Below are 57,671 nucleotides of genomic sequence, written 5' to 3' on the forward strand. Positions count from 1 at the left end.
CCCCGATAATTTTTCCTCTCTCTTGTCGGCAACTCAGGTGTCTTAACTTTTATGCCCAAAAAACAGAAATATCCCCATCTCTTGGGGTCAAAATGGACGGCAAAACAAAAAACATGGGGCTGGCGACATTTTCAAGTGGTCAATCGTCAAAATCGCGGTCAATGGGTTTTTGCCGAATTAGTCGCTTCCTGCGATCCGACCGTCCGCTTCTGGATTAATGCTAAACAGTTGCAAGATGCGAACCTCTGGCAATCAGGTTGGCAAACCCTAACGGAAATGAACCAACCCGACAGCACTGACGAGATTATTGTTAATTAAATGCAGTACAGCCTATTGCTGTTCCATAAAAGTCCGCACCGTACCATCAGAACCAAGCACTAGACGCAATTGGGGATTACCGGGGATATCGAGGGGAGACACGAAAGGTTGATTGAGCAGGGGCATATTAGTGCGATCGAGATAGATTTTCGCCGCCTGTCCTAGGGGAATAATCTGTTTTAGGGAACCATCCTGATTTAAGACCAAACGGTACTCTAGAGTATGCTTGAGACTTTCCGGTGGTTGCCAACGGGACTGAAAATATTCTCTGGTTTCTGCCACTTGGGGAATTGTATCTAGTAAATTCGTTTCTGGGGCTTTAGCGGTAGTTGTGGGCGGTTTGGGGTCTAAATTGACATTTTCGGGGTTAACAGGGCTTAGAGTCGGTAAATTGGGCAATTTTGGCGGTGCTGGAGTCGGATTCATCGTGGTGGGGGGAATATTTGCCAGTGCATTTGTACCCCGATCGCCAGTGACGGGGGGGGCAGTAATCGGGATTTTCTGATTATTCGGTTCAATTATGATCGCCGTGCCGCCGGGACGCGAACCTGTGACTGGTGGCGGCGGTAAAGTGGGCGGTGGAATCACTAGGGGGACGCTAGACGGGCGAACTGGGGCTGGAACGGTTGCCACGGGCGGCGGTGGCGGTAAAGGGGTTTTATTGCCCAAATTTGCCGGTAACTGCGGGTTGGGGGCGGCTGTTCCCGTGGAGGGTAAAGGCAGCGTTGGCAAGGGTTGGGGAATCTTGGCACTATTGGGATCGGTGGTTAAATCATTGTTGGTTAGTTCTTGCTGTTGATAAAATGCGATCGCTATTCCTCCGATAGTTATTAGGGCTGAGGCGATTAATCCTGTCCAGATCAGGGCATTTTTTCGAGTTTTATGGCGAATTAGTGGGGGTATTAGGGGGCTTTCAAGGTTATATTCCCCTAAAGCATTGGCTAGATCGAATAATTGCGATGTGGTTAATTCGATCTCCTGTTTATCCCTATCAGTTAGCAGGGAACCCAAAAATAATTGATGGTGCAGAAGTCCCTGACAACGGAGAGAGGGTAAGGAGGGAAGATGACTTTCGGGGGAACCACTAGCCACGAAAGAGAGGGTAGAAACGGGACTAGAGAGTAAATTCTGCACATAATTAGCGACAATTTCCCCTAGGAGTTGTAATTGTGTGCGATCGCCTTTGATCGTCACCTGTTTTTCCTCACTCAATCTAGGATCATCAAAGCGCAATTGAAAGTGGGCGTCGTTTAAGACATTTTTACCTAGGCAAACCGCTAGAGGCGAACTATTTCCCAAAATTTCTAGGGTACAGGTGGGGGGTGTATATTTGCGAATTAGATTACTCATTTTTAGTTATCGGTGGGAATTATAAATTATGAATTATGAATTATGAACTGGGAAGAATAAATAATACTAAATCCGTTAAGTATAGGCTAGTTATGAGGAGAGGCACTCATGCAAGAGGCTTCGGCCGTGAGCTCAGCGTTCGACAAAAGCTCACGCCGAGGTACGAACGGCAAAAGGCAAATGGGAGAATAAATAATCAGTTTTTAATAACCGGATTTAGTATAAAAATAATCTCCTGACTCCTGAATACTGACTCCTGAATACTGACTCCTGACTCCTGATAGCCTTTTTACTTTTTACTTGCTAAAAGGGTGTGCCAGAGAAGGAGATGACTGCGGGGGCTGCTGTAGAACAATAAATCGATTAATAATTTCCAGGCTAGGGAAATCAGGCTAGAATCGCTGAGATTATTTTCCGAGATTTCTGGGTATTTTAAGCGAAAATTATCGATATAATTGCCCAAAAGTGTGGTTTTGACTGGTTCTTGTCCTTGAGTTCCCACTTGTTCCAAGAGAATGACGGCGCGACGGATTAACTCTTGCTTTTTTTGGGCTAGATGACAGAGGAGGAGAACTAGAGAACGGATGTCCGCTAGGGAAAGTTTTGACTGGGGTTGCCAGTGGTGGGCAACTAGGCGATCGCTTGTATCTGCATCTAAGGCTAATTCTTGGGCTGCTTGGGTGATAGACTCGGAGTCTAAATTAGCTAGAGAGACTAAAGCCGCCAAAATCAGGTTTAAATAGCTATTAATATTCTCTAACTGCTCGTTACTGGGTGAGATAGCTAAGGGTAAATCCTCACCCGTGGAGGACTCGGCAGACTGAGGCATAGTCAAGGACATAGATAATAAGGAATTGCCAGCAGAAAAACTTGGGTTTAGGAGAAAAAATCACTCGTTCTAAAGTGTAATAATAATTTAGATTGTTCTTTTCTTGCACGTCCGCTCACCGATTGCCTCGCACCCAATGAGTTTAGAATCCGCTACCGATGAAGTCATTAAGCAAAATTTGGAACAATTTCTAATTGTTTTGTCCGTTTCCCTGAGTGTGGCCACGGTTTCGAGGATTTTTAGCTGGTTTCGCCAAATTCCTTACACCCTATTGTTAGTGATAGTCGGTTTAGGTTTAGCTTTCATCGATATCCGTCTGGTGAACCTATCCCCCGAACTGATTCTAGAAATTTTTCTGCCCCCTTTGCTATTTGAAGCCGCTTGGAATACGCGCTGGCGAGATCTGAAGGATAATTGGATTCCCGTCAGTCTTTTCGCCATTGTCGGCGTAATTATCTCGATTTTTGGGGTTGGTTTTACCCTAGATGAATTGACCAATTTACCCCTATTTACGGCCTTATTAGTGGGTGCGAGCCTTTCTTCTACGGATCCCGTTGCTGTTGTCGCTCTTTTTCGCGAATTAGGGGCCAGTAAAAAGCTCACCGTGCTTTTGGAAGGGGAAAGCTTATTTAATGATGGGGTCGCTGTCGTCGCTTTCGCTCTTTTGGTGGAAATTCCCCTCGGTGCTAGTGGTCTATCCTTAGAGACAACCATTAGCCGGATTGCCGCTTTTATCGGTATCGGGGTGGCAGTGGGTTGTTTAGTGGGTTTTGGTATTTCCTATCTGACTCAACGTCTGGATTTACCCCTAGTGGAACAGTCTTTAACTCTTGTGTCCGCCTACGGTGCTTATTTATTAACCGAGGAGTTCGGGGGTTCGGGGGTAATCGGAGTGGTGACTACGGGGATTATTTTAGGTAATTTTGGCTCTAGAATTAGTATGAGTCCCCGTACTCGCCTATTAGTCACGGAATTCTGGGAGTTTCTTGCTTTTTTTGTCAATTCGATCGTTTTTCTCCTCATCGGCGATCAGATTCGTCTCTCCAGTTTAGCCGATAATCTCAATTTAATTTTTATCACGATCGCCGCCGTGGTGGCAGCCCGTTTTCTGGCTACCTTTGCTTTAGCAACTGTTAGTAATGCCTTGATGGAAACTAAAATTAATTGGCGGGAAAAAACGGTTTTATGGTGGGGAGGTTTGCGTGGTTCCGTTTCTATTGCCCTAGCTTTAAGTGTGCCGGTTATTTTTCCCAATCGTCAGGATATCATCGATATCGTCTTCGGAGTTGTTCTCTTTACCCTTTTGGTTCAGGGATTAACTATTCAAACTTTCCTATCGAGATTAGACCTGATCGGTGATCAACCAATTCGAGAAAACTATGCGGAACTTTTAGCCCGAAGGGTAGCTCTAAAAAGGGTTTTAGATTATCTTTCTAAGTTACATAAATCTCCCGATGTTGCCCCCGAATTCTTTAGTTATGAGCAGCATCTCGTCAAAGAAAAGTTAAAGACCGTAGAAGCGGAAATACAATCTCTCAACGATAGTTATCCCCAATTACAGCTATTAACAATGGAACAACTTCGGGAAACCCTCCTAGATATCGAAGCTGATACCTACGCTGAATTTATTCGAGCCGGCCGTTTAACTAGCAATTTATCCCCCGTCCTCCAAGAAATTCTCGCTGAAAGTAAAATCAGTGAACAGTAGGACTATTTTGGGGTATATATGGCATAGAACGAGTTAGTTAGGACAGATGCCTGAAGGCTTTACTCACAGCATCCACAAGGTTTTCACTATCATTGATAATCTGACTAACATAGTTTTTCAATCTAGCCCAGAACTTTTCAATTTTGTTGAGAGCTGGAGAATAGGCGGGTAAAAATAGCACTTCACATCCCGCTTTAGCTAACAATTTTTTGATTCTCTCTTTGGGATGAAAACTGGCGTTATCAATGATGATAATTTGACCGGGTAGTAGTTCGGGTAATATAGCAAAGATAGGGGGGGTTAGGACAATCAATCGCTGAAACCCTTGACCGATAAGAGTTTGAAAATTGAAAGCGTCCTAAATAACCCATTTTTTGCTATAGAAGGGGCGAACATTAAACTAGGCTGTGTCGCCAGTGATGTCTTAGGAGTATCGGGACGAGCCATGCTCGAAGCCATTGTAGCTGGTGAGAGCAGCCCAGAAGTGGTAGCCGCCCTAGGCCAAGGAACACTGCGACAAAAACAGGATTTGCTAGTAGAAGCACTCTCCGGTCGGGTGCGTCCCCATCAGCAATTTATTCTCGCCCAGTTACTAAGTCTTATTGACAGTATTGACGAGACGATTGCCCAGCTTGACCAAGAAATTGAGGAGTATTGCCGCCCTTTCGCCGAAGCGGTTGAGTTAGTTGATACTATGACCGGTGTGGCCAGAAGGACTGCCGAGATAATCGTCGCAGAAATTGGTACTGACATGAGCCGTTTTCCCAGTGCCGAACATTTAGCGGCTTGGGCAGGATTAGCTCCGGGTAACTATGAGAGCGGTGGTAAAACCCTTTCTGCCAGCACTCGCAAGGGCAATCGCGTTTTATGGACGATTTTAGTACAGTCAGTCCATGCCCTGGCTCGCACTAAGACTTACTTAGCTGCCCAGTATCGCCGTCTGAGTCTGCGTCGGGGCAAAAAACGTGCTGCCGTTGCTGTCGCTCATTCTATCCTGGTGATTGCTGATCATCTTATCTCTCGTCAACAACCTTACCGGGATTTAGGGGCTGATTATTTTGACCAACAACGACCCGAAAGTGTGAAAAAACTTCTGGTTAAACGTTTAGAGAAGCTTCGTTATCAAGTTAATCTTGAGCCTGTTGCGTTTTTTTTTTAAATTGGTCTAAAATACGGGTCAATCTGGCCTTTATCCTTGAAGACAGCGGCCAACTCGTTCATAACGCTTTTTAGTTGCGTTATCATTTTCCAGTCAGAGGGGACAAAACTGGTTTATGCTATAAGGGGTTACTCTTAACGTAACTTTACAAAGTCATCGATCGCCCACATTTATGGATTGCCTTATCAATCGTCGAGCGCGGTTTTCAGCCAGCCATCGCTATTATCTACCAGAATGGAACGAAGCCGAAAATCAAAGACTTTTTGGTCTTGGTAGCCGTTTTCCCGGTCATGGTCACAATTACGAATTATATGTCTCCCTATACAAAGAACTCAATCTTTATGGCATGGTGGAAAATCTCTCCACCGTGAAACAGGTAATTAAACGAGAGGTAACCAGTCAATTAGACTACTCCTATCTCAATCAAGTCTGGCCGGAATTTCAGCAAACCCTACCCACCACGGAAAATATCGCTAGAGTTATCTGGCAAAGATTAGCACCCTATTTACCATTGGTCAAAATTCAACTATTTGAACACCCCGAATTGTGGGCAGAATATCAAGGAAAAGATATGGAAGCAACTTTAACTATCAAAACTCACTTTAGCGCTGCCCATCGTTTGGCCTTACCGCAATTAACCCTGGAACAAAACTCGGAAATCTACGGCAAATGCGCCAGGGTAAATGGTCATGGCCATAATTATCACCTAGAAGTATCCGTGGCGGGAGAAATCGATCCCCGCACCGGTATGATTGTAGATCTAGGAGATTTACAAAAAGCGATCGATGAATTGGTAGTAGAACCCTTCGATCATGCTTTTTTAAATAAGGATATTCCCCACTTTGCCGAAGTGGTTCCCACTGCCGAAAATATTGCCCTACATATCGCTCAACTATTAGAGGAACGGATCCGCCAATTAGGAGCCGAATTAGATAAAGTTAAACTGATTGAAAGTCCCAATAATTCTGCGGAAATCCACTGTCGTGGTTCGGTTCAAACTCCCCGACAACTTCTAGAAAAAACCCTGACAGCCGTTTAATTGCCTATTAGTTAAGGTGATTAGGGTGAGCATGGCTCACCCTGATGGATTTAATTAAACCCTAGTTAAACACTTCTCGCCATCCTCGCTTTCCTTTGCTTTGGCGTAAGGGAGAGGCTAAATCGACAATTTTCTCGAGCAGTTTCGGGGCCAATTTTTGACACCAAAGAGCTAGATGACTTTGCCAACCGACGACAATTTCCGTTTTTTCCCTATTTAACCCGGTAATTAGGGTTTGGGCGACTTCTTCGGCGCTCATCGGTTTTAACCATCGAAATAACTGCAATTCTCTCACCATATCCGTATCGGTTAAAGAGGGTAAGAGGGTGACAACTTTGATGTTATGTTCCCTTAATTCCGACCTGAGAGCTTGACTAAAACCCAAAATGGCAAATTTGGTGGCCGAGTAGGTAGCGAAGCTAGGAGCGGCAATTTTACCCATCATACTGGAAACATTGACAATCGTTCCCTGTCCCCGAATTGCCATCCGGCGGGCAATTAAGCGAGTAACTGTGTACATGGCCATCAGATTTAAAGATATTTCTGCTTGCACTTGCGAGAATTGCGATCGCAGAAAGGGGGTTTGATGGGCAATACCGGCACAGTTAACGAGGATATCGATGCCAAGGCATTCTTGCCAAACGCGGATAATTGAAGGACTAACAAGGTCATTTTCGGTTAAATCTAGGGCTAAAGGTGTGGCAATGACCCCTAGGGACTCAATTTCTTTCGCTAGTTTTTCTAATCGCTCTTGATCTCTGGCAACAATCACAATTCTGCTTAAACCTTGTCGGGCTAATTCTAAGGCGATCGCTCGTCCAATGCCCCGGGATGCCCCCGTGACTAGGGCAGTTTTTCCCTGTAATTTCATGATCAAACTCCTGTTTTAAGCAACAGTACAGAAATTTATTGGTTTTGCTTCTGAAATCTTTCATTTGCGCATCTATACCCTACATAAGTAGCGAAGCAATCGAGGGATAGATGGATAGGTTAGGGTGCATGGGATTTTTCCTCCTTCAAAGCGCACTCTTGAACCTACGGTAACAGTTGTCTTTACAAACAGCAATCTTTTTTAACACTTTTCCGCAAAATCACTCGATCGGATGAACGCTCAGAGTGATCCTCATACTAAATCCGTTAAGTATAGGTAACATATCAGGATAGGCATTCATGCAAGAGGCAAGAGGCAAAAGGGGGAATAGATAATCAGTTTTTAATATAGCGTTTCCCATTCACAAAAGGTACATTCTCGACCTTAAACAGCTTAATCAGTAAAGCTTTAAGTGTGCCGCACAGGTACGAGAACCGCTATAACTGGATTTAGTATCAATCCTATGGAAGGGGAAAAAGGAGAGGTAGGGTTGATTCATGAATCAACCCTAGGGGAGAGGGGCAGCAGAAAAAAAATTGTGGTGCCACCCTATTATTCATCTCAATTTAGGTGTTCAATGTCGGTAATAATCGGTAAAATCACCGTGATCTTTGTGCCTTTTCCTTCCTCACTTTCCAGATAAATTTGTCCTTTGTGCGCTTCCACACAGCGTCCGACAATGGCTAATCCTAATCCCGTTCCTTGAATATTATCGACATTGCTACCGCGATAAAAAGGTTTAAATAAATGTTCTTGATCTTTGCTGGGAATACCAATGCCTCGATCGACAATTTTAAAGACTAGCTGCTCGGATTCGACAATAATCTTAAATTCTATGGGGTTTCCTTCGGGTGAATATTTGAGAGCATTTCCCAGTAAATTTGTCAAGATATGTTTAATTAAATTAACATCCCAAAGTCCTCTTTCTAAGCTGCCCTCAACTTGGAAAATAATTGCTGATTGGTTTTCTGGCTTAACAATAAAAGATTCCACCAATTTTTGACAATAATCAAGCAAATCCACCGGATCAAATTGACAGTATAATCTCCCAGAATCAGCCCTACCAATTAATAACACTTCCGTGAGCAATTGATCCATGTCTTTAATGGCTGATCGAATCATGCGAAAATAGCTAACTTGCTGATCTTTTGTCAACCGATCACGACTTTCTTCTAATAATCCAGCCGAGAGTAAGATTTTATTTAAAGGATTGCGAAAATCGTGGGATAACATGGAAACAAATTCGGTTTTTAACTGATTTAATTCCCGAGCTTTTTCCAGTTGATTAGTGCGTTCAATCACGCTCATTTTTAAAGCTTCGTTGGATTCTCGTAAAGCTTCCTCCATCTGTTTTCGCTCGATCGCATAACATAGCGATCGAGTTAAAATTTCTAAAGTTACTTCTCTTTTAATTAAATAATCCTGCGCTCCCTGACGTAGTGCTTGCAAAGCTAAATTATCATCATTAGTATTAGTTAAAACCACGATCGGTAATTTCGGAGCCGTAATTAAAAGGGGAGCTAAGGATTCCAAACCCTGACTATCTGGTAAAGTTAGATCTAATAAAATCACATCAAAATTTGTTTGTTGTAACAGAGAAATCGCCTCGGATAATCTTGACACATTAACCAGATGAAATTCTTTGTTTTCATTACCCTTAAGAATTTCCTTTAATAATCGAGCTTCGGCTAAATTATCCTCGATTAAAAGAACTTTTATATCCTGCGAGAGTCCCATTTTTTAATCAAGAGTTAAAGAGATTTGGGAGGTTAGGGATTGGGACGATTTTTCAGTGTTGCCAAAGGCACGGCGTAGCCGTCCAGTAAACAGTAATCAGTGAAAAGAAAGCTCCGAACTTGCCACTTGATAAGCCATTAAGCATTTAAATTACTTATTGAGATCAGGCAAGAGGCAACAGTAAAGGGATTAGGGGAGATTGAGCTAATCTAAGGATAGGCTATTAAGATGCGTCTTAGCTTACTATTAACTGAAAACTCAAACCTGATAACTGCTCAGTGCTCACTGATAACCGATAATGATTCACTCCCTGGGTAAAGTAGCGGTTTCTAACCAAAAAGCCTCGATATTTTTGACAATTTTGAACAAATCGTTGAGATTGCGCGACTTGGTTATATAACAATTAACGTGCAGTTCATAGCTATAAAAAATATCCTCCTCGTTGCGAGAAGTGGTTAAAACCACCACAGGAATTCTTTTTAAACTGGGATCGTTTTTTATTTCCGCTAATACCTCCCGTCCGTCTTTTCTTGGTAAATTCAGATCGAGAAGAATCAGATTAGGACGGGGAGAATCGAGATACTCCCCTTCTCGACGCAGATAATCCATGGCGTTGACACCATCCCTAACGATAACTAATTCATGCGGGACGGTGCTAGTTTTTAATGCCTCTTGGATGAGGCGAATATCAGCTTTGCTGTCCTCCACTAATAAGATAATTTTGTGTGGCACGTCCTCGCCAGCGCTCACGCTCGTTACCTCCTAGGGGAATTGTAAAATAGAAAACCGCTCCTTTACCTAATTGGGATTCTACCGAAATTCGTCCGCGATGACACTCGATAATTTTCTTACAAATCGCCAAACCCATACCTGTGCCGGGGTACTCGTCGCGGGTGTGTAGTCGTTGGAAAATCACGAAAATACGTTCGGAAAATCGGGGATCGATACCAATTCCATTATCGGTGACAGAGAACAGCCATTCCTCCTCTTGACGTTGAGCAGCAATATGAATAGTGGGGGTTGCTTTTCCCCGGAATTTAATGGCATTACCGATGAGATTTTGGAACAATTGCATTAACTGGGTTTTATCTGCCATGACAATTGGCAAAGGATCAACGGTGATTATAGCTTGACTTTCCTGAATTCTCCCTTTCAGGTTAGCGAGAGCTTTTTCCAGTGCCAGATTAGCATCGATGGTATTAAACTCTACCGCCTGCATATCCACTTTTGAGTAAGCCAGCACATCATCTATTAATGTTTGCATCAAGCTGACACCTTCGACGGCAAAAGTAATAAATTCTTTAGCATCTTCGTCCAGTTCTTCGGTGTAGCGCATTTCTAGCAACTGCACATAGTTGGCGACTTGATTGAGGGGTTCCTGTAAATCGTGGGAAGCGACGTAGGCGAATTTTTTTAATTCGGCGTTCGATAGTTCCAAATCCCGCGCTAAACGTGCCAATTCATCGGCTTGTTTTAAGATGATATTGACGATCGCTTTTCGTAATTCTAGTGCGGCGTTAATTTCTACTGCTTTCCATGGTAAAGATTTGAGGCGAACGGTTTCTTTCCACAGGGAGAAAGATTTACGCGGACAGAGACGAATATCACCATCTATGGCAGTCGTTTCGATCGCTTTACCCGGATCACCACCCCAGTTCACGGTTTGAATTACTTCCGGACGAAACCAGAGGAGATAATTACGTTTAGAAATAGGAATTGCTAGTAAACCACTGGCAATATCTTTAAACTTACCTGCATCGGTATAAATTCTCGGTAAGGAATTGGTATAGTAAACATCTTCATGGACGTTTTTTTCTAGCCAAGTAATCAGATAATTTAGTTGTTCTTCGCTCGGTGTTACTCCAATTAAGGTATAATTGCCGCCTAAACAAATAGCGGCTCCTGTGGCTTTAGTTAGATCAAGCAGATTCGGTTTATGGGCAATTAATCCATCAATAAAGTTATTAGCCTCAGCCATATAATCGATTAACTGCGATTGCACAAAGTTTAATTTTACTCGATAGTCATAATCCTCGCTTTCTTCCCGTGCTGATATTTCCGAGAAAATTACTCTTCCTAAGAACTCACAAGCTTTACGGAGTTCGTAGGGTACATATTTGGGGGTGCGGTGATGACAGGCAATAATGCCCCAGAGACGTTTATTTTCAATCAGAGAAATGGTTAGAGATGCTCCCACTCCCATGTTATGCAGGTATTCTAAATGACATGGAGAAGCACTTCTAAGACTGGACAGGGTTAAATTTAAGGGTTGTTGGGTTTCGGGATGAAGACTAGGCACTAGCTCGACGGGTTCAGAGGTAGCATCGGGAATCTGTCGAATCCAATTAGCACTTAATAAATTTCGTGCCGGTAGAGGGATATCGGAAGCGGGATAACGTAACCCGAGATAGGGTTCTAGTTGCTCTATTTTGTCTTCTGCTATCACATCACCGTTATCTTCTTCGTCGAATTTATATAACATAACTCGATCGAATCCTGTCATTTTTCGCACTTCTTTAACGATGATATTACAGAAATCTTTCAGGTTACGGGTGGCTTCAAGTTTATCGATCGAAGTTTTGGCTAGGTGATAGAAACTCAGGAAAGGAATGTTTTCATAGGAAATAGCTGGTTCTAACTCTAAAATCAGCATTTGTTCGGCGTTGCGGTGAAAAATAGCATCAAAGACGGCAAAATCATCCCCTTTAACCCGCGCCCAAATTTTGGAGGGATTGATAGCATCAAAATCGTTATTTTCTATGGCTGATTTCAGAGGATCGATCTGAAAGGGATCGAAGATTTCCTCTAGGGTTTTACCGATCATTTCACCCGGAGAAATACCCAATAAACTGCCGCTATTACTGCTGGTTTGGCTGACTTTTAGCTCCGGTTCGCTGAGAACTAAAAGCACCCCGTGCGGTTGAATTCGGTTATAGAGATGGATCGGTTCCCGTTCGATCGAAGTTGGGTTAATTGTCTCGGTTAGAACTTCCATGCGTATTGCCCCCAGAGGATTTTTGCCAAGTTGAAAACTCTTTGTTTATTAAAACTATTTCTTCTCACTTTCAGGAGGCGATCAAGAATAAATTTACTTATCTTAATACCAGTTCATCAAAAGTAATAAAACTTTAATTAATCAGTTATCTATCGATCGAGCAGTTCTGTTCAGTTCCCTTTATTATAATCAGTTTTTCTCTGAGAATCTAGGGTAATTTGTTAAGAATCAAGATTTAATGTTACAAGGGACAGATAATTCTTAATAAAAATATACAGTAGTTAAAGGGTTTCAAAACCAAAAATTTCAGGGAACGCACTCTAGAAAAGTAGAAGATATCGCACTGTGATTGTACAGTGGATAAGAAAGAACAAATTCAAGAGATAAATTAGTAAACTTGATCGTGTTTGCCAATATCAACTATAACAATTAAAGTTTCTCCTGAATCAGTATCTTGACGCAATAAAGTAAAAATAATACGACAATCGTAACTAACAGAACATGACCAATAACCTTCTAATCTACCTGTCAGCTTATGAGATTTTAAAGAAGGAGTGAACCGGTTATCTGCTAACAAATGTAGAACCTCTGATACCTTGCTTTGTAGTTGAGGATTTTTGCTGATTAAGCGTTGAAAAGCTCTTTTAAAGCTTTTGTCAGCAACTAATTTCATTCTTCTTCATCCTCTAACAAATAAGCCATTATCTCTTCAGCGCTGCCTTTTTTTGCTGTTCCCATTGCTAAAGATTTTAAGGTTTCTTCGCCATTTTTAGCCATCTCCTCCCGGCGTTTCTCAATGCGTCTTTTACAAATTAGCTCAAACAAATAATCTTGGTCTTCAATGGATAGACTCTCCACCGATTCGATAATATCTTGAAAAAATGCGATACTCATTAAAGTTTACTCCTGTTAGTTAACTTTTTTTCCTGATATGTCATCACAATAAAGCGATGAGTTAGATGCTGCACTCCCTCCCGACAACAAGCTTGAGCATTGAGGTGGGAAAGGTGTGTTACGCTACGCTAACGCAGCCTTGTATGTTGGGAATGGGGGATAGGAGTTATCCCAACCTCAAGAAGAACAAGAAAAAGAGTGACTCTGGACGCACCATAAAGCAAAAAGCTTGCTGAAATATGTTGCGATTATTTTGCCGGATACCATACTTCTATAGTTCCACGCTTATAGTCTCCTTGTAGCCCTGTATTGTCCTGTAGTTTTGCATTCTTAATAAGAGGTTGACTTACAACCTTTTGAAGGCATTTTGCTGCCGTAAGATCATCATCATAGAAATATTTAATCCATGCCTGACCTTGTGGTGGAGCGGCTCTTTCTGGCACTGGTTCTGGGCGATCCCCTGGAACATTAAATCCACGATCGCTTAACTCTTGTCGTAACTTCTGGGCATTTTCTTCTTGTTGGGATCCCGATGGATATTGTACGGTGACTGTAATCTGCCGATTTTCATTGCAGTCTGGAGGAGGCGCTGGAATTATCGGTATGAAGAATAATAAAAGGAGAATCGGACCGATGATTTTTAGCTTTGATTTAGCCTTTTGTGTAAATTCTGGAATTTTAAAAATACCAAAGTCTACGTTGGAAAAATATGGGGAAAGAAATAATATGAAAATAAAAGTTAGCATGAATACTTGAAATTCTAGTGGGATTCCAAGAATGTCAGAAATACGTTTGTACATAAAATTCTTACCTCAACGAGTATGTTGGAAATGGAGGATAGTAGTCAAGTATGGTGCGTTAGGCAATCCCTTGTTTTTAAGGAAAAAATCAAGAGCTAAATATTGCCGTAACGCACCACAAAGAAAAGTTTTTGGCTACTTTTATAAGCCGCTATGACGGAGGAGAGGCTCGGTACTGGGTTCGCGACCGCGGAAAGCTTTAAAAACATTCATAGGATGAGAACTTCCTCCCATAGCTAAAACAGTATCGCGAAAACGGCGACCGATCGCTTTCACTGCTTCTTCGTTATCTAATCCCACTTCCTCGAAAGCGGCAAAAGCATCGGCACTGAGAACTTCTGCCCATTTATAACTATAGTAACCCGCCGCATAACCGCCAGCGAAAATATGCCCAAAAGAACACAAGAAAGCATCTTCAGGTAGGGGAGGAATTATCGTCGTCGTCGCCGCTAAACGCTGTCTGACTTGTTTAGGAGTTTCGCCGCCATTGGGTTGATAACGATGGTGTAATTCCAAATCTACTAAAGACAAATGTAGCTGACGCAGCATAGCCGAACCACTCATATAATTCTTCGCTAGAAGCAGTTTTTGATAGTAATGTTCGGGGAGAGTTTCACCAGTTTCGTAGTGTTTGGCCATACTCATTAAAGTAGGGCGATCATAACACCAATTTTCCATAAATTGACTGGGCAATTCCACCGCATCCCACTCAACGTTATTAATACCCGCCGCGCCGGAATAATCCACAGTGGTTAACATATGCTGTAAACCGTGGCCAAATTCGTGAAATAGGGTAGTTACCTCCTCAAAGGTCATTAAACTGGGGTTTCCGTCCACTGGAGGCGTTTGATTGCAGATTAAATAAGCCACAGGTAAACGCACCTCGGTGCCGGTTTTGGCCCGACCGATACAGACATCCATCCAAGCGCCGCCGCGTTTTTCGGCGGGACGACTGTAGGCATCGAGGTAGAAATAGGCGATTTTTTCGCCTATTTCGTCGTTAATCTGGAAATAACGCACATCGGGATGCCAGATAGGTGCTTTACCGTCGGCAGCGATAATTTCTACCCCAAAAATCCGTTTAGCGAGGCTAAATATGCCTTCTAAAACCCGTGGTAGTGGGAAATAGGGGCGTAATTCCTCGGCACTAAAGTTAAACTTGGCCTGACGCTGTTTTTCTGACCAATAGGCTATATCCCAATGCTTGAGATCGTCGGTTCCCGCAAAAGTTTTTAAGGCCTCTAAATCCTGTTTTGCCGCTTCATAGCTTACTTGACGCAAATTGTCAAGCAATTTCTCGATTTCATCCACAGAATTGGCCATTTTCCGGGCAAGACTGACCTCAGCGTAGGTACTATAACCTAAAAGATGGGACTGTTCCTGACGAAGTTGCAAAATGCGATCGATTAAGGGATTATTATCCAATTCTCCCAGATCAGCCCGACTAACGTAGGCTTTATAGAGTTTTTCTCGCAATTCCCGATTATCGCTGTACTTCATAAAGGGGAAATAACTGGGAAAATCGAGGGTAATCACCCAGGGGCCGGTTTCGGTGCTGGCGTTAGTTTCCCGTTGGGCGCGGGCGGTTTGGGCTGCTAAACTGAGGAGACTAGGGGGTAAACCGGCGATATCTTCTGGGGTTGTTAGTTTCAGTTGAAAAGCTTTGGTGGCATCGAGGATGTTATTAGAAAATTTCGTGGTGATTTCGGCTAATTCCAGTTGAATCGCGTTAAATCTGTCTTTTTTCTCCCCTGCTAATCCCACCCCGGCTAATTGGGCATCCCGCAGGGAAGCTTCGACAATGCGCTGTTGTGCCTCGTCTAATTGCGTCCAGCTTTTCCCTTGGCGCAGGGACAAAAATGCTTCATAAATGGGTTTACTTTGGCTTAAACGGCTAATAAACTCGACTACCTGCGGTTGTACGGTTTCGTAAGCTTGACGCAATTCTGGGCTATTTTTTACCCCCATCAGATGACCGATAATCCCCCAACTCCAGCTTAAACGTTCTTCAATCCGGGTGAGGGGTTCGACCAATTTTTCCCAGGTGGGGGCAATCTGCGCTTCTAGTTCGGTTAATTCTCGGGCTAGTTCCTGCAAAAGTTGCGTCATGCCAGGGACAATCAGGCCGGGTTGGATTTGGTCAAAAGCCGGTAATCCTTGACCGGCAAGCAGCGGGTTACTGGTATTCGTCATAATTTTTGGTCTGCAAGGGTGAGTAATCTGTATCTTTTACTACCCTAACCCAAATCCCCGACCATCTATCCGGGCGATCGAGTGCCAGAGCTTTTTCAGTGGGGTGTGGGGTGTGGGGAAATTGAACTAAAACCCCAAAACCCTAAAACCCTAAAACCCTAAAACCCTAAAACCCCAACACCTAAAACCTCTCTCCTATCTCATAAATACTGTCTCCCGACTCGGAGAATACTGACTTCTAACCCGATGTTGGCCAAGGATAAGTAAAATTTATTGATTGAGTGCAAAAACTTGAGAATATTAAAATTAACATTCCGCCATATTTACAAATTCTTAAGAATTAATTGAGAAAGATTTTTATTTAACAACGATGTTATCATGGTTACAGCGATTTTACTGAATTTCATAGTGGGTTATTCTGTGCTTTTTTGGGCAGCAATAGTTGAAACCCTTGCCACACCTAGAAGGTGATCCTAATTAAGACGGTTAAATCAGTCAATTTCACCCACAACGATGATCTTTTTTTTGTGTAGTTTTATTGCAAAAAAAAAGTTTTTTTGACAAAAAGCACAAAGTATGATAAGCCCTAACGTATTTCTGGCTACGAGAATTATTGTAGAGGGGGAGAAGGGAGAGGGGAGAATAAATAGGGTTTGCGGCAAAAAGTTTGTTGGTGGGGTCAGGCAGGGGGCAGGAGGCAGTCCCGATGAAAAAATTTTCACCCCCACAGATGAAAGAGGTTTCCTTCCCTACACCCCACACCCCACACCCTACACCCCACACCCCACACCCTGTCCCTAGGAAATTCTTCAGCAAACCCTAGTTAAGGCCTGCTCGATTCTCTGACTATCGAGGGAGCGGCCGATAAAGACCAAGCGGGTTTGCCGCATTTCTGTGGATTGCCAGGGTCGGTCGAAGAAAGAATCAAAGCGATCGCCGACTCCCTGTAACACCATACGCATGGGTTTATTGGCCACGTTAACAAATCCCTTGACCCGATAGATTTCTTCTAAGGCCACCAATTCTTTGATACGTTGGGTCAAAATTCGAGCATCTACGGGAGAATCGAGGCAAAACTGCACAGAATTGATCTCATCATCGTGATCGTGTTCTTCCTCGTGATCATGATGACTAGGACGACTAGCTAAATTATCCTCGACGGCGGCATTAAATCCCAGTAGCACATCGGGGCTAATTTGTCCATCGGCACAAGTAACTATTTTTACCGTTGATCGCAGTTGTGTTTTCAGCCAATTAATAATTTTTTCTAATTCAATTTCGCTGATGAGATCGGTTTTAGTTAAGAGTACCAGGTCAGCGCAGGCTAACTGATCCTCAAATAACTCCTCAATGGGCGTTTCGTGTTCTAAATTGGGGTCTGCTTGCCTTTGTGCCGTTAAAGCGTCTAAATCCGCCACCAGACGCCCCCTAGCGACGGCAAAACCATCCACCACAGTTATTACTCCGTCCACCGTCGCACCGTTGCGGATTTCTGGCCAGCGAAAAGCTTGAACCAGAGGTTTAGGTAAAGCCAATCCCGAAGTTTCGATCAGCATACAATCCAACTGTTGCCGTCGCTCCAGCAATTTCTGCATGGTGGGGAGAAATTCTTCCTGTACTGTGCAGCACAGACAGCCGTTGGTCAATTCCATAATATTATCGTTGGGGTTGTCGTCGCAGGTCTGACAACTTTTCAACAAATCACCATCAATTCCCACTTCTCCGAATTCATTGACCATAACGGCCACCCGTCGGCCTTGATTATTTTGCAGTAGATGACGGATGAGGGTAGTTTTTCCCGCACCCAGAAAACCCGTGATCACAGTAACTGGAATTTTGTGCATAGATAGAGCGATCAATCATGTTCTTAGATCAATGTATCAGACTCTCGGTCTAGGGTTGAGGGTTTCAGCGCTAATTCTTTAGGATTGCTCTACCAATTGCCGGACTGTCACAAACTAGCTGAAATTTTCCTAGTTAGTCGTTATTCTGTTAGAAGTTTCAGCCGGCTAAATAATCGCTGAAAAACTTTTGTGGGAGTGGATCATGTTACAACGTCTTTTTTTAGCCTTTACCCTCGCTTTTCCTCTTTATTTAAGCATTGCTATTCAACAAACTTCTCCTCTAGCTGATAGAATAAATCGCCATTCTTCTCCCGGAATCAATAAAATTGAGCGGACGGTAAAAAATATCCAAAAGCAATTAAAACAAGAGCATTCGGTTCAATTAGATTAATAAATTTTGGCAAAAAGAGGAGAGGTAAAACTCCTCTTTTTTACTTTTTATACTAAATCCAGGTATTAAAAACTGATTATTTATCCCCCCCTTTGCCTTTTGCCTCTCCTCTATAAGTAGCCTATATTAAACGGATTTAGTATTACTTTTTACTTGACAAATTGCTGGCTATTTGCTGCGAGGGACAGTATTCGGGAACTAAATCTTGTAGGGACTTAACTAAGCCCTGACGGTCATTAACTTGAATATAATTAAGCAGTTGCTCTAATTTGATTTGCAATTTGTCCCAAGCAAGAAAGTGTTCATTAGCGCAAAAAATCTTTGGATGAGCGGTGGGACGAGCTTTATCGGTATCGATTAATAATTCTTCGTAGAGTTTTTCCCCCGGTCTTAATCCCGTGATTTCAATGTCGATATCTTGCCCTAATTCCAAGCCACTTAAACGAATCATCTGTAGGGCCAAATCGTAAATTTTTACCGGTTCACCCATATCTAACAGGAATACCTCACCCCCCTCAGCCATGGCTCCTGCTTGCATAACCAAACGCACCGCCTCCGGAATAGACATAAAATAGCGAATAATATCGCGATGGGTGAGGGTAATATTTTTACGTTGGGCGATTTGTTCGCGGAAACGCGGCACCACGGAACCGCTACTATCGAGAACATTGCCAAAGCGGACGATAGCGCAACAGGTGGAACTGTCGGGTAAAGCGGCCAAAGCTTGTATAACTAACTCAGCACAGCGTTTGCTGGCCCCCATAATGTTAGTCGGTCTGACGGCCTTATCAGTGGAAATAAGAACTAAATTACTAACTGAATTCTCGATCGCAGTCTGAGCGACATTTAAACTACCCCAAACATTAGTGTAAACCCCCTGACTAGCATTGGCTTCCACAAGGGGAACGTGCTTATAGGCGGCCGTGTGATAAATTGTCTCAATTTGGTGTTGTTGGATGACTCGGGACAGATGATTGCGGTCGAGAACATTGCCTAGATAGGCATACTTGCGTAAATCGGTATAATTTTCGCTTAAATCGAGATCGATTTTGTAGAGGGAAAACTCGTTTAATTCGTAGATTACCAAGCATTTTGGCTGGAGGAAGGCGATTTGTCGGCATAATTCCGAACCGATGGAACCGCCACCCCCAGTGACTAAGACCGCTTTACCAGTGACATTTTTTCCCAAAAGTTCAGGATGGGGTAGAATTTCTTCGCGTCCTAATAATTCCGAGACATCAATACTGCGAATCTGATTGATGGCCGCTGCTCCCGATAAAATTTTTGAGAGGGGAGGGATGGTTTTAATGACGATGGGTAAAATTTCTAGACTTTCGATGATTTGCCGCTTTCTGACCTTGTCTAGGTTCGGAATAGCGAGAACAACCCAGTCAAAAGCCCGTTTTTGGTGCAGTAGTGCCAATTGAGAGGAGGGATAAACCCTAATACCTTGGATAACTCGCTGCTGCAAATCGGGATTATCATCAACAAAGGCCAATAAACGATAGTGGGGGTCATTTTGTAGGGAACGTGCCAATTGACAACCCACAATCCCCGCACCATAGATAACAATTGTCGGTTCCCTATCGACACTACTGACGTAAATATTGAGACGGTGAAAGACAGAACGAATCAACAATCTCACCCCGATAACCAATACTAGGGTTAACAATGCGTCGATAATTAGGACTGAACGCGGCAAAAAGGCATCCCTTTGAAAGTAGGCCAGACTGATTAAAACCCCTGAACTATAGAGAACCGCTTGCAGTACGGAGGAAAGAAACTCTAATCCTGTATAACGTACTACGGGACTGTAAATACCTTTGAGATAGAAAACTAGAAGTTTAATCGCAATTAAGCTGAGTATTTCCCCGAAAAAAGGTCTAATTTGCTGATATTCGAGGCTCAGATTAAACCTGAGAGAGAAGGCCAGATAGATGCTTAGACTAAAAATAAGGCAGTCGCTGACCATTAAAAGAGATCGCTTCGATGACCTAGATAGGGAATTAGCTAATTTAAGGATTTTGTTCGCTAGTTTTCTATACATTGTCCAATTGATTAATTAATTTTAAGTCTATTAGTCTCTCTTGGGTTTGGTGGGTAAAATGTATTCTAAGATACATTCCTGCTGGCGGTCGCAACGCGCTCGCTACGCGAGACCAAGTGGAACGAACCACAAAAACACAAAGGACACAAACATTGATCGCTCTTATATAATTTAAACTGATCACACAAACAATAAGAGAGCCTAAATTATTGGATTATAACCTCAAATAGCTTATATTTCAGGGAATGCTCAAAATATACCAGTTATTAAGTAATCGGACAAAATGAACCCCTTAATTAGGATAAGCAAGAGGCAGCTTTTTCTGCCCATCTCCCCACCTCCCCAATTCATAATTGATAATTTATAATTGATAATTCCCACTCGCTTTTTTTACCTTTTGACTTGTCATGACTATCATTGTCGATTATCGCTTTCCTCCCGCTATTAATGCCGAAAAACAGGCAAAAACGATCGCTATCGGTCAAACCGCCGGCACTTGGAGCGAGCGCCATAGTCATCGTCAAGAGCAGCTGCAACAACACCTAGCGGAAGTGGTGGGGATCAGGGAGGAAGCCGACGGTTATAAGGTGGCTAGGGTGCGTTTTCCCCAGATAAACGTTGAAAATGACATCGCCAGTCTTTTAACCATGATTTTCGGCAAATATTCCATGGCTGGAGCCGGAAAAGTGGTGGGGGTGTATCTCCCCGAAAGCTACGGCACGAAGGCCAAGGTGGGAATCACTGGAATTAGGCAACGTTTGGGGGTTTATGATCGACCTCTAGTCATGGCAATTTTTAAACCCGCTTTAGGACTATCGGCCCAAGATCACGCCGATATCCTGCGAGAAGTGGCTTTTGCTGGCTTAGACGTGATTAAAGATGATGAAATCATGGCGGATCTTCCCGTGGCTCCCACCCACGAGCGCCTAGATTGTTGTCGCCGGGTTTTGGAGGAAGTGCGGCAGCAAACCGGCAGAAATGTTCTCTATGCGGTCAATGTCACTGGAAAAGCGGACGAATTGCAGAGAAAAGCCCGTTTATTGGTGAAACATGGGGCTAATGCCCTGTTATTAAACGTTCTTACCTACGGTTTTTCCGTTTTAGAAGCTTTAGCCAGTGATCCGGCGATCGATGTTCCTATTTTCGCCCATCCTGCCTTTGCTGGAGCGATGTGTGCTGGTAGCGATACGGGATTAGCCTATTCTGTGGTTTTGGGAACGATGATGGCCCACGCGGGAGCCGATGCGGTGCTATATCCCGCCGCCTACGGTAGTTTACCCTTCGATCCGCAGGAGGAGGGCAAAATTCGCGATATTTTGCGCGATAGAAACGTTTTTCCAGTTCCCTCGGCCGGCATTCGTCCAGGTATTGTTCCCCAGGTCCTTGGGGATTACGGACGTAATGTTATCCTCAATGCGGGAACCGGAATTATGGACCACCCATCGGGGCCTGCCAGTGGTGTGAGGGCTTTTTTTGAAGCTTTAGCCAGAATAGAAGCGGGTGAGTCTTTTGATCCAGCCAATTTGCCCGAAGGAGCCTTAAAACAGGCAATTGTAGAGTGGGGTTAAGAGCAACTTTTTCAAATTCACTATAGAGACATTTTGTCAAGCATTTTTAGAAAAATTAACAAATAACTTGTCGTTTTAGATAGGGTTGCAGCACTTCCGGCACTTTTACTGTCCCGTCCGGCTGTTGATAATTTTCTAGAACAGCGGCCATAGTACGACCGATCGCTAATCCCGAACCGTTGAGGGTGTGGACAAAATTAGTGCCTTTTTGCCCTTTTTCTTTAAAGCGAATATTTGCCCGTCGTGCCTGAAAGTCTCTAAAATTAGAACAACTGGAAATTTCCCGATAGGTATTAGCCGAAGGTAGCCACACTTCTAAGTCATAACATTTAGCGGCCGCAAAACCCAAGTCACCGCTACACAATTCAATCACCCGATAGGGCAACTGTAAAGCTTGCAGGATTGCCTCTGCATTAGCGACTAAACTTTCATGTTCTTGAGCAGAAGCGTCAGGATGGACGATTTTGACCATTTCCACCTTATTAAATTGATGCAAACGGATCAAGCCCCTCGTATCTTTGCCATAGCTGCCCGCTTCTCGACGAAAACAAGGGGTATAGGCACAGTGTTTGATCGGTAATTGCTCCGATGAGAGGATTTCATCGCGATAAAGGTTAGTTACGGGTACTTCTGCCGTTGGTGCTAACCAAAGCTCATCATCTCGACATTTAAAGCTTTCTTCCGCAAATTTTGGCAGTTGTCCCGTCCCGCGCAGGGAGTCACTATTAATTAAAATTGGCGGCAAAACTTCTGTATAACCAGCGACAATATGGCGATCAAGCATAAAATTAATTAAAGCTCTTTCTAGGGCTGCCCCGAGGGCGATAAGATTAACAAAACGACTCTGGGCGATCTTTACTGCCCGTTCAAAGTCTAAAATGCCCAATTTTTCCCCAATTTCCCAGTGAGGCAAAATATTCGGGTTGGTGGGTTTATATTCCTCTCCCCAGCGTTTGACTTCCACATTTTCCCGTTCATCCTTACCGATGGGAGTGGTTTCACTAGGTAAATTGGGTAAATCTAAGATTTTTTGGTCAATGGCCGCTTTAATCTCTTTTTCCTGCGGTTCTAATTGAGCTAGTTTACTTTTAATCTCGTTTCCTTCTGTTTTCAGTGCCAAGATTTCGGGACTGTTAACATCGCTGCCACTTTTCACTTTTTGTCCCACCAGTTTACCGATTTCGTTCCCCCGGGCCTGTAAACTGCTGCGTTCTAACTCTAAGGCCTTCTGTTGTTGATTTAACTGGAAAATAGGGGCAATATCATAACTACCTCCCCGACTATCTAAGCGTTTCTGTACTTCCTCTGGATTTTCTCTAATTTGCTTTAGGTCTAACATGGTACGAGTCAGTAAAAAGTAAAAATTAAGTGGGGGAGTCGGGGAATCGGCAGCCTGAGGGGAAATGTTCTCAACCCCTAACCAATGGTCAATAATAACTCAAAACTTAACTAAAATATCGGTTGGAAGCCGCCGGTAAAATTAGCGGTATATTTAATTGTGGTGTCTGGAGTAAGTCTCATGCTAAAGTATCTGCCAGTTAAATTCCTGCGTTTTTTAGCGATTAGCTGTCTTGTAACGTTAATTTCTCTAGGATTTGACCGTTTACACCCCGTTAAAGCTAATCCCACCCTCATAGCTCAAAATGCTTGGGCCGGGGCTTCCTTTCCCGTGGAAAACTTTCAAACCTACACCTCCGGTTTCGGTTATCGTTTCTCTCCCATGGATGGCAGTCAACAATTTCATGCCGGGTTAGATATAGCTGCACCCTTGGGCAGTTATATCCGCAATTGGTGGACCGGCAGAATCGTCGAATTATCCGATCATACAGGCTGTGGAACCATGATTAAGATGCAATCTGGTCAATGGACACATATTTATTGTCATCTCATGGGTTCGGTTCAATCCGATAGCCGCGGTACTTTTTTGATTGATAGGTCAGGGGGAATCGTCCTTACTCTCGGTCAGGATATACCGGCAGGGGCGCGTATGGCTAGAGTGGGAATGACAGGACGCACCACCGGACCACACCTGCACTGGGGACTGATGTACGGCAATCAATACGTTGACCCCGCTTTGGTTTTAAATGCTATGTACGGTTCTAATCCTTCGGGTAATAGTTAAGAGGAAGGGGTAATTAGAGAATCTGCGATCGCATTCTGTTGAGAAAAAACATTGCTGCCCAGATTTAGTGAATAACGAGGGACACTGCTAGAATTAAGCTGATCGATTCAGGTATATCTAGATAAAATGCGAATATTAACCCTTGTACCGGGAGGAATTAGCAATCAACTGCTGTTTTTTCCCACTCTAGAAACCCTCCGGCAAACTTACCCCCAAAGCACAATCGATGTTTTGGTCGAACCTAGGGCAAAGGCTGCCTATCGTCTCTGTCCCCAGGTTAGGGAAGTGCTTTTATTTGACTATCGAGATCAGTTCGGATTAGCGGATTATTTAAATATTTTGGGAGTAATTCGAGACCGGGAGTACGAAATCGCCATTAGTCTCACCAATCGTCCGGCTATCAACCTTTTACTCTGGTTAAATGGTGTTCTTAACCGTATAGGCTATGAAAATAATGGCAGCTGGTTCTTATCGGAACAAGTACCCCAGCCAACGGAAGGCTATCTAGCGGATCATTATCACGCACTGGTCAAAGGGTTAAAGATTGCCGCACCCTGTCCACCTTTAAAAATAACATTGAATCGGGATGATATCGATTGGGCCCAAATGGAGCAGCAACGCCTCAAGATCAAGGATAGCGGCTATATTCTCCTCTACGCCGGCGGTAGCGATCTCAGTATCAGCCAAGGACTGGAAACGGTTTATCCCCTAGAGAGTTGGCTAGAAATTATCCAAGGCATTCGCCATCAACAACCGGATTTGCCAATTGTCGCGATTCAGGGAGAACTGGATGAAGCTTGGGTTTTAGCCCTCAAAGCTATGGATAATAACTTAAAAGTGTCCAGAACGGCCGATATCGGTAAAATGTCCGCCATGATCGCCGGTGCCAATTTATTATTAGCTACCGAAAGTGTCCCTTTACAGTTAGCCGTGGCCGTGGGAACCTATACCCTCTCCCTGCTGGTTCCTTCGTTGTCTAAGAGAGTTTTACCGAGCGGGGGAGAGCGTCATCGATATATTGAAGCTAATACGGGAAAAGTCGCCGATATTACTCCCGAAACTGTCCTGAAAAAGATTTGGGGCAGGTAAAGAATCGGGTTTCGATCGCTTTTCTCGTGGCTCGAAACCCGAAAAAAAATCAGCATCAAGGCTCAATTTTGCGATTGAGATAACTGACTTTTCAAGGATTCTAGGGAAGCCCAACGACCATCGATAGCAGTATTTTCTGGAAGGAGAAAATCGGGGGGTTGACAATTGGCTCCGCAGAGTTGACGGGGGGGTAGAGTCAGACATAACTGCTCGTATAACCACATTTGCGGGTCAAAATCCCCGTTAGGATCGAGGGTTTCCGAGAGGTCTTCGTAGGCTATTTCTCGCTCTAGAGGATAGGAGCTATCGTAGTCTTTATTTTTGTCTAGCCAGATTAATTCGGAAGTGTTTAATTGCAGACGATGATTATATTGTTGTAAACAGCGATCGCAGGTTAAGGTGACGATGGTTTCTGCTTTCACCGATACTTCCAAAAAATTCCCCCCATGTCTAACCAGCAAGGTCCCCCGCACCGGTGTCAAGGTTTCTAGACCGGGGATAAAATTATCGATGATGATTACTCTTTGTCGATCAGGAGATTTGAGGAGGTGGGGGATAAAAATAGTTTCCATAGATAACTCCTGTATCATTTATCGGTTATCGGGTGTCAACTGCGTTAGCGAGTAACGCCACCATAATTGCTCGGTGACAATCTTTCCTTTATTAGCTTATCGCAGCCCCGACCTCTACAGACATAGACCAGTCCTAGACTGTGGGAAGTGGGGTGTATTTTCAGTGAACAGTGAACAGTAAACAGTAATCAGTGAACTGAAAACTCACATCTGATAACTGATAACTGATAACTGATAACTGTATTTGACAGGCTGTCTGTTGATCGATCGAGAAAGTTTCCTCAGAATTGGGAGTATATGCACAAAGATACTCCTATGTCAACGGTTTTGAAAAATTTTCTTCCTCGTCTCGGTGGATTGGTTATGGTTGCACTGCTCTGCTCGCTTGTGCTGGGGGGATTGCCTCGGCCGGGAAAAGCGGATCAATCAGTACATTTATCCTACTGGTTGCAATCGGGAATTGAACAACTAGAGGCGGGTAATTATCAGCAAGCCTTGCAGGATTTCAATCAGTCGCTCGAACAGGAAAATAACTTAACCCTAGCCTACAGTAATCGCTGTTTAACTGAGATTTATTTACAGGATTATCTGCACGCTTGGCAAGACTGCACCCGCTCTTTACAACAGCAATCCGATAATTATCTAGCCTATTTCCATCGGGGTTTAGCTTTTTATCGTTTGGGAGATTATTCACAGGCACTGACCGATTATAACCAGACTATCCGGTTAAAACCCACCTATTATCAAGCCTACTATAATCGGGGTTTAGTTCAGGCGGCCATGAAAAATTATCCCCTTGCCCTAGCCGATTTTAATCAATCCTTGCGTCAAATTACCAACCAGCAACCCGACACTTTAGCCACTATTTATAATGATCGAGGTTTATCTCATTTAGCCCTCCACAATTTTACCTCAGCCAAAGCGGATTTTACTCAAGCTCTGCGGTTAAATAAAAATAACGCCTCAGCCTACTATAATCTAGCTTGTACCGCTCACCAATTAGGTGAATACGAACGCTCGATCACCCATTTAAATCGAGCGATTGCCATCGATCCTTTTTATGCCGATGCCTATATTAGAAGGGGATTACTGCGGCATCAATTGGGTTATTATCAATCAGCTTTAGCGGATTTAAATCAAGGAGCAAATCACCTCTATCATCAGGGATTGCACCACAATTATCAGCAAATCCTCGCCCTAATCGAGCAGATTCACCAACAGTTACTTTCCCTACCATCTCCCATTGTTTAAAATAGTGATCAATATTACAAAGGAAAGCGCTTCATGGCGGTGACGGCGAGACGGGCATTATCTTTAAGGACTGGGGAAACCTGGGGAATTTGGGGAATTTGCCAGAGAACATCGACGGTGCGCCGTAATAATCGCACTATATCTCCCTCATCAAGGCTAGTATTTTCGCACAATTCCGGCCAGGATGTCCCCTGGGCCCAACGGGAGGCAATCCCCATCAGTTGGGTTTCTAACCAGACGGGAATAGTGATATCGTAGCGAGATTGAGCTTGATAGAGTAAACGGCGAACTTCTCGCAGACCGGGGGAATTTCCCTCTCCTTGCCGCAAAATATCGATAACTTCTGGCACAGGCGGGTAATTGCACCAAGTATCGGGGCGAGGGGGTTCCGTAATCATGGCGCTGATGGCGGCGGCTAGTTGGCTAGGATTCAATCTGTCCAAATCTCCGGACATCATCGCTAATCCTAACCAGAGTTCATTTTCCCCGCGAATAGTGGCCGCCGCTTCTCCGAGGGGAGTGGGCAAATAACCCTCTAATGCTTGGAATTCCCGCAAAATCTCGATTAGATTCAGAAATTCTTCCCAGTAGTAGGATTTACGCGATTGTTGTTTTTGGTATTTAATCTGGGTTTTGTGTAACTTATCGCGAGCAATCTCTCGATCGTAGTATAATTTCATCAATCGCCCCGGATTTTTGCGTTTTTGCAGGGGATGAGCGGCAATTTGACTATTGACAATTTCAATTTTTTGTGATTGTGTTGCCAGTTCCGCCACTGGTGGGATGCCCTGCACTTGTTGGGGGATTAAATCAGCGATCGCCTGAGTATTTTCCTCACCCTTGCGCCAACCCCCTAGGGAAATTGCTTCTAGGGAAGGGGGTATCAGTTCGCCTAATTCCGCAGGAGTGAGAAAACCTCGATCTATCTCGCTAATATCGGCATAGGCGGCTAAATACCAGCGATTATCACTACCTAAACAAACAAGGGTTCGCACTTGACCGGCTCCGTGCAGGGTATTGACGAAGATGGCGGGGACGGGGACGGGAACCTTAATATGTTTGCCCTTGAGATGGAGGATAGTTCCGACGGGAATATTCGGCAATTTTAGATGTATTTCTTGTCTTTTATGGGCCTCTGACTGACTAGCGAGGATTTTATACAGTCTTTCTTCTTCCCGCAGTCTTTCCCGTAGCTTTTCGTAACTGAAGACCTGCTCTCGTTCGATACCGGCTAATTCCATATCCAACTTAGCTAATTCGGTGGTTAGGTCGGTAATCTGTTGTCGTTCGGGGCTTAACTTCAAACGAGCGAGATATTCGGCGAAACTGCGCTCTAAGAGGTCTTTGGCCTCCTCTAGACTGTGTTTTTGCAGGAGATTTAAGACCATGCCGTAACTGGGCGCAAAACAGCTTTGCAGGGGTTCCGGTTGGGCGGTGGCCAGGAAAGCCGCTTCTTTTGCCCCTTCAAAGGGCGTTTGTACTGTCACCACATGGCCGACCGCGTCCATTCCCCGGCGACCAGCCCGGCCAGCAATCTGGACAAATTCCGAGGGAGTCAGCATACTATGGCCATCATCGGTGCGTTTGGAGAGGGCCGAGATGACAGTGGTGCGGGCGGGCATATTAATCCCGGCCGAGAGGGTAGCGGTGGCAAAAACCACCTTAATTAAACCGGCTTCAAAGAGTTGTTCGACTAATTCTTTCCAGAGGGGTAAAATCCCGGCATGGTGAACACCACAGCCCCGGGTGAGGGGTTCCACTTGGTCGGCGCGCACCAATTGGGAAGCACTGGCCAGGAATTCAAATAGTTGGTTTTTCGTCTCGGAATCGGCGGTTAAGAGGCTGAGAAGTTGATCGTCGGACTGGGGGTTATTAGCGAAAAAAGCCAGTAATTTTTGGTGTAAAGGCGGATTTTCGACGGCAAAGAAGGAAAGGGTCAGTTCTTGCAGATTGGGATTATCTTCCAGGAAGAAAATGAGTAAACGGTAGTAAATGGCTCTAGATTCTTCTGGATTAACGAGATTGAGGTTTTTTAGCTCTCTAATCGCCTGATCGCAACCTTTACGGCTGAAAATGACGTAAATGGCTGGGAGCATATCCTTGTCCCGCAGCGTGGTGACAATCGAGGCGATGGTGGGACAATCTTCTCGTTTTAAGCGTCGGGGTTTGCCGTGGCCGACTTTTGAGCGTAGTTTCGGGTTAACTTTGCTCTGTTTTGGGTCGAGCAGCGGGAATAATCCCTCTTTATTGGCGAAATAAAAGCGCAGGGGGACGGGGCGAAAATCGGAGTTAATTAGCTCGCAGCTGGAGGTCTGTTTATTGTCGCTGGGTTGGGGCTGTTGCCGCACCCAGTTAATCCAGTCGGTGAGTTCTCCCGGGTTGCCGATGGTGGCGGAGAGGGCAACTAATTGGATACTAGGGGGACAGTAGATAATTGATTCTTCCCAAACGGTGCCGCGACCTCGATCGCTGATATAGTGACATTCATCGAGAACCAGGGTTTCCACGTTTTCTAGGGAAGTGCCTACCTGACCGATCGGGGTTTGGTACAGCATATTGCGGAAAATTTCTGTAGTCATGACTACAATTAACGCTGAAGGATTGATCACCACATCGCCGGTAATCAATCCCACTTCCGCAAACAGCAGCGGGGAATCCTCATCACCATCGGTGGGGGTGCGACCGAATTTTTCTTGAAAATCCCGGAATTTTTGGTTAGAAAGAGCTTTCAGGGGAGTGGTGTAGAAAACCCGTTTGCCCCTTTCTAGGGCGCGATAGATGGCGTATTCTCCGATTAAGGTTTTGCCGGAACCCGTGGGGGCGCAGACTACCACTGATTTACCGGCTGCGAGAGCGGCGATCGCCGAGTGCTGGAAGTCGTCGAGTTTAAAGGGAAAAATGGTTTTGAGATCCGAAGAAGTAGGGTTGAGGGACTCTTTCACGTCAAGTCTAAGAGGAGAAATTTTTTTAATTGTGGCTATTCTGACTGGCTTTTTTTATTCTAGTCGAAAAAAGCAGACTTCTAGAAACTAGGGATAAGCTTAACCTTTAGGGGTGATGCCCAATCCCATCATACTTCACCTGTATAAGAAATGCTGTATCACTAATAATTGTATCTCTATTTTGTCCTTAGCTTGATTAATTATACCTACTGATCATGATTAAATTTCGTCCTCAAGACTGTCTGGTTTTAGTGGTTGATGATGTCAGTAAAAATCTAGAATTGGCTATGAAGATTCTTGATTCTGCTGGTTATGAAACTGCTTGCGCTAGTAGTTTTCAACAGGCAATAGAACGAGTAAAAACTGCTAATCCTGACCTAATTATTCTGGACTTAATCATGCCAAAAAAGCGGGGGCTAGAACTTTGCCGAAGACTAAAAAGCGATAATTTATACACTCATATACCGATTATTTTTGTAACAGATAGTAAAGAAAAAGAAGATATTATCAATGCTTTTAATTCTGGGGCTGTGGACTATGTAAATAAACCTTTTCATGGTTCAGAACTGTTAGCCAGAGTTAAAATTCATTTAGAACTAAAAAAGACTCAAGAAGAACTTAAAAAGATCAATTCTCAACTAGAAAAGCTAGTCAGAACTGATAGCCTAACTGGGGTAAATAATCGTCGAGAGATTCTCTACTTAGGTGAGAAAGAATTTCAACGATGTCGTCGTTATCATCGTTATTTTTCGGTTTTAGTCATCGATATAGACCATTTTAAACATATTAACGATACCTTTGGGCATATCCTAGGAGATAAAACTTTAATTACCGTCGCTGGGGCAATTAAAAACTGTCTGCGTCAAGTGGATAGTTTTGGGCGCTTTGGGGGCGAGGAATTTGTCGCTATTCTCCCAGAAACTAATCTTGAGGATGCTGAAACCTTAGCCTGGCGCATTTGTCAAGTAATTAATCAGCTAAATATTGAAATTGATCGACAAAAAGTGCGAGTTACTGCTAGTATTGGTGTGGCAACATTTAGCCCTCAAGATAATAATCTAGAAGCGGTTATCGAGCGGGCAGATCGTGCCATGTTCGCCGCTAAAAATCAAGGTAGGAATCGAGTTAGTTTAGGTAAAACAGTATGAAAAATTTATTATTGATTCTTGGTTTTTTGCTCTTAGGTGTAGCCCCAAGTTTGAGTGCCGATCTCGATACGATTATACGCCGGGGAAAATTAATTGTCGCTGTCAAAAATAATCTCCCTCCCCTCGCTTTCCTTGATTCTCAGGGTAATCTGCAAGGATTGGAAATCGACATCGCTAAACGTCTAGCGGCAGAAATTCTCGGTTCTGACAGTGCTATTATTCTTAAACCCGTTAGTAATCAAGAACGTTTACAGGTGGTGATTGATGATCGGGTGGATTTGGCGATCGCTCGTGTGGCGATTACTCCTGCACGTCAGCGCTTAGTGGATTTTAGCCCCTTTTATTACCTCGATAGCAGCGGTTTTGTGACGAAAAACCCGCAATTGCAGCGTTTAGAAGACTTAGCTAACTCTAGAATCGCCGTACTCAACGGCTCGACGACAATCGCCTTTGTGCGTTCCAATTTGCCTAACGCTATCCTGCGCGGGGTTGCTTCCTATCAAGAAGCTTTAAATTTACTGGAAACGGGGGAAATAGACGCTTTTGCGGCTGATAATAGCCTTTTAACTGGTTGGGTGCAGCAATTCCCCAATTATCGTCAATTACCGATCGAGTTAGGGGCGAGTGCTCTAGGAGTCGTTCTCCCTAAAGGTTTACAGTACCAAAGTCTCCGAGAACGCGTCAATCAAGCGATCGAGCGGCTAGAATCCACCGGCTGGTTAGCAGAACGGGTGAACTATTGGGGTTTACCCCTGAGAATTCGGGAAATGGGAAGATAGGGTGATGGGGTGTGGGGTGTGGGGTGTGGGGTGTGGGGAGGGGGGAGAAGGGAGTTTTTTGCTGTGAACAGTGAACAGTGAACGGAAAACTCACATCTGATAACTGATAACTGATAACTGATCACTGATCACTGATAACTGACTAAATCCTGTTATAATCTGATTGAATAAGTATAAAAATATTGATTGCTTGATCGCTAATTATGGAAGACACCCTGCCGCTTATTTACGTTTCTGGATTGCTAATTTTCGTGATTGGTTTAGGAATTTTTGTCATCGTGCAAATCGTTAAAACCCGTCGAGTGGAAGGAACCTTTAACAAGCTACAAAAGAAATTGCAAAAAGAGAAAGGTACAGCTAAAGAATACTATGAATTAGGGAGCCTTTATCTGGATAAAAAACTCTATGTTCAAGCCTTGAGTTTACTGCAAAAGGCTTTAAAAATGTCTGAAGAAGAAAGCATCGAACCAGAAAATCAAGCCCTAATCTACAATGCGATCGGTTTTTCCTATTTTGCCCAAGAACAATTAGAATTAGCGATTCGTAACTACAAAGAGGCAATTAAACTTTATCCTCAATACTCGATCGCTCTTAATAATCTTGGCAATGTTTACGAAAAGAAACAAATGGCAAAAAAAGCTCTCGAAACCTACGAAGAAACTCTCAAATTTGATCCTAATAATACCGTAGCGAAAAAGCGCACCGAATCCCTGCGTAAACGCTTTGCTGAATCGAAATAGTTTTGACTAATGATCAAATTCTTTTTAGAGATCGAAGAATCTTCGATCTCTTCCTTTATTTCAAGCCATAAAACAAGACAATTAAACTAGGGGTTAAAATCGTCAAAATTAAATTTAGGGGCGCACCCAAACGGGTAAAATCGAGGAATTTATAGCCGCCGGGGGCATAAACCATAGTGTTAGTTTGATAGCCAATTGGTGTTAGATAACTATTAGAAGCAGCAAAGGTGACAGCATACATAAAAGCCAAAGGATTTAAACCCAAAGTTTTTGCCACTTCCACGGCGACGGGAATCATTAACACCACGGCGGCGTTATTAGAAAGAATTTCGGTTAAAACTGAAGTAATTAGATAGAAGAAAACCAATATCCAAAACCCCGAAAGATTGCCGCCGATAGCCACTAAATTATCTGCTAACCATTTAGTCGTTCCTGAGTTATCCATGGCAGTACCCAGGGGAATTAAACCCGCTAATAAAAAGATAATATCCCAACGAATGGAACCATAGACTTCCCCCGGTTTTAGACAGCCAGTAATTACCATTAAAACCACTCCGACTAAACTGGTGACGAGAATCGGTTGAATATCAAAAGCGGCAATAATAATCACCGACAAAGTAATCATTAAAGCAATAATGCCTTTATCCTGTCGCAATGATTCGATCTCTTTCTCTTCTAAAACTAATAATTCTCGCGTGGTTTGTAAACCAATAAAACTCTGTTTTGGTCCCTGAACTAAGAGCAAATCACCAAATTTTAAAGGAATTTTGCCTAATCTTCCTTGCAGTAATTCCGAACCACGTCTAATCGCTAGAACCGTTGCATTATAACGCTGGCGGAATTTCAAATCTTTTAAAGTTGTCCCAATTAAACGGGAATTAGAGAGAATCAAAACCTCGGCTAATTTTTCCTCACCTGTAGTAATTGCCGATTCAATATCTCCTTTCTGAAATTTGAGATCGGCAAAAATTTCTAATCCCCGTTCATCTTTAATCTTTAATAGTTCTTCCCGACTACTGTGAACGATTAAAATATCGCCAGCATTGAGAACTTTATCGGCTAAAGGTTGCGGTAAATGTACCTTATTTCTGATTAATTCCAACACATCAAAATCAAACTTTCTTTGTAGTCCACTTTCCGATAAAGTTTGACCGATAAGATTAGAACGAGGGCTAATAATTACCTCACTCAGATATACTTTAGAACCATAATCATCGTCTAAAAATTCCCCCGTGGAAGATTTGCGATCGGGTAGTAATTTTGGGGCAAAAATTGTTAAATAAATCAAACCTGCTAAAAAAGTTACTACTCCTAAAGCAGTGAACTGAAATAAGCTAAATTGCCCATAACCCAGCTTGGCAGAAATACCACTAGCGAGAATGTTAGTAGAAGTTCCCACCACTGTAATCATCCCCGCTAAAACCGTGGCGTAGGAAAGGGGAATTAATAACTTAGAAGGAGAAATTTTTTGTTTTTTACACCAATCTTCAACGATGGGTAAAAAGATCGCCACCACTGCCGTGTTATTAATAAAAGCACTAATTGGCCCCACTAATGCTCCTAGTACAAACACCTGTTGGTGGGGACTTTTGCCCCCCCAAACCAGCAAGCGATCTCGAACTACTTGAATCACTCCCGTGCGGGTAATTCCGGCACTAAGCACAAACATCGCCATCACCGTCACCGTGGCAGAATTACTAAATCCGGCGATACCTTCTTCGGGAGTCACTAAACCCAAAAGAATCAGGACAATCGCCACGGATAAAGCGGTTAAATCTACCGGTAGCCATTCCGCCACGAAAGCGACTAAAGCCACGACTAAAACCGTTAAAGTCAGAATAATTGGTGTTGGCATTGATTTATTTTTTCGTCATGAACCAGCGAATAAATAACTTCTCCAACTCGATCCAAACAAACATTAAGGTACTAAATCCAAAACAGATTAATAATTCCGTGCCACTAATCCATTGAGTACCGAAGAAGTTTTGTAGAGGAGGAGCATAAATTAACAACAATTGTAGGATCGTTGTCAAGCCCACGGCGGCAATAATGTAAGGATTAGAGAAGGGATTCATTTGCACAGCTAACTGGGTATGGGAACGTACCGCTAAAGCATGACCCATTTGTGCTAAACAGAGGGTAGTAAATACCATGGTTTTCCAACGTCCGGGATCTCCGATTTCGGGGGTTGCCTGAGTATATTGGTAAGCCCAGTACATCATAACAATGGTGAGAATGGCAAAGACGATGCCGATGCGAATCATATACCAACCCAACCCGCGAGCAAAAATGCTTTCCCGGGGGCTAAAAGGTGGACGTTTCATCACATTAGGTTCGGCGGGTTCCATTGCCAGAGCAAGAGCCGGTAAACCGTCGGTGACAAGGTTCATCCAGAGGATTTGCAAGGGAGAAAGGGGTACACCGCCTAAACCTAGCAGCGGAGCCGCTGCAATGGTTAAAACCTCGCCAATATTACTGCCGAGAATGTATTTAATAAAGCGCCGAATGTTACTGTAAACCACGCGCCCCTCTTCGGTGGCAGCGACGATGGTGGCAAAATTATCATCCAGCAAAATCATATCACTGGCTTCTTTGCTGACATCGGTTCCCGTAATCCCCATGGCGATACCGATATCCGCTTGTTTTAGTGCCGGAGCATCATTGACTCCATCCCCTGTCATGGCAACAAATTTGCCCCGTTTTTGCAAAGCTTGGACGATTCTAAGCTTGTGTTCGGGAGAAACACGAGCATAGACGCTCACACCATCTACCTCTCCCTCTAGGTCATTCTGAGACATTTTTTCTAATTCTTTTCCCGTGATTACCCGATCCCCGGCAGCAGCAATGCCTAATTCAATGGCAATCGCCTTGGCGGTTAGTTGGTGATCTCCGGTAATCATAATCGGACGAATTCCCGCTTGACGACAGAGGGCAACCGCTTCTTTAACTTCTTTTCGGGGCGCATCGAGCATTCCCACCAATCCCAACCAAACCAGGGATTGTTCCTCACTATCTTCGCTTTCCGCTTCTGGCACTTCTGTCATCGGTTTATAGGAAAAACCTAAGACTCGTAGGCCATTACCCGCCATTTCGTCATTTTGTGCCAAAATACGGCTTCTTTGTTCATCTGTTAGGGGTTGACTTTCTGCGCCAACTTGGATCAGAGAACAGCGTTCGAGAATTAATTCCGGTGAGCCTTTGGTAAACATTAAATAGGCAGAATCCCCCAAACCTAACTGGGCATTCTCACAGATTACTGACATTCTCTTTCTTTCGGAAGAAAAGGGAAATTCCCCTAAACGAGGGCTTTTTGGTTCCAATGCTTCCCGATATAGTCCTCCTTTACCCGCTAAAGTCAGTAAAGCTCCCTCGGTGGGATCGCCTAAAATTAACCATTCTTGAGCTTGATTCTGCAAAAGTGCATCATTACACAGCACACAAGCTGTTAAAATTGCCTGTAGTTCGGGATCACTTTCACTAGCACCACTAAACTCACCGATGGGTGCGTAACCTTCCCCCGTGACGGTAATGACATGGTGGGAAGTATTGACTTTCTGCACCACCATTTTATTTTGAGTTAAAGTTCCGGTTTTATCGGAGCAAATCGTCGTTACCGAGCCTAAGGTTTCCACTGCCGGCAATTTACGGATTAAAGCTTGTCTTCTCACCATTCTTTGGGTTCCAATTGCCAAAGTCACCGTTACCACTGCCGGTAAACCTTCGGGAACAACGGCCACAGCCATACTGAGGGAAGTTTCGAGGAATGATTCAAAAAACTGCCAACCAAAGCGAATTACGCCCCCAAGCACGACTAGAGCCACCAAAGCTAGGGAACTACTCACTAAAACGTTACCTAACTGCGACATTCGCTGCTGTAGGGGTGTGGGTTCACTTTCTACTCCTTGCAACATGGCGGCGATTTTACCGATTTCTGTATCCATTCCCGTCTTGGTAATCGCCACTTTCCCCCGTCCTTGTACTACTTCCGTACCCTGATAGACGAGGTTAATGCGATCGCCTAAAGAGGCATCTTCCGGTAAAACCTTCTGTGCTTGTTTATTCACCGATTCCGCTTCACCCGTGAGGGCAGCCTCCCGGATTTGCAGGTTTTGTGCTTCTAATAATCTGCCATCGGCGGCAATTTGTACCCCCGCTTCCAGTAACATGATATCCCCGGGTACAAGTTCCTTGGCTGCCACTTCAAAGGTGCTACCATTGCGAATAACCCGGACTTTGGGCGAGGATAACTGTTTAAGGGCGGCTAAAGCCTTTTCTGCCCGACTTTCCTGTAAATATCCTAAAATACCGTTTAAAATAACAATCGTAAAAATAGCGATTGCGTCTTTGGGAAATTCCGCTTTTTTCAAGTCTAAAACCGCCGAAACCACCGCCACGGCAATCAGCATCACTAACATAATGTTAGTAAACTGTTCCCAGAGAATCATTAACGGGCTACGTCCCCCCGTTTCCTTTAGTTCATTTAAACCGAAAATATCTTTTCTTTTAACAATTTCGGCCTCGTTTAAGCCAGTTTCCCCATTGGTTCTCAGGATTTCTAGGGTTTGTTCGCCAGTTAAATTATGCCAAGCACGATTATTCTCTATCTCCGAGACTTGGGGGGACGTAGTGGGAAAAGTCATAGCGATCGATTGAAGAGGGTGTACGCGTGAACTAAAAAGGTAAGCGAGTTAAGCTAATTACATATCACAATATCAGTTATCAGGGAGCATTGGGGAAGTGGGAAGTGGGGTGTGGGGAAGTGGGGTGTGGGGAAGTGGGGTGTGGGGAAGTGGGGAAGTGGGGAAATGGGGAAATGGGGAAATGGGGAAATGGGGAAGCTGTCTCATCACCCTATCACCCCAAAACCCTATCATCCCAAAACCCTATCACCCTATCTCCTCCTGTCTTTTGCCTCCTGCCCCCTGCCGACCGCCTTCTCGATAATCTGAAAAAAATGTAACGAAATGTGAAGTATAATAGCGAAGGTGATAAAGACAAGACATTAGAGAGTAGATAGGAAACGATGCGAGTTGCGATCGCTGGTGCAGGACTAGCCGGATTATCTTGTGCGAAATACCTTGTCGATGCGGGACATACGCCCATCGTACTGGAACGTCGCGATGTATTAGGGGGAAAAATTGCTGCTTGGAAAGATGCCGATGGGGACTGGTACGAAACTGGTTTACATATCTTTTTCGGGGCTTATCCCAATATGCTGCAATTATTCCAAGAATTAGGCATAGAAGATCGCCTACAGTGGAAAGAACACTCGATGATCTTCAATCAGCCGGAAAAACCCGGGACCTATTCGCGGTTTGACTTCCCAGATATTCCCGCCCCAATTAACGGCATTGTTGCCATTCTCAGCAATAATGATATGTTAACTTGGGAGGAAAAAATTAAATTTGGACTAGGTTTAATCCCTGCCATTGTTAAAGGACAAAGATACGTCGAGGAGATGGATAAATATTCTTGGTCGGAATGGTTAGAGAAACAAAACATCCCACCTAGGGTAGAAAAAGAAGTGTTTATCGCTATGTCGAAAGCCCTAAACTTTATCGATCCTAACGAGATTTCCGCCACGATTCTACTAACAGCCCTCAACCGCTTTTTACAGGAGAAAAACGGCTCAAAAATGGCCTTTCTCGACGGTTCACCCACAGAAAGACTTTGCCAACCTTTAGTCGGTTACATCACCGCTAGAGGTGGCGAAGTGTGCTTAAATGCCCCTTTAAAAGAGATTCTCTTAAATGAAGATGGCACAGTTAAAGCCTTCTTAATGCGCGGTTTAGACGGTGGGGAAGATTATCTTTTTGAAGCCGATATTTACGTTTCTGCGATGCCTGTAGATCCTCTAAAAGTTTTACTGCCTAAACCTTGGCAAGAAGATAAATTCTTTCAAAAATTAGAAGGATTAGAAGGAGTTCCCGTCATTAATTTACACCTTTGGTTTGATCGCAAACTAACCGACATCGATCATTTATTATTCTCCCGTTCGCCTTTACTCAGTGTTTATGCTGACATGAGCAACACCTGTAAAGAATACGCTAACCCCGATCGCTCGATGTTAGAATTAGTTCTCGCTCCTGCTCAGGATTGGATTAGCAAATCCGATGAAGAAATTATCGCCGCCACGATGAAAGAATTAGAAAAACTCTTTCCCCAACATTTTACTGGCGATAATCCCAGTCAATTGTTAAAATATCATCTGGTGAAAACTCCTCGATCGGTTTATAAAGCCACCCCCGGCCGACAAGCTTATCGACCTTCTCAGAAAACTCCGATCGAGAATTTTTATCTCGCCGGTGACTATACCATGCAAAAATATTTAGGAAGCATGGAAGGAGCGGTTTTATCGGGGAAATTAGCGGCAGCAGTGATCAGCAAAGATCACCCCGCAGCACCGCTAAACCCGAATAAAACCCAATCTACACCAGTGTCCAGCGCTCGTTAATTCTCTGGCTAGGGACTAATGACGAAAATGGCCTTGAGTGAGACAATGCTATATCATTAGCCACAGTTCGCCGTTAATCTAAGTCAATCATTCCGCCCCAGCAGAATGCTCCAATTGCCAAAACCGACCCACCCCACCAAACCCCTCGTCTCCCTTGCGGAGTCCTACGAACTCTGTCGCCGGATTACAGAGAAGTATTCCAAAACGTTTTATCTCGGTACTCTCCTGATGCCGAAAGCAAAACGTCAAGCGATCTGGGCAATTTATGTCTGGTGTCGTCGTACCGATGAACTGGTCGATGGACCCCAAGCCCGGTTAACTACCTCTGAAACCCTAGATTTATGGGAAAAACAGCTAGAAACCGTCTTTTCTGGCGTTGCCCTTGAGGATGCCGATGTCGCTCTCGTGGATACTCTAGAAAAGTTCCCCATGGATATCCAACCCTTTCGGGATATGATCGCTGGGCAACAGATGGATCTCTATCGCAGTCGTTATCAAACCTTTGATGAACTAAAACTGTACTGCTATCGGGTGGCGGGAACGGTGGGGTTAATGTCCAGCGCGGTCTTAGGATTGGAAGATGGCGATCGCTCAGCCCCTTGGCGACGCAATCAGAGCGTCTATATTCCCCAAGAAGAGGCGATCGATCTCGGTATTGCCAATCAATTAACCAATATTTTGCGGGATGTGGGGGAAGATGTCCATCGTGGGCGGATTTATCTACCTTTAGAGGATTTAGAGCGTTTTAACTACAGCGAAGACGATTTACTCAAAGGGGTTAATGATGACCGTTGGAAGGCGTTAATGCGCTTCCAAATTGAGCGGGCCCGTTATTACTACGATTCCGCCGAAAGGGGGATTCGCGCCCTTAATCCCGATTCCCGTTGGCCGGTTTGGGCGGCTTTACTGCTTTATCAAGGCATTTTAGACGTAATTGAAGCAAATAACTACGAGGTCTTCGCCCGTCGTGCCTTCGTGCCTTTACCCAAGAAAATGCTCTACTTACCTGTGGCTTGGCTGCGATCGCAAGCGTTATAAAAATGCGACGGGTTTTGTCGTTTACCGACTCCACCCGTCAAATCTTACCCAGGTTTGGCTTTTTTAGCGCGATTTAGGAGTCACCCACCAGAAAGGTCCAGTTTCCGTGCAGGGAACATCTTGATCGGTTTCGTAAACCACAAGACCATCTTGCCGATCCAAAACCAAGGCCTCCCCTAGACGGACGTAGGAGATAAACGGGCCGAGATAGCGGACAACAGGCTCATCGCTACAGCCCGGCAACACCTGATCGTTAAAATACTCCCACCCCACATCCTCGACGCTTTCATAGTAGCGGATGCTGAGATCATCGATCGCTTTACCCGGAAAACGTTCTCGGATAGCTGACCGGAGAAATTCTGGCAGCGGTCGATCGGGCGATAATAATGTGGCAGATTTCATGGCTTTTCCCCCTAAAACTAAAGGAAGCGGGAAACTCTGACAAATGCCGTCCCGATCGGGACTATTGGCTTCCGCTCCCCACCCCGCCAATTTTTTACTAGGGATGGGATCTGGCGCAGGGAATCCCCTTGTCTTTATTGTAACAAATTTCTCCGCAAAGGTTCAGGGCGATACCGTGAGAACAGTTTTTCTTGATTTTTCGTTACAAAGATTGACAAATTTATCCTTTTATTTTAGTGATAATAATAAGTACCCGGCGACAAGCCAGAACAAATAGTGGCAATAGGGAAAGACGGACGAGGCCCGGACCAACTAACTGGCAATAATGATAGCGAGAAAAGAAGTGGTTTAGTAGTGCCGAATTCTCGTTCCCCATCATTTAGGAGGTAGGAAAGATGACAATTTATGTCACCCGCGAGGGAGATAAACTGGTGGCCGATTCCCCAATGGAATTGGTAGAAAAATTACAACAATGTCAGGGTAGAATGACGGAAACAAGACAGGAATTCATGACTCGGATGGCTGCACAGATGGTAGCCAGCCAAGGCGTTACTGTTCCTATAACCGATCCGGAGAATTTTATCGCCGAGTTAATCCACAACGATTTTCTGTGTGTGGTGGACAGTATTGATGGCTAAAAGTCGGCCGGGGAATTGGCGGCAAAACTTCGCCCCCAGGGTTCCTAATACTCAACCCCGCTACCCTAGGTCAAAAAGCAAAATTTCCGAGTCTTCTAGGGATTGAATAGCTAAAGAAGTTTCCTCGCTAATTGCCGCTCCATCCCCCGCTCGTAAATGCACGCCATTTAGGGTTATTTGCCCTCTAGCCACCTGTAACCAGCCATAACGACCAGGTACTAAGGAATGGGTGAGGGACTGGCCTAGTGGCAAGATTCCTGCGTAGAGATTAACATCTTGATGGACTTTAACCGCATTACCGGCACCGGTGGGAGAGGCGATTAATTGTAAGGTATGGGGAGAAAATGCGATCGCTTTTTGTTCATAACTGGGTTCTAGATTTTTTTGGTCGGGAATAATCCAAATTTGCAGAAGATGGAGTGGATTAGTGGCAGAATGATTAAATTCACTGTGTTTTATCCCCGTTCCCGCGCTCATCCGTTGAATTTCACCGTGTCGAATCACGGAACCCGTGCCGAGACTGTCTTGGTGTTCTAGTTCTCCCTGCAAAACATAGGTTAAAATCTCCATATCGTGGTGTCCGTGGGTGTGAAATCCTTTTCCCCCAATCACTTTATCCTCGTTAATAACTCTGAGACTCCTAAAATTAATCTGTTGGGGATCATAATATTGGGCAAAAGAAAAAGTATGATAGGTATCTAACCAACCATAGTTAGCGTGGCCTCTTTCCTCAGCTTTGCGTATATTAATCATCAGTTTTCCTCTTTTTTATCTCTATATTCCTAGTCTATCTAATAAGTGTTCGTTGTCGATACGATGCACAATTACTATTCATATCTTGATTCAGCAAAGCCGAAAAACTTTCAGTCTTGAGATAATATAAGGTCGATGTGTGATAACTGATAATTGCTCGCTGAATTTAACTTCTTAAAGAAACTTGGAACTGTTTAACTAAAGCTTCTCGCACTTTTGTCATTAAGGGTTCCACATCTTCATCGGTTAAAGTTCGATCGCTGGCACGATAGACTAAACTAAAGGCCAAACTACAATGATTTTCTGGCACATTCTGCCCCTGATAGCGATCGAATAATTCGACTTTTTCTAAGAGATTGCCCCCTGCATTTTTGATAGTTTTTGTCAATCTATCTACGGGTATATCTGTGGAAACAAAGAAAGCTATATCTCGCGCTGCCCCCGGATAGGTAGAATAGACCTGTAAACGTGGGGTAATTTTGGCACTATCCCTAAGAGTTGCTAACAGGATCGGGAACTGGATTTCAAAGGCATAAACTGCCTCAATTAATCCCTTTTGCTGACGCAATTGCGGGTGTAGTTGACCGAATATACCTAGGCGTTGTTTACCAATCCATAAAGATGCTGTTCGTCCGGGATGAAAACGCGCATCTTCGGCATATTTTTCGTAGTTTACCGTCAGCGAAAGGCGATCAAATACTGCTTCTAAAATCCCTTTTGCTTCATACCAAGTCATGGCTACCTCTTTACCCGATCGCAGCCAACGTCCAGTAGGGAAGAAATCACCGCCGAAAATACCAGCAATTGCATCGTATTCGTTGATATTATCCGATTCTAAGCGGAAAACTCGCCCGATCTCGAAGCCATTTAAGGAACCGTTACCCTGAGACTGATTATACTCAAACGCTTCGATTAAACCGTCTAGGAGATTAGTCCGCAAAGCAGAATACTCGACAAAAAGGGGATTAGCGAGGACAACTTCCGCTAATTCCGGTTTAACTAGGGAATACTGGACTAATTCCGTCAAACCGACTGCTCGAAAAGCTTCCCGTACCCGACGCTGTATAGTTTCCTCAAAGGATAATCCTCCGGCTGCGGTTTTTGCCGGCAAAGTATCGACAAAGCGATCATATCCGTACAGTCGCGCTACTTCTTCAATTAAGTCAATTTCTCGTTCTAAATCCCGATAACGGTAGTCTGGCACTGTCACAGTCCACAGAACAGGATTTTGCGAGGTTAACTGTAATTCACAGCCTAAATTGCCTAAAATCCGTTCCACATCTTCGGCGAGAATTTCACCGATCGCATCATTATCTAGGGTAACTTGACCCAGTAGCTGCTGCAAACGTTCTAAACGCAATTCGATCGAACGACTGGACTGATCGGCACGATAATCAGCTTTAACCTGACTGCTGACAGTTCCCCCAGCTAACTCTAGAATCAAATCGATCGCCCTTTGACAAGCATATTCCAAAGCGGCGGGATTAACACCGCGTTCATAGCGTCCGGAAGATTCGCTGCGTAAACCCTGCGCTTTTGAGGAACGACGGATGGCGATCGGATCGAATAAAGCCGACTCTAGCACAAGATTAACGGTTTCCTCGTTAACTTCTGTATCTTGACCTCCCATCACCCCCGCTAAAGCTACCGGCTTATTATTGGCAGTAATTAATAAATTAAGCTCTTTTAAGCTTCTTTCCTGACCATCAAGGCTAATAATTTTTTCCCCTTCCTCGGCAAAACGGACTCCAATAGTAACGGATTTACCTCCGGCAAAACTTTGTAAACGATCGCAATCGAAAGCGTGTAAAGGTTGTCCCCACTCCAAAAGTACATAATTAGTAATATCGACCACATTATTGATTGATCGCAATCCAGCAGCCTGTAAACGCTGTTGCAACCATAGCGGAGATGGGCCAATTTTTACCCCCTCGATCACCGTACCAATATAAGCAGGACAGGCTGTATTTTCTGATATTTCTAGCGTTAAATCTTTTTTAGGGGAAAATTCCCCTAATTTCACTTTTGGTAGGCTTAATTCTCCTCCTGTCAAAGCCGCCACTTCTCGCGCAACTCCGATCATACTCAAAGCATCGGCACGGTTAGCGGTGGGAGAAATATCTAAAATCACCTCATCGAGTCCTAAAAGGGGACGAACATCCGTACCTAAAGGGAGATTTTCCTGACTAAAAATGTGGATTCCTTCAGAATCTTTAGTTAATCCTAATTCTGCGAGGGAACAGATCATCCCTTCCGATTTTACCCCGCGCAATTTAGCCGGTTTAATCGTTAAATTGATTTTGGCTAAATAAGTTCCCAAAGTAGCCACGGGAACTAGAATATCAGCCCTAGCATTGGGCGCACCACAGACAATTGTACTAGGATTTTCCTGACCGATATCCACCTGACAGACACTTAATTTATCTGCATTGGGATGGGGTTGGCGATCGATAATTTTACCAATAACCACACCCTTTGCCCATTCTCGGCGATCCTCGATCTCTTCCACTTCTATTCCCGCAATTGTCAATAATTCGGCTAATTCTTGGGGAGATTGGGCTATTTTGACTAATTCTCGTAACCATTTGATCGAAATCCGCATCGTTAATTCTTGCTTGCCGTTGGTTCTTAACTATTGTAAACGGGGGGTAGTCACCACGACCAGGTTGGCCGGAAAGATCGCTTTCAGGTTTGCTGGGGATACTCATTTTTAAAAGTTGCCTTCAGCCAATTATTATTATAGACTATAAGTTACATGGAGTCAGAAAATCGATGAGGAAAGCAATCAGTCTATTTGCCTGTGGTGGAATTGGAGATATGGCTCTTCGCTCTGGGGGATTTGAAGTTGTAGTGGCGAATGAATTATTGAAAGATCGTGCAGAAGTATTTAAATTTAACCACCCAGAATCATTAATGATTATTGGGGATATATGGGATACAAAAAATGAGATAGTCGCAGAAACAAAGCAGCGACTCTCTGGACAAAATTTAGACATTGTTTTTGCGACTCCTCCCTGCCAAGGTATGTCTAGAAATGGCAGGGGTAAGCTGCTTAATTCTATTCGTAAAGGCTCAAAAAATGAAATCGACCAGAGAAATTTATTAATCATTCCCACCCTAGAAGTTTTTCTGGCTAGTGGAGCAGAAACACTGGTCATGGAAAATGTGCCAGAAATGCAAAATACTTATATACCCTTTCCCGAGAAAGATGATTATTTGGTAAATATTTTATGTTATATAAAACAGCGTATTGGTGATAAGTTTTTAAGTTCGATTAGCATTATAGATTTTGCCGATTATGGAGTCCCGCAGAATCGTCAACGACTTATTTCAATATTTACTAAAAACGAGAAACTGAAGAATTATTTAAAAAAGAACAATTCTCTTTTTCCTAAACCAACTCATAGTAAAGAAGGATTAGAACTTCCCAGATGGAAAACTGTTCGAGACGCAATATATCATTTACCACCACTTGACTCTCAACGAACAGAAACTGCTAAATCAGATGATATACCATATCACTATGTACCCCTATTAGATGAAGAAAAATATTTTTGGATCAGTAATACACCAGAAGAAAAAAGTTCATTTGATAATCAATGTATTAACCCTGTTTGTAGATATAATGGTAATCCAACACACAGCGCACGCAAAAATAATGAAGGAATTAATCGAGCTAGTACAGAAACCCCCCTTTACTGCCTTAAATGTGGACACATTCTTCCTCGTCCATGGGTTAAAGAAGATGGAAAATACAGGTTGATGAAAGGTTATACCAGTGCCTATAAAAGAATGAGTTGGGACGCACCAGCCAGTACAATTACACGAAATCTCTCCTATGCTTGTAGTGACAATAAACTACATCCTATTCAAAATAGAGTATTATCTCTGTATGAAGCAATGATTCTTCATACAATTACCGAATACCCATTTTCATGGAAACGGGCAGATGGCAAAAGAGTTAGTGATAAACTAATTAGAGAGTTAATTGGCGAAAGTATCCCACCTGCTGGATTACAAAAAATATTTGATCATTTAGTATCCATCCTCAATGATGATTGTTCTCTTGAGGAGCAAATCAAGGAAAAATATGAGCAGCTCTGTCTATTTTGAAATTAAATTGTCTTTGTTATATTTGTTGACAAAATTAATATATCTATCGTCATTCTTGATCATAATCCAGTTTTTATACATTTTCTTAACGCCTTGTCGTGACATAATTGAGACGCTAGTTGTTCTTCCACCGCCTTCTTTTGGCTGAACAATTTTACCCCAATCATTGTCAGTTAAGTTGTTGCAAAAAAAGACAGCAACTATTTGAGGTATAGTATTCTCAAAATCCCAGAGAATGCCAATAAGATTGTTAGTTTCTCTATGGTGAGCCTTCCAATCATAGCTTTTCATTACCTCGATTCTTGTGTCTCCCATATCAGGTTTTTCTTTTCCAGTCTTCTTTAATTCTCTTGGTGTAGGAACACTGCCACAAGTGGCTTTAACCTCTACTCCCCCATTAGCAAATGGACTAGATGGAGACTTATCTCGCATTCGTCTTTCTTGGGAAAGTTGTTCAAAAAAAACTTTGCCATTTTTATCCATTAACAGCAAATCTGGATAGCCGTCTTGATGCGGATTGTTGATAAATAATCCCTGGGATTTATTGGCAAATTCTATGGCAAATAGCTCACCAATAAATGCAGAAAGATTTCTCATACCTAGAATTCCAAATATATCTACTGGTATATCTTGGACTATTTTTTTAACAACAGAATCACATTCAACTAATGAATGCTCAAATATGACTTTATCGATAGTTATTTTCTGACCCTGTTTTGAGAAAAAGCTGGTATCAGAATGTTTATTTATGATATAACTCATTAATTTCTTCCGCAACACTATTGACAAAAGTAACAATATCCATGTCCAGAGCTGAAATAATTTGTTCTAAGGAGTCCAAAGTAATGTTTCTTACTCCCCTTTCAACTCCAGATATGTAGGTTCTGTCAAGATTAGCCCTATACCCTAAAGCTTCTTGACTCAGATTACGTTTCTTCCGCAATTTTCTTACAGTCACAGCAACAGCAGTGACTAGCTTTCCTGCCATATATAAACTACCAAAGAAGATATTGAAATTCTTTACAGTCCATTTTCCTTCTATGATGACTATTAATCTACGGACTATAAGTCACAAAAGCTGATTCTCAATAAACCTGTATTCGGGAGCGGCAAAAACTCTGATTTTGTGTTTGACTAAAAATATATCCTAAAGATTGCCATACCGTTGCGATTCTATCCGTGCCTTACTATTCCCAATATCCCGACGCTTTCACTCCCAGTTATCTGAGCGAACTACAAGGACAGATTCTCGCTTGTCCCCACTTCACAGTTAACAATTTAAATCGAGATTTCGTTAAAACCAAAGGCTTTTCCATCGCTTTTCGACGCACACAAATCAGCGAAGTTGCACGAATGTTTCCCTATTTTAAACCCTATCTTGATCGCAGTTTACAAGCTGACTGCAACGCTTTTTATCTTAACCCCTTACTCCTACAAACTGGTTCACGCGTCGATCCCCATATCGATCGCTCCCTGCGATCCTATTGTAAAACAATCGATCCCCCGCTCCTAGTTAGCGTCCTTTATGTGCAGGTTCCTAAAGATATTCAAGGGGGGGAATTGGTACTAGCAACAGGCAATCGTTCCGTGGCCCAGATTCGTCCTTGTGCTAACACCCTGATCCTCTTTCAAGGAGATCTCACCCATTCAGTTAATCCCGTTAGCTGTTCCGGTATTCGTCTCAGTCTTGTCTGCGAACAATATCGTTTAGATGCCGAAGAATTGCGAGAGATTCCCGAAATGCAGATAGAATCGCGAACCATAAAACCAGAAAAGAAAAAAAAGAAAGATCGGGTCATTGCCCTACAATAAAAGGGGATTTTTGTAAAGATATTCTAGATGGTGATGCGCGAACCGATCGTCGAATTAAGGGGAGTGACTAAAGCTTTCGGCAAGAAAGTAATCTTAAATAACGTCGATCTGAAAGTGTACGAAGGGGAAGCGATCGGCGTGATCGGTCCATCCGGGACGGGAAAATCGACCATTTTACGCCTAGTCGCTGGATTACTGGCCCCCGATCGGGGAGAAGTGTATATCTACGGCACAAAACGCCAGAGAACCGTAGAACAGGGGGAAGATCCCCTCGGTGTTGGTCTAGTTTTCCAACAATCGGCCCTTTTTGACTCCCTCACTGTTGGGGAAAATGTCGGTTTTGCTCTCTATCGCCACTCAAAGCTAAAACGAGCCGAAATCCGCGATTTAGTGGAAGAAAAACTGGATTTAGTGGGTATGGCTGGTTCCTACGACCTCTATCCCTCTGAAATATCCGGAGGGATGCGAAAACGCGTCAGTTTAGCCAGAGCAATTATCAGCGATCCCTCGATCGCCGCCGATCGAGCGAACATTCTCCTTTACGATGAACCCACTGCAGGACTCGATCCCGTCGCTTCTACCCGCATTCAGACGGTAATTATGGAACTTCTCAAGCTAAAAAAAGCTTGTGGGGCCCATCTCATTGTTACCCACGTCCACAGCACCATCAAAAATACCACCGATCGCATCGTTTTTCTCTATAAAGGTCAATTTCAATGGGTTGGACCGACTCAAGAGGCTTATCACTCCGAAATCCCCGTACTCAAGCAATTTTTTACCGGCAGTATCCACGGACCAATTCAGTGATCAGTAAAGAGTAATTAGTGAACTGAAAACTCGCATCTAGATTACCGAAATCCCCCGATTTCTCCTGTAAGATTCTTCTGGGAAAGAATGAAGCTAATGCTATGGTCTGGTATGTCGCTTAAGTACAAGATAAAACGAGAAAATTCGTACAATATCGGGGTAAGAGCCTCTAAAATCTGGCAAATTATCGCAGTTATCAGTTTTTTAGCCGTCAGCCATCGGCTTTTTTTGATCACTCCCACCTTCTCCTGCAAACTAACGCCGTCTCAACAAATTTTTCATCTCTCCCCAGATAGAAAGTTGACCACCTAGACTAGAGGGATGAGTCAAAATTCCTTGACGGGGACTGAATAAAAAGGCCAACATAAATAGGGTAAAAGCGACAAGCACGATCGCAGGTCCAGAGGGTAAATTCCAGTAATAACTTAAATACATCCCACTGATACTAGAAATAATACCCACACCCACACCCACACCCATGACTTGATGGAGACGGGTAACTAAAAGATAGGCAGTGGCCGCGGGGGTAATCAAAAGGGACAAAACGAGGATTACTCCCACCGCTTGGAGACTAGCAACGATTGTCAAACCTATCAGGAGCATTAAGCCTAAATCTAATAAATTTACTGGTAAACCCGCCGCTTGCGCCCCGATTTTGTCGAAAGTGTAGAATAATAGTTCTTTATATAGGAGCAAAACGGTTAATAAAACGATAAAGGCAATAATTAGGGTATCGCGGATGTCGGCAGCAGTAACACCGAGAATATTACCGAAGAGAAAGTGATTAAGGTCGATTTTGTTGTTTTTTTGGATGAGAGTGATCAGGGTGATACCAAGGGCAAAAAAAGCCGAGAAAACAATACCCATGGCCGCATCTTCTTTGATTGGGGAACGATTACGGATTAAGTTAATCAGTAGGGTACTGACCATTGAGGCTAGTAAAGCACCCAGGAGAAGATTAAAATTACCAATAAAAGCGATCGCTAGTCCAGGTAGGACCGAGTGACTGATGGCATCGCCCAAGAGGGCCAAACGTTGTACCATCAGGTAGGTTCCCACCACCGCACAAATGATCCCGACGATGATAGCTTCAATTAGGGATCTCTGCATGAAACTATACTGTAAGGGTTCGATTAATCCTGTTAATAGATTGTTGCCCATGAATCTGCCTTGAGGTTAAATTTTTCTGATTCTCGATCGAGGTTTTGCTCCTAGGGTCTATCTTCTGAATCGGGGGAGAAGATAGGTTAGGATAATTAGGATTAATTGTAAGTTTTTTCGCTCCTAACTGCCGCCATGGATACCCCCGTTCTTTCCTCAACTTTTTTTCTGACTCTCCTGCTCATGGTGGGATTATTCTTTTTTATTCGCGGTTCCGTCAAGGAGCGTATCGAACAGCGTGTCTATCTTACGAGTACCAGTGACGACCAACTATTGGAACAACTACGAGATTATTTTGACCGACGTTCCTATCAAGTCAAGGCGATAGAACCCGCACAGAATATTGTCAGATTACAGGGTTTTGTGCCACCTAGCCCTTTTCTAGCGATATTTTTGACAATTTTGGCGGCCTTGGGTTTATTTTGCTTCTCACTGGTGTTATCGGTGTTATTTCCCGATACTAATCCCTATATTTTCGCTCTTGTGGGTTTATCTCCCCTTGCGGGTGTTTTCTATTGGCAAAAAGTCGGCCGGTTAGAAGAAGTGGCTTTTAAAGTAGAAAGCAAATCTCAGCAAACGGAATTAACTGTCAAAGCCCATCGGGACGAGTTAAGACAACTACAAGATAGTTTAACCTTTCTAGAAAGACAATAAGCTTTTTATGTCCTATGAACGCCTAATTTATCTGGCCGATACCGATGCGGCCGGTGTGGTTTACTTTGCCCATCTTCTCTCGATCTGTCATGAAGCCTACGAGTTTTCTTTAGCACAATTTGGCATCAATATCAAGGATTTTTTGAAAGATTCTCAGGTTGCCCTACCGATTACTCAAGCGGAAATCCAGTTTTTTCGTCCCCTTTTTTGTGGCGATCGCATACAGATTAATTTCACTGTCCGATCCCTAAGCGAAAACGAGTTTGAATTGCAGTATAAAATTTATTTGGCTGAAATCATGGTCGGAAAAGCAAAAACCCACCATGTCTGCATCGATCCCACCGCTAGACAAAGAATCCCTTTCCCGGAATCTTTAAAAAATTGGTTAGGATATTTATCAACCCCAGAGGATACTGGTATTTAAGGAATGATTTGGGCAGATTTAATGATGATTTTAACTGGGGATTGGTGGCACAATGCTTGGCAATTATTTAACCTCAGTACCAGAAGAATTATCTGGAATTCTTTTCTGGCTTTTATACCCTTTATCCTTAGCTTTTGGCTATTTAGGCTCGCTTTTTCTCGTTCCCTACTCTGGTGGTTAATTCTCTTAGTTTTCCTGCTTTTTTTACCCAATGCCCCCTATATTCTCACCGATAGCATTCATTTAATCTCTTATGTTCAGCAGGATTACGCCAAAAGTTTAATTTTTTTAGTTCTAATACCCCAGTATAGTATCTTTATTTTTATTGGCTTTCAGCTATACGTTCTCTCCTTACTTAATTTAAAAAGTTATTGTCAGCAAAGTCAGCTAAATTCAGCAGTTTTACCCCTAGAAATAACTCTCCATTTTTTAAGTGCGATCGGTATCTATTTAGGAAGGTTTCTCCGACTGAATAGTTGGCACCTAATCACTCAACCGCAGCAAGTCTTCTGGAGTTTGCAGAATTTACTGACTAAAAAACCTTTGCTATTCATCTCTGTCTGTTTTTTAATTATTTGGCTACTATACGAGATCAATAAAAAACTTTACAAGCAATTGTTTCCCTCCTACAGGAATAACTAAGATTTCTACTACAAAAATCTACCTAAATCGAATTCGGTTGTGGCAGTAATTTCTCGAAAACGTTCTTGACTGATAATTAACAATAATCTTTCGGTATAATCCACCGCACCGCGCAATTCTCGTTCTAATCTTGCTAAACCGGCGTTGGCATATTCCTCGAAAATTGTTACTCGCAAAGCTTCCGAATCTACTCCGTGAGGAGAAAGAATTTTCGTGTCTTGCAATTCATTAACTGCCAATAATTTGATTAGGGTATCGTAGCCACGAGAAATAAAAATTTCTAGGTTAATAGGTGAGGGTTCCTTAGCCACATTTTCTATCGCCACCCTCTCTTGATATCTTACCCCTAAAGCCGCCGCAAAAGCGATGACATCAGCATAGGTTGGAAAGGGACCAATTCCCTGATTAAAATTAACTAAGGACTGGACAAATTCCCCTTTATCTCTAGCAATACGCACTCGATGAATGGACATATTTATCAAGTAAAAAGTAAAAAAGGTTACAAAATTCAGTAGGTAGAACTCTCCTACCCGCTATAACTGCTTTAAGGATAAGTTTTAATTAGTCCTTTAGCTTGGTAAACATGAAATTGTTCGATGGCGACACCACCGCGCTTGATGGGAATGACAGCTACTTTAGTTATATCTTGGAAATAGGGACGGTAGCGATCGATTATTTCCGGTCTTTCTAGAGAACTATTGGTAGTAATTAATAAACCATTTTTACCGATCCATTCTTGATGATTAAACCAAATTTGATAACCTCTTTGATCGTTGTTAAAACAGGTGACGGGGATAGGAACTAGGGGATAAAGGGCCATATCTAGCCATGCTGTCACATAAAAACTATGGGTAAAAACGAAGCTAGAATTTTTTAAGAGCGCTAATAATTCGGGCGAATTAGCAAAGCCTTGGCGCAGTTGATCGATATCGACAATTTCCCGAGAAGGATCCTGTTCTGGGGCAATAATTCCCCCAAAAATTGCGTATTGACTAGGTTTTTGGAAAGTGCCAAGGGTAACGTGAAGCATTGCTATCGATAAAACAGTAACTATAAAAATTCCCGATCCCCATAACCATCTTTTTACCCAAATTCGAGAAGATTGCTGCCAAGTATTGGACTTTTCTCCTAATAAAATCGTGCAGGACCAGAACCCTGGTAAAATCCAACTAGGAGCGAGATAATGGGAAGCTCCCACATAAAGCATTCCCAGTATTAAAGGCAGAGAAACCGAGAGAATTAACCATTTTTTTAGGGATTCTTCTTCTCGATTAAAAAATCTTTTTTTCGAGATAAAGTTGGGGATTTGTTCGCCAAAGCTTTTAAATGTCACCCACCACATTGGCAGACCAAAAGGAGGAAACATCGTGGCGATACTAATACCAATAACCGAGAGAATACGGAGAATATTAAAGGTTTTGGGTTCTCCAGAAAAACGTTCTTCTAAATGAAAGCGAAAGGAAATCCAGTCATGGTTAATATTCCAGTAGATAATTGGCAATAAAGTTATCAAAAAGAGAATAAATCCTAATCCCAACCAGGAAGACCTAAATACAGGCCAATAGCGGGGAGTGGTCAGACAAAATAAAACTAAACCAAAGCCCAAAATAAAGCCGTGATATTTACTTAAAACCGCCAATCCTACGGCAAGTCCAATATAAGCGAGACGATAGCTAGGATGATAGTTTTTTTCCCGAATTGGCCAGAATTCCTGGGCAGCTAAATAGACTGTTAATGACCAAAAAAAGATTAAAGGACTATCTGGCTGCGAGAGAATCCCGAAGACAATCCCATAGATGGGGATGAGAGTGGCGATCGCTAAAGTCATTCTGGCGACCGGCAGACTGAACAATTTTAAAGCCGTCAGATATAGCAAGCAGAGGCTGCCGGTATAGAGGAGGAGAGTACCGATGCGAATGGTAAATTGATTGACTAATCCCGTGATCCAAGTCCCAAAACCCGTGGAAATCGCTACTATTGGTGGATGATCGAAATAACTCCAATCCAGATTATGGCTGTAAACGTAATAATAGGCCTCATCGTACCCAGGATAAAGCCCCAGGGCGATGATTATTCTAAACAGGAGTCCACCGATGAGCAGATAAACGGCAATGCGATCGCTAAGTATTTTGGTCAAAATTCTTACCTCATTTCATCGCTAAAACTGATGTTAGAGACGGGAGATTTTTGGGGTTGCCAGATTCGAGATTTGTACATCTATGGCAAGGTTAGATTTAAGTGTGATCTTTAGTTACTATATCACCAACTCTGTCATCTCTTAGCCCTTGGCTATCAGTAAACTCTCCCTAGGCGTTGCTAATTTGAGATATGAAAGAGGATTAAGGGAACGGGGAACTTAAATAAAACTGATGTTAATTAAATAACTTTTGCCACCATCAAATCAATAATAATCAGGGCGATAGCTTATAACGGTAAATCACGACGCTGACTTTCTTGCTCAAGAGCCTCTACCATCCATGAGGGAAACTTAAAGGTAATTGTTTGTTCCTCGCAATTATAACGTTTAATTTTAGTTAAATCCAAGTATTCGATGATATTTTCTCCATCATCAAATTTGCGGTCAAAATCTTCAGTTTTCATAAATTTCTACCTCTTCATGTCTAGTTCGTTTCCGTGGCTGCATCTCAATTTGGTCGAAATATCTATAGGACATTTTGGTCGCACGCAGTTCGGTAAACTCACTGACTACTAGGCTCCCCTACCATAGTATTATGGTAGTGACTGTATCGGCAAGAGTCATAGTATAATTAAACCAAGAAATTTTGGGCTTCCCTTGCTGCTGTTATCAGTGAACAGTAATCAGTAGTTTTCACCTCACACTGTCCACTTAAAACTGCAATCTGATTACTGTTCACTGAAGTCCCCAACACCCGAACCCCTAATTTAATGATTTAATAAAACCGACCACTGCTGCAGGAGATAAAAACTATGTGTATTCTCGGTTTTGATCCGGGTAAGGATAAATGTGGGATCGCAGTCAGGTCATCGACGGGGAAAATTTATACCCATGAGGTGATAGCATCTTCACAAGCGATCGAGCGTTTAGCTAGTCTCTGTCAACAGTATCCGATCGAATTATTGGTGATGGGGAATCAAACCACTTCAAAAAGTTGGCGCCAAAAAATTGCCGCTTGTATCTCCATCCCGATTACTCTAGTGGATGAACGCAATAGTACCCTAGAAGCGCGCGATCGCTATTGGCAAATGTTTCCCCCCAAAGGACTACAGAAACTCATCCCCCAGGGGATGCGTCTTCCTGATCGCCCCATTGATGATATAGTAGCGATTCTACTGATCGAACGTCATTTACAGTCCAAATAATGTCACACTACAAAATAGACACAGCAGGGTGAATTGACGATGCTTCTAAGTAAAGGTTTTGAAGTGGAAATGTACACCGGAACGGCAGCCGGAGAAATTATCGGTTTATCCGATCGCATTGTCAAGGATTTAGATGGTTTTGTCCGGGAACCGGATACTCGTAACGTAGAATATACTACGGCTCCCATGACTAACTATGACCGTCTTTTATGCGCTACTTTAAAACCTCGTCTAGCTCTACGGCAATATTTGCGTCGTTTAGGCGATTATACCCTAATCCCTGGCAGTACCCTCTCCTTGGGCGATAGTCAATATTTTTATCGCAGTGACCCCCACAATCCCTATCATGACTATATCGAACAGACCTACGGCACTAATGTAGTCACGGCCAGTATTCATATTAACGTCGGTATTAGCGATTATGAGGATTTAATGCGTGCCTGTCGCTTAATTCGCCTAGAAGCTCCTTTATACTTGGCTTTAAGCGCTTCCTCTCCTTTTCTCGATGGTAAAATCACCGGTTCCCATTCCCGTCGTTGGCAAGTTTTCCCCCAAACTCCCGCTTCTGTTCCCCTCTTTGAAAGTCATAAACATTTTGTCACTTGGACCGAGGAACAATTAAAACTCGGTACGATGCAGAATGTTCGTCATCTCTGGGTGTCGGTACGTCCTAACGGTAGCAATCGTCCCTATAATCTCAATCGTCTAGAATTGCGAATTTGTGACCTGATTGCTGATCCTATTAGTTTATTAGCAGTCATGGCTTTTTTAGAAGCCCGTTTAACTCAACTTCTGCACGATCCCCAATTAGACCCTTTAATTTTAAGTCAATTACCCAGCAGCAATCGCAGCGAGGATTTATTAACTTTAACCCAAGAAAACGAACAGGCCGCCGCACGTTTTAGTCTTGATGCCACCCTGAGACATTGGTACGATGGCCGAGAAATCTTGGCTAGGGATTGGATTAAAGACCTCTATGTTCAAGTTTATCCGATCGCTAAAGCAAGGGGTTTTAGTTGTTTCCTCTCTCCCCTACAAAAAATCCTCCGTGAGGGTAACACGGCACAACAATGGTTAAAACAATACGACCAGGGTATGGATGTTAAAAGTATTATCAAACAGGCGATTATTACCCTAGAAAAACAGGAACGAGAGTTAGAACATAAATTATGTCAGCATATTCTAGTCGCTTAAATAATTATTTGAGGGTCATGGTAATTAAACCCTGTTGACCGAGAAGAATTTCCCGCAGCAGCGTACAAATTCCCACCCAAATAATCGGAGAAATGTCAACTCCTCCCAAGGGTGGTATCAGTTTACGCACGGGGATTAAAAAAGGTTCCGTGGGCCAGGCAATAATATTAAAGGGGAAGCTATTTAAATCTGCCTGTGGATTCCAAGTCAGCACGATCCTTAAGATAAATAAAAGGGTCATCAACCCTAAAATAATTCCCAATGTCCAACTTAATGCGATCGCTGTGTCCATAGTCTCCAATCCCGTCTTTTTTACCGATTATTTTCCCTACAATATAACAGTTTTTGTCCCATTTAATCATCCTCATCGCCCCAGCACCCTGCCAGTTATTCTTGTCAACCTCCTGGGTAAAAATGCCGCCAGAAAAAGTTCCAATAGGGCTTGACAAATCAGCCAGACTTGACTTATACTCTTATAATGGGAATCAGTGTCGCCCTGTACCACCCTCTTTTCAGGCCAGATAACGACCATCTTTTCCTGACCGCAAAAGTAACTTAAAGATGACAGAATTTCGCATCGAGAAAGACAGCATGGGAGAAATTCCCGTGCCTGCCGATAAACTTTGGGGAGCGCAGACCCAAAGATCCCTACAATACTTTAGTATCGGTGATAATCTCATGCCCCGGGAGATGATCCGATCCTATGCCATTCTCAAGAAAGCCTGTGCAATTGTCAATCAGCAAAAAAATCGTCTCAGTCAGGAGAGAAAAAACCTCATCTGTCAAGTCTGCGATGAAATTTTAGCCGGACAACACGCAGATAACTTTCCCCTCTACGTTTGGATGACGGGAAGTGGCACCCAGTTTAACATGAACATCAACGAAGTCATCTCCAATCGTTGCAGTCAACTAACGGGGAATCCTCTGGGTAGCAAAACTCCCGTGGATCCTAACGATCATGTTAATATGTCCCAATCGACTAATGATTCCTTTCCCTCGGCCATGTATATTGCCGTTGCCTTGGCAGTCAAGGAAAAATTAATTCCCAGTCTGCAACTATTACGGAATAGTCTCGATGAAAAGGCGCAATTATGGGCAAATATAGTTAAAATCGGTCGCACTCACCTACAGGATGCCACACCTTTAACCCTCGGACAAGAATTCTCTGGTTATGTGGGTTTATTAGATGACGGCAGCGATTGGCTAGAAAAATGTCTAGAAAAAGTCTATCGTTTATCCTTGGGAGGAACAGCAGTGGGTACAGGAATTAATGCTCCCCTGGATTTTGATCGAGATGTGGCTGCCGAAATCGCTAATCTGACCAAATTACCCTTTATTACCGCTCCTAATAAGTTTACCGTGCAAGGTTCCCACGATGCTCTCGTTTTCTTGAGCGGGGGACTGAAAACTATCGCTAGTTCTCTCTATAAAATTGCTAATGATATCCGTTTACTTAGCTGTGGTCCCCGTTGTGGATTAGGAGAATTACAGCTGCCGGAAAATGAGCCAGGTTCTTCAATTATGCCAGGGAAAGTTAATCCCACCCAATGCGAAGCTTTATCGATGATAGCAGTGCAGGTGGTGGCTAATGATTTAGCGGTGACGATGGGAGGCGCCGGGGGACATCTGGAAATGAATGTCTATAAACCTCTGTTGATTCATAATCTGATGCAGTCTATCCGGCTGCTCACTGATGGTTGCGCTAATTTCTGTCAGTTTTTGGTTAAGGGGATGACTGCTAATCAAAAACAAATTGAGACTTTTTTAAATCAGTCCTTGATGCTGGTGACTGCTCTAAGTCCCGTGATTGGCTACCAAAAGGCTGCCTACGTCGCTCATTATGCCCTAGAA

52 protein-coding genes (1 of these 52 only partly in view) are annotated in these 57,671 nt (G+C 43.4%); 24 read left to right on the forward strand and 28 right to left on the reverse strand.

Annotated elements, in window-relative coordinates; genetic code table 11:
- Positions 1-51 precede the first annotated feature (51 nt).
- Positions 52-318 (forward strand): TIGR02450 family Trp-rich protein, encoded by a 267-nt coding sequence (locus MiAbW_RS06310; protein ID WP_002800208.1) that lies wholly within the window; start codon positions 52-54, stop codon positions 316-318.
- Positions 319-330: 12 nt separating this feature from the next.
- Here MiAbW_RS06310 and MiAbW_RS06315 read toward each other — a convergent pair whose 3' ends face one another.
- Both MiAbW_RS06315 and MiAbW_RS06325 read right to left on the reverse strand, forming a co-directional pair.
- Positions 331-1,668, reverse strand: a complete 1,338-nt coding sequence (locus MiAbW_RS06315) for a DUF4335 domain-containing protein (protein WP_151695397.1) — start codon at positions 1,666-1,668, stop codon at positions 331-333.
- 289 nt (positions 1,669-1,957) lie between these two features.
- Positions 1,958-2,497 (reverse strand): DUF3038 domain-containing protein, encoded by a 540-nt coding sequence (locus MiAbW_RS06325; protein WP_151695399.1) that lies wholly within the window; start codon positions 2,495-2,497, stop codon positions 1,958-1,960.
- Between the two features lie 136 nt (positions 2,498-2,633).
- Between MiAbW_RS06325 and MiAbW_RS06330 the strand changes: the two genes are divergently transcribed.
- Positions 2,634-4,205, forward strand: coding sequence for a Na+/H+ antiporter (locus MiAbW_RS06330; protein WP_151695400.1), 1,572 nt, complete (start codon positions 2,634-2,636; stop codon positions 4,203-4,205).
- 37 nt (positions 4,206-4,242) lie between these two features.
- On the opposite strand, the gene MiAbW_RS06335 is transcribed toward MiAbW_RS06330, so the two are convergent.
- Positions 4,243-4,518: a transposase gene (locus MiAbW_RS06335; protein WP_172967346.1), complete on the reverse strand. Its 276-nt coding sequence runs from the start codon at positions 4,516-4,518 to the stop codon at positions 4,243-4,245.
- A 12-nt stretch (positions 4,519-4,530) separates the two neighbouring features.
- Between MiAbW_RS06335 and MiAbW_RS06340 the strand changes: the two genes are divergently transcribed.
- Both MiAbW_RS06340 and MiAbW_RS06345 read left to right on the forward strand, forming a co-directional pair.
- The gene (locus tag MiAbW_RS06340) at positions 4,531-5,364 is read left to right on the forward strand and encodes a transposase (protein WP_238707204.1); all 834 of its coding nucleotides are present in this window, start codon (positions 4,531-4,533) and stop codon (positions 5,362-5,364) included.
- 172 nt (positions 5,365-5,536) lie between these two features.
- Entirely contained in the window at positions 5,537-6,403 is an 867-nt protein-coding gene (locus MiAbW_RS06345) for a 6-pyruvoyl trahydropterin synthase family protein (protein WP_151695402.1), read from the forward strand.
- 61 nt (positions 6,404-6,464) lie between these two features.
- Here MiAbW_RS06345 and MiAbW_RS06350 read toward each other — a convergent pair whose 3' ends face one another.
- The 9 genes from MiAbW_RS06350 to cobW all read right to left on the reverse strand — a co-directional run bounded on the left by MiAbW_RS06350 (position 6,465) and on the right by cobW (position 17,737).
- Positions 6,465-7,274 carry an SDR family NAD(P)-dependent oxidoreductase gene (locus MiAbW_RS06350; RefSeq protein WP_151695403.1) on the reverse strand — a complete coding sequence of 270 codons (810 nt, stop codon included), beginning with the start codon at positions 7,272-7,274 and terminating at the stop codon, positions 6,465-6,467.
- 561 nt (positions 7,275-7,835) lie between these two features.
- A complete protein-coding gene (locus MiAbW_RS06355; RefSeq protein ID WP_151695404.1) occupies positions 7,836-9,011 on the reverse strand; it encodes a hybrid sensor histidine kinase/response regulator in 1,176 nt (391 codons plus the stop codon).
- A gap of 303 nt (positions 9,012-9,314) precedes the next feature.
- Positions 9,315-9,761 carry a response regulator gene (locus MiAbW_RS06360; RefSeq protein ID WP_151695405.1) on the reverse strand — a complete coding sequence of 149 codons (447 nt, stop codon included), beginning with the start codon at positions 9,759-9,761 and terminating at the stop codon, positions 9,315-9,317.
- Positions 9,700-12,006, reverse strand: a complete 2,307-nt coding sequence (locus MiAbW_RS06365) for a sensor histidine kinase (RefSeq protein ID WP_151695406.1) — start codon at positions 12,004-12,006, stop codon at positions 9,700-9,702. Before MiAbW_RS06365 ends, MiAbW_RS06360 begins: the two co-directional genes overlap by 62 nt.
- A gap of 388 nt (positions 12,007-12,394) precedes the next feature.
- Positions 12,395-12,679 carry a type II toxin-antitoxin system RelE/ParE family toxin gene (locus tag MiAbW_RS06370; protein ID WP_151695407.1) on the reverse strand — a complete coding sequence of 95 codons (285 nt, stop codon included), beginning with the start codon at positions 12,677-12,679 and terminating at the stop codon, positions 12,395-12,397.
- Positions 12,676-12,900 (reverse strand): hypothetical protein, encoded by a 225-nt coding sequence (locus MiAbW_RS06375; RefSeq protein WP_151695408.1) that lies wholly within the window; start codon positions 12,898-12,900, stop codon positions 12,676-12,678. The genes MiAbW_RS06370 and MiAbW_RS06375 overlap by 4 nt, the downstream gene beginning before the upstream one ends.
- 248 nt (positions 12,901-13,148) lie before the next feature.
- Positions 13,149-13,700 (reverse strand): hypothetical protein, encoded by a 552-nt coding sequence (locus MiAbW_RS06380; RefSeq protein WP_151695409.1) that lies wholly within the window; start codon positions 13,698-13,700, stop codon positions 13,149-13,151.
- A gap of 141 nt (positions 13,701-13,841) precedes the next feature.
- Positions 13,842-15,893, reverse strand: a complete 2,052-nt coding sequence (locus MiAbW_RS06385) for a M3 family metallopeptidase (RefSeq protein ID WP_151695410.1) — start codon at positions 15,891-15,893, stop codon at positions 13,842-13,844.
- A gap of 809 nt (positions 15,894-16,702) precedes the next feature.
- Positions 16,703-17,737: a cobalamin biosynthesis protein CobW gene (gene cobW, locus MiAbW_RS06395; RefSeq protein WP_151695412.1), complete on the reverse strand. Its 1,035-nt coding sequence runs from the start codon at positions 17,735-17,737 to the stop codon at positions 16,703-16,705.
- Between the two features lie 202 nt (positions 17,738-17,939).
- Here cobW and MiAbW_RS06400 point away from each other — a divergent pair, with 202 nt between their 5' ends.
- Positions 17,940-18,128: a hypothetical protein gene (locus MiAbW_RS06400; RefSeq protein ID WP_151695413.1), complete on the forward strand. Its 189-nt coding sequence runs from the start codon at positions 17,940-17,942 to the stop codon at positions 18,126-18,128.
- 142 nt (positions 18,129-18,270) lie between these two features.
- Here the strand turns inward: MiAbW_RS06400 and MiAbW_RS06405 are convergent, their stop codons facing one another.
- On the reverse strand, positions 18,271-20,175 hold the full coding sequence (locus MiAbW_RS06405; RefSeq protein ID WP_151695414.1) for a polysaccharide biosynthesis protein: 1,905 nt from the start codon (positions 20,173-20,175) through the stop codon (positions 18,271-18,273).
- Between the two features lie 407 nt (positions 20,176-20,582).
- Here MiAbW_RS06405 and MiAbW_RS06415 point away from each other — a divergent pair, with 407 nt between their 5' ends.
- Positions 20,583-21,743 (forward strand): 2,3-diketo-5-methylthiopentyl-1-phosphate enolase, encoded by a 1,161-nt coding sequence (locus MiAbW_RS06415; RefSeq protein ID WP_151695416.1) that lies wholly within the window; start codon positions 20,583-20,585, stop codon positions 21,741-21,743.
- A 55-nt stretch (positions 21,744-21,798) separates the two neighbouring features.
- On the opposite strand, the gene serS is transcribed toward MiAbW_RS06415, so the two are convergent.
- Complete coding sequence (gene serS, locus MiAbW_RS06420) at positions 21,799-23,082, reverse strand: serine--tRNA ligase (protein WP_151695417.1); 1,284 nt, start codon at positions 23,080-23,082, stop codon at positions 21,799-21,801.
- A gap of 180 nt (positions 23,083-23,262) precedes the next feature.
- Here serS and MiAbW_RS06425 point away from each other — a divergent pair, with 180 nt between their 5' ends.
- Positions 23,263-23,865 (forward strand): M23 family metallopeptidase, encoded by a 603-nt coding sequence (locus tag MiAbW_RS06425; RefSeq protein WP_151695418.1) that lies wholly within the window; start codon positions 23,263-23,265, stop codon positions 23,863-23,865.
- Between the two features lie 126 nt (positions 23,866-23,991).
- A complete protein-coding gene (locus tag MiAbW_RS06430) occupies positions 23,992-24,954 on the forward strand; it encodes a glycosyltransferase family 9 protein (protein ID WP_151695419.1) in 963 nt (320 codons plus the stop codon).
- 62 nt (positions 24,955-25,016) lie between these two features.
- Here the strand turns inward: MiAbW_RS06430 and MiAbW_RS06435 are convergent, their stop codons facing one another.
- Positions 25,017-25,526 (reverse strand): YceD family protein, encoded by a 510-nt coding sequence (locus MiAbW_RS06435; RefSeq protein WP_046660713.1) that lies wholly within the window; start codon positions 25,524-25,526, stop codon positions 25,017-25,019.
- A gap of 297 nt (positions 25,527-25,823) precedes the next feature.
- Between MiAbW_RS06435 and MiAbW_RS06440 the strand changes: the two genes are divergently transcribed.
- The gene (locus MiAbW_RS06440; RefSeq protein WP_151695420.1) at positions 25,824-26,777 is read left to right on the forward strand and encodes a tetratricopeptide repeat protein; all 954 of its coding nucleotides are present in this window, start codon (positions 25,824-25,826) and stop codon (positions 26,775-26,777) included.
- A 14-nt stretch (positions 26,778-26,791) separates the two neighbouring features.
- Here the strand turns inward: MiAbW_RS06440 and MiAbW_RS06445 are convergent, their stop codons facing one another.
- Positions 26,792-29,719 (reverse strand): DEAD/DEAH box helicase, encoded by a 2,928-nt coding sequence (locus MiAbW_RS06445; RefSeq protein WP_151695421.1) that lies wholly within the window; start codon positions 29,717-29,719, stop codon positions 26,792-26,794.
- A 215-nt stretch (positions 29,720-29,934) separates the two neighbouring features.
- Between MiAbW_RS06445 and MiAbW_RS06450 the strand changes: the two genes are divergently transcribed.
- From MiAbW_RS06450 to MiAbW_RS06460, 3 genes are all read left to right on the forward strand, one after another.
- Entirely contained in the window at positions 29,935-30,867 is a 933-nt protein-coding gene (locus tag MiAbW_RS06450; protein ID WP_151695422.1) for a GGDEF domain-containing response regulator, read from the forward strand.
- Positions 30,864-31,646 carry a transporter substrate-binding domain-containing protein gene (locus MiAbW_RS06455; protein WP_151695423.1) on the forward strand — a complete coding sequence of 261 codons (783 nt, stop codon included), beginning with the start codon at positions 30,864-30,866 and terminating at the stop codon, positions 31,644-31,646. The genes MiAbW_RS06450 and MiAbW_RS06455 overlap by 4 nt, the downstream gene beginning before the upstream one ends.
- A 203-nt stretch (positions 31,647-31,849) precedes the next feature.
- Positions 31,850-32,386: a tetratricopeptide repeat protein gene (locus tag MiAbW_RS06460; protein ID WP_151695424.1), complete on the forward strand. Its 537-nt coding sequence runs from the start codon at positions 31,850-31,852 to the stop codon at positions 32,384-32,386.
- 55 nt (positions 32,387-32,441) lie between these two features.
- On the opposite strand, the gene MiAbW_RS06465 is transcribed toward MiAbW_RS06460, so the two are convergent.
- Together MiAbW_RS06465 and MiAbW_RS06470 are read right to left on the reverse strand one after the other, a co-directional pair.
- On the reverse strand, positions 32,442-34,241 hold the full coding sequence (locus MiAbW_RS06465; RefSeq protein WP_151695425.1) for an SLC13 family permease: 1,800 nt from the start codon (positions 34,239-34,241) through the stop codon (positions 32,442-32,444).
- Between the two features lie 4 nt (positions 34,242-34,245).
- Complete coding sequence (locus MiAbW_RS06470; RefSeq protein ID WP_151695426.1) at positions 34,246-37,026, reverse strand: cation-translocating P-type ATPase; 2,781 nt, start codon at positions 37,024-37,026, stop codon at positions 34,246-34,248.
- A 383-nt stretch (positions 37,027-37,409) separates the two neighbouring features.
- Between MiAbW_RS06470 and pds the strand changes: the two genes are divergently transcribed.
- The gene (gene pds / locus MiAbW_RS06475) at positions 37,410-38,840 is read left to right on the forward strand and encodes a 15-cis-phytoene desaturase (protein ID WP_151695427.1); all 1,431 of its coding nucleotides are present in this window, start codon (positions 37,410-37,412) and stop codon (positions 38,838-38,840) included.
- Positions 38,841-38,945: 105 nt separating this feature from the next.
- Positions 38,946-39,878, forward strand: coding sequence for a 15-cis-phytoene synthase CrtB (crtB, locus tag MiAbW_RS06480; protein WP_151695428.1), 933 nt, complete (start codon positions 38,946-38,948; stop codon positions 39,876-39,878).
- Positions 39,879-39,941: 63 nt separating this feature from the next.
- Here crtB and MiAbW_RS06485 read toward each other — a convergent pair whose 3' ends face one another.
- A complete protein-coding gene (locus MiAbW_RS06485; protein WP_151695429.1) occupies positions 39,942-40,418 on the reverse strand; it encodes a hypothetical protein in 477 nt (158 codons plus the stop codon).
- A gap of 257 nt (positions 40,419-40,675) precedes the next feature.
- On the opposite strand from MiAbW_RS06485, the gene MiAbW_RS06490 reads away from it, so the two are divergent.
- The gene (locus MiAbW_RS06490; RefSeq protein ID WP_151695430.1) at positions 40,676-40,918 is read left to right on the forward strand and encodes a hypothetical protein; all 243 of its coding nucleotides are present in this window, start codon (positions 40,676-40,678) and stop codon (positions 40,916-40,918) included.
- Between the two features lie 60 nt (positions 40,919-40,978).
- Here MiAbW_RS06490 and MiAbW_RS06495 read toward each other — a convergent pair whose 3' ends face one another.
- On the reverse strand, positions 40,979-41,671 hold the full coding sequence (locus tag MiAbW_RS06495) for a pirin family protein (protein WP_151695431.1): 693 nt from the start codon (positions 41,669-41,671) through the stop codon (positions 40,979-40,981).
- Between the two features lie 166 nt (positions 41,672-41,837).
- Positions 41,838-44,273 (reverse strand): phenylalanine--tRNA ligase subunit beta, encoded by a 2,436-nt coding sequence (gene pheT / locus MiAbW_RS06500; protein WP_151695432.1) that lies wholly within the window; start codon positions 44,271-44,273, stop codon positions 41,838-41,840.
- Between the two features lie 170 nt (positions 44,274-44,443).
- Here pheT and MiAbW_RS06505 point away from each other — a divergent pair, with 170 nt between their 5' ends.
- Entirely contained in the window at positions 44,444-45,784 is a 1,341-nt protein-coding gene (locus tag MiAbW_RS06505) for a DNA cytosine methyltransferase (protein WP_151695433.1), read from the forward strand.
- Here MiAbW_RS06505 and MiAbW_RS19935 read toward each other — a convergent pair.
- Positions 45,776-46,546, reverse strand: a complete 771-nt coding sequence (locus MiAbW_RS19935) for a hypothetical protein (protein WP_238707206.1) — start codon at positions 46,544-46,546, stop codon at positions 45,776-45,778. The two genes, MiAbW_RS06505 and MiAbW_RS19935, sit on opposite strands and share 9 nt — an antisense overlap.
- Positions 46,527-46,772, reverse strand: a complete 246-nt coding sequence (locus MiAbW_RS06515; RefSeq protein WP_151695434.1) for a helix-turn-helix domain-containing protein — start codon at positions 46,770-46,772, stop codon at positions 46,527-46,529. Before MiAbW_RS06515 ends, MiAbW_RS19935 begins: the two co-directional genes overlap by 20 nt.
- A 191-nt stretch (positions 46,773-46,963) precedes the next feature.
- Here MiAbW_RS06515 and MiAbW_RS06520 point away from each other — a divergent pair, with 191 nt between their 5' ends.
- Both MiAbW_RS06520 and MiAbW_RS06525 read left to right on the forward strand, forming a co-directional pair.
- On the forward strand, positions 46,964-47,596 hold the full coding sequence (locus tag MiAbW_RS06520) for a 2OG-Fe(II) oxygenase (protein ID WP_046663689.1): 633 nt from the start codon (positions 46,964-46,966) through the stop codon (positions 47,594-47,596).
- A 27-nt stretch (positions 47,597-47,623) separates the two neighbouring features.
- A complete protein-coding gene (locus MiAbW_RS06525) occupies positions 47,624-48,403 on the forward strand; it encodes an ABC transporter ATP-binding protein (RefSeq protein ID WP_151695435.1) in 780 nt (259 codons plus the stop codon).
- 255 nt (positions 48,404-48,658) lie between these two features.
- On the opposite strand, the gene MiAbW_RS06530 is transcribed toward MiAbW_RS06525, so the two are convergent.
- On the reverse strand, positions 48,659-49,564 hold the full coding sequence (locus MiAbW_RS06530) for a metal ABC transporter permease (RefSeq protein ID WP_151695436.1): 906 nt from the start codon (positions 49,562-49,564) through the stop codon (positions 48,659-48,661).
- 135 nt (positions 49,565-49,699) lie between these two features.
- On the opposite strand from MiAbW_RS06530, the gene MiAbW_RS06535 reads away from it, so the two are divergent.
- The 3 genes from MiAbW_RS06535 to MiAbW_RS06545 are packed head-to-tail and all read left to right on the forward strand — an operon-like array spanning position 49,700 to position 51,284.
- Positions 49,700-50,218 carry a cofactor assembly of complex C subunit B gene (locus MiAbW_RS06535; RefSeq protein ID WP_151695437.1) on the forward strand — a complete coding sequence of 173 codons (519 nt, stop codon included), beginning with the start codon at positions 49,700-49,702 and terminating at the stop codon, positions 50,216-50,218.
- Between the two features lie 7 nt (positions 50,219-50,225).
- Positions 50,226-50,642, forward strand: a complete 417-nt coding sequence (locus MiAbW_RS06540) for an acyl-CoA thioesterase (protein WP_151695438.1) — start codon at positions 50,226-50,228, stop codon at positions 50,640-50,642.
- Between the two features lie 3 nt (positions 50,643-50,645).
- Positions 50,646-51,284 (forward strand): DUF1361 domain-containing protein, encoded by a 639-nt coding sequence (locus MiAbW_RS06545; protein ID WP_151695439.1) that lies wholly within the window; start codon positions 50,646-50,648, stop codon positions 51,282-51,284.
- A gap of 8 nt (positions 51,285-51,292) precedes the next feature.
- Here the strand turns inward: MiAbW_RS06545 and MiAbW_RS06550 are convergent, their stop codons facing one another.
- The 3 genes from MiAbW_RS06550 to brnA all read right to left on the reverse strand — a co-directional run bounded on the left by MiAbW_RS06550 (position 51,293) and on the right by brnA (position 53,885).
- Entirely contained in the window at positions 51,293-51,757 is a 465-nt protein-coding gene (locus MiAbW_RS06550; protein WP_151695440.1) for a DNA phosphorothioation-associated protein 4, read from the reverse strand.
- A gap of 71 nt (positions 51,758-51,828) precedes the next feature.
- The gene (locus MiAbW_RS06555) at positions 51,829-53,421 is read right to left on the reverse strand and encodes an ArnT family glycosyltransferase (RefSeq protein ID WP_151695441.1); all 1,593 of its coding nucleotides are present in this window, start codon (positions 53,419-53,421) and stop codon (positions 51,829-51,831) included.
- Positions 53,422-53,708: 287 nt separating this feature from the next.
- Complete coding sequence (gene brnA, locus MiAbW_RS06560) at positions 53,709-53,885, reverse strand: type II toxin-antitoxin system BrnA family antitoxin (RefSeq protein ID WP_151695442.1); 177 nt, start codon at positions 53,883-53,885, stop codon at positions 53,709-53,711.
- A 348-nt stretch (positions 53,886-54,233) separates the two neighbouring features.
- Here brnA and MiAbW_RS06565 point away from each other — a divergent pair, with 348 nt between their 5' ends.
- Positions 54,234-54,626, forward strand: a complete 393-nt coding sequence (locus MiAbW_RS06565; RefSeq protein WP_151695443.1) for a pre-16S rRNA-processing nuclease YqgF — start codon at positions 54,234-54,236, stop codon at positions 54,624-54,626.
- A gap of 39 nt (positions 54,627-54,665) precedes the next feature.
- Positions 54,666-55,820 carry a glutamate--cysteine ligase gene (gene gshA / locus MiAbW_RS06570; RefSeq protein WP_151695444.1) on the forward strand — a complete coding sequence of 385 codons (1,155 nt, stop codon included), beginning with the start codon at positions 54,666-54,668 and terminating at the stop codon, positions 55,818-55,820.
- Positions 55,821-55,824: 4 nt separating this feature from the next.
- On the opposite strand, the gene MiAbW_RS06575 is transcribed toward gshA, so the two are convergent.
- Positions 55,825-56,112 carry a YggT family protein gene (locus tag MiAbW_RS06575; protein ID WP_151695445.1) on the reverse strand — a complete coding sequence of 96 codons (288 nt, stop codon included), beginning with the start codon at positions 56,110-56,112 and terminating at the stop codon, positions 55,825-55,827.
- Positions 56,113-56,381: 269 nt separating this feature from the next.
- Between MiAbW_RS06575 and fumC the strand changes: the two genes are divergently transcribed.
- Positions 56,382-57,671, forward strand: the 5' portion of a protein-coding gene (gene fumC / locus MiAbW_RS06580) for a class II fumarate hydratase (protein WP_151695446.1). The gene runs 114 nt beyond the window's last position; 1,290 of the gene's 1,404 nt are visible here — the first part of the coding sequence; the start codon lies at positions 56,382-56,384; its stop codon lies beyond the right edge, outside the window.

It is taken from the genome of Microcystis aeruginosa NIES-4325 (assembly GCF_008974145.1).
GTDB lineage: Bacteria > Cyanobacteriota > Cyanobacteriia > Cyanobacteriales > Microcystaceae > Microcystis > Microcystis aeruginosa_G.

Bases quoted from the DNA above. Each gene is read 5' to 3' on its own strand.
- MiAbW_RS06310 (WP_002800208.1), top strand. From the start codon at position 52: ATGCCCAAAAAACAGAAATATCCCCATCTCTTGGGGTCAAAATGGACG.
- MiAbW_RS06315 (WP_151695397.1), bottom strand. From the start codon at position 1,668: ATGAGTAATCTAATTCGCAAATATACACCCCCCACCTGTACCCTAGAA.
- MiAbW_RS06325 (WP_151695399.1), bottom strand. From the start codon at position 2,497: ATGCCTCAGTCTGCCGAGTCCTCCACGGGTGAGGATTTACCCTTAGCT.
- MiAbW_RS06330 (WP_151695400.1), top strand. From the start codon at position 2,634: ATGAGTTTAGAATCCGCTACCGATGAAGTCATTAAGCAAAATTTGGAA.
- MiAbW_RS06345 (WP_151695402.1), top strand. From the start codon at position 5,537: ATGGATTGCCTTATCAATCGTCGAGCGCGGTTTTCAGCCAGCCATCGC.
- MiAbW_RS06350 (WP_151695403.1), bottom strand. From the start codon at position 7,274: ATGAAATTACAGGGAAAAACTGCCCTAGTCACGGGGGCATCCCGGGGC.
- MiAbW_RS06355 (WP_151695404.1), bottom strand. From the start codon at position 9,011: ATGGGACTCTCGCAGGATATAAAAGTTCTTTTAATCGAGGATAATTTA.
- MiAbW_RS06365 (WP_151695406.1), bottom strand. From the start codon at position 12,006: ATGGAAGTTCTAACCGAGACAATTAACCCAACTTCGATCGAACGGGAA.
- MiAbW_RS06370 (WP_151695407.1), bottom strand. From the start codon at position 12,679: ATGAAATTAGTTGCTGACAAAAGCTTTAAAAGAGCTTTTCAACGCTTA.
- MiAbW_RS06375 (WP_151695408.1), bottom strand. From the start codon at position 12,900: ATGAGTATCGCATTTTTTCAAGATATTATCGAATCGGTGGAGAGTCTA.
- MiAbW_RS06380 (WP_151695409.1), bottom strand. From the start codon at position 13,700: ATGTACAAACGTATTTCTGACATTCTTGGAATCCCACTAGAATTTCAA.
- MiAbW_RS06385 (WP_151695410.1), bottom strand. From the start codon at position 15,893: ATGACGAATACCAGTAACCCGCTGCTTGCCGGTCAAGGATTACCGGCT.
- cobW (WP_151695412.1), bottom strand. From the start codon at position 17,737: ATGCACAAAATTCCAGTTACTGTGATCACGGGTTTTCTGGGTGCGGGA.
- MiAbW_RS06400 (WP_151695413.1), top strand. From the start codon at position 17,940: ATGTTACAACGTCTTTTTTTAGCCTTTACCCTCGCTTTTCCTCTTTAT.
- MiAbW_RS06405 (WP_151695414.1), bottom strand. From the start codon at position 20,175: ATGTATAGAAAACTAGCGAACAAAATCCTTAAATTAGCTAATTCCCTA.
- MiAbW_RS06415 (WP_151695416.1), top strand. From the start codon at position 20,583: ATGACTATCATTGTCGATTATCGCTTTCCTCCCGCTATTAATGCCGAA.
- serS (WP_151695417.1), bottom strand. From the start codon at position 23,082: ATGTTAGACCTAAAGCAAATTAGAGAAAATCCAGAGGAAGTACAGAAA.
- MiAbW_RS06425 (WP_151695418.1), top strand. From the start codon at position 23,263: ATGCTAAAGTATCTGCCAGTTAAATTCCTGCGTTTTTTAGCGATTAGC.
- MiAbW_RS06430 (WP_151695419.1), top strand. From the start codon at position 23,992: ATGCGAATATTAACCCTTGTACCGGGAGGAATTAGCAATCAACTGCTG.
- MiAbW_RS06435 (WP_046660713.1), bottom strand. From the start codon at position 25,526: ATGGAAACTATTTTTATCCCCCACCTCCTCAAATCTCCTGATCGACAA.
- MiAbW_RS06440 (WP_151695420.1), top strand. From the start codon at position 25,824: ATGCACAAAGATACTCCTATGTCAACGGTTTTGAAAAATTTTCTTCCT.
- MiAbW_RS06450 (WP_151695422.1), top strand. From the start codon at position 29,935: ATGATTAAATTTCGTCCTCAAGACTGTCTGGTTTTAGTGGTTGATGAT.
- MiAbW_RS06455 (WP_151695423.1), top strand. From the start codon at position 30,864: ATGAAAAATTTATTATTGATTCTTGGTTTTTTGCTCTTAGGTGTAGCC.
- MiAbW_RS06460 (WP_151695424.1), top strand. From the start codon at position 31,850: ATGGAAGACACCCTGCCGCTTATTTACGTTTCTGGATTGCTAATTTTC.
- MiAbW_RS06465 (WP_151695425.1), bottom strand. From the start codon at position 34,241: ATGCCAACACCAATTATTCTGACTTTAACGGTTTTAGTCGTGGCTTTA.
- MiAbW_RS06470 (WP_151695426.1), bottom strand. From the start codon at position 37,026: ATGACTTTTCCCACTACGTCCCCCCAAGTCTCGGAGATAGAGAATAAT.
- pds (WP_151695427.1), top strand. From the start codon at position 37,410: ATGCGAGTTGCGATCGCTGGTGCAGGACTAGCCGGATTATCTTGTGCG.
- crtB (WP_151695428.1), top strand. From the start codon at position 38,946: ATGCTCCAATTGCCAAAACCGACCCACCCCACCAAACCCCTCGTCTCC.
- MiAbW_RS06490 (WP_151695430.1), top strand. From the start codon at position 40,676: ATGACAATTTATGTCACCCGCGAGGGAGATAAACTGGTGGCCGATTCC.
- MiAbW_RS06495 (WP_151695431.1), bottom strand. From the start codon at position 41,671: ATGATTAATATACGCAAAGCTGAGGAAAGAGGCCACGCTAACTATGGT.
- pheT (WP_151695432.1), bottom strand. From the start codon at position 44,273: ATGCGGATTTCGATCAAATGGTTACGAGAATTAGTCAAAATAGCCCAA.
- MiAbW_RS06505 (WP_151695433.1), top strand. From the start codon at position 44,444: ATGAGGAAAGCAATCAGTCTATTTGCCTGTGGTGGAATTGGAGATATG.
- MiAbW_RS19935 (WP_238707206.1), bottom strand. From the start codon at position 46,546: ATGAGTTATATCATAAATAAACATTCTGATACCAGCTTTTTCTCAAAA.
- MiAbW_RS06515 (WP_151695434.1), bottom strand. From the start codon at position 46,772: ATGGCAGGAAAGCTAGTCACTGCTGTTGCTGTGACTGTAAGAAAATTG.
- MiAbW_RS06525 (WP_151695435.1), top strand. From the start codon at position 47,624: ATGGTGATGCGCGAACCGATCGTCGAATTAAGGGGAGTGACTAAAGCT.
- MiAbW_RS06530 (WP_151695436.1), bottom strand. From the start codon at position 49,564: ATGGGCAACAATCTATTAACAGGATTAATCGAACCCTTACAGTATAGT.
- MiAbW_RS06535 (WP_151695437.1), top strand. From the start codon at position 49,700: ATGGATACCCCCGTTCTTTCCTCAACTTTTTTTCTGACTCTCCTGCTC.
- MiAbW_RS06540 (WP_151695438.1), top strand. From the start codon at position 50,226: ATGTCCTATGAACGCCTAATTTATCTGGCCGATACCGATGCGGCCGGT.
- MiAbW_RS06545 (WP_151695439.1), top strand. From the start codon at position 50,646: ATGATTTGGGCAGATTTAATGATGATTTTAACTGGGGATTGGTGGCAC.
- MiAbW_RS06550 (WP_151695440.1), bottom strand. From the start codon at position 51,757: ATGTCCATTCATCGAGTGCGTATTGCTAGAGATAAAGGGGAATTTGTC.
- brnA (WP_151695442.1), bottom strand. From the start codon at position 53,885: ATGAAAACTGAAGATTTTGACCGCAAATTTGATGATGGAGAAAATATC.
- MiAbW_RS06565 (WP_151695443.1), top strand. From the start codon at position 54,234: ATGTGTATTCTCGGTTTTGATCCGGGTAAGGATAAATGTGGGATCGCA.
- gshA (WP_151695444.1), top strand. From the start codon at position 54,666: ATGCTTCTAAGTAAAGGTTTTGAAGTGGAAATGTACACCGGAACGGCA.
- MiAbW_RS06575 (WP_151695445.1), bottom strand. From the start codon at position 56,112: ATGGACACAGCGATCGCATTAAGTTGGACATTGGGAATTATTTTAGGG.